At 32.7% G+C, this 57671-nt stretch carries 66 protein-coding genes, 3 tRNA genes, 1 other RNA gene and 1 pseudogene (2 of these 71 running past the window's edge); 39 read left to right on the top strand and 32 right to left on the bottom strand.

Annotation, left to right across the window (positions count from 1 at the left end):
- The 3 genes in view from D1866_RS11865 to D1866_RS11855 are tightly spaced (each overlapping or abutting the next) and all read left to right on the top strand, a layout consistent with a single transcriptional unit that may run on beyond the window.
- Positions 1-1068, top strand: the 3' portion of a protein-coding gene (locus D1866_RS11865; RefSeq protein ID WP_152940110.1) for a proteasome-activating nucleotidase. 105 nt of this gene lie to the left of the window's left edge; only the last 1068 of its 1173 coding nucleotides appear in the window; its start codon lies beyond the left edge, outside the window; the stop codon is at positions 1066-1068.
- On the top strand, positions 1065-1580 hold the full coding sequence (locus D1866_RS11860) for a PUA domain-containing protein (protein ID WP_152940108.1): 516 nt from the start codon (positions 1065-1067) through the stop codon (positions 1578-1580). The genes D1866_RS11865 and D1866_RS11860 overlap by 4 nt, the downstream gene beginning before the upstream one ends.
- Complete coding sequence (locus D1866_RS11855; protein ID WP_152940106.1) at positions 1564-2280, top strand: proteasome assembly chaperone family protein; 717 nt, start codon at positions 1564-1566, stop codon at positions 2278-2280. Before D1866_RS11860 ends, D1866_RS11855 begins: the two co-directional genes overlap by 17 nt.
- Here D1866_RS11855 and tgtA read toward each other — a convergent pair.
- On the bottom strand, positions 2260-3735 hold the full coding sequence (gene tgtA, locus D1866_RS11850) for a tRNA guanosine(15) transglycosylase TgtA (RefSeq protein ID WP_155861238.1): 1476 nt from the start codon (positions 3733-3735) through the stop codon (positions 2260-2262). The genes D1866_RS11855 and tgtA overlap by 21 nt on opposite strands.
- On the bottom strand, positions 3735-4175 hold the full coding sequence (locus D1866_RS11845) for an Lsm family RNA-binding protein (protein WP_048054564.1): 441 nt from the start codon (positions 4173-4175) through the stop codon (positions 3735-3737). Before D1866_RS11845 ends, tgtA begins: the two co-directional genes overlap by 1 nt.
- Before the next feature lie 53 nt (positions 4176-4228).
- Between D1866_RS11845 and D1866_RS11840 the strand changes: the two genes are divergently transcribed.
- A complete protein-coding gene (locus tag D1866_RS11840) occupies positions 4229-4615 on the top strand; it encodes a DNA-directed RNA polymerase subunit G (RefSeq protein WP_152940102.1) in 387 nt (128 codons plus the stop codon).
- 5 nt (positions 4616-4620) lie between these two features.
- On the opposite strand, the gene psmB is transcribed toward D1866_RS11840, so the two are convergent.
- Genes psmB through D1866_RS11825 form a run of 3 tightly spaced genes read right to left on the bottom strand, consistent with a single transcriptional unit; the run spans position 4621 to position 6909 of the window.
- Positions 4621-5211, bottom strand: a complete 591-nt coding sequence (gene psmB, locus D1866_RS11835) for an archaeal proteasome endopeptidase complex subunit beta (RefSeq protein WP_152940100.1) — start codon at positions 5209-5211, stop codon at positions 4621-4623.
- A gap of 29 nt (positions 5212-5240) precedes the next feature.
- The gene (gene hisS, locus D1866_RS11830) at positions 5241-6521 is read right to left on the bottom strand and encodes a histidine--tRNA ligase (protein ID WP_152940098.1); all 1281 of its coding nucleotides are present in this window, start codon (positions 6519-6521) and stop codon (positions 5241-5243) included.
- A 1-nt stretch (position 6522) separates the two neighbouring features.
- Complete coding sequence (locus tag D1866_RS11825; protein ID WP_152940096.1) at positions 6523-6909, bottom strand: hypothetical protein; 387 nt, start codon at positions 6907-6909, stop codon at positions 6523-6525.
- Between the two features lie 63 nt (positions 6910-6972).
- Here D1866_RS11825 and D1866_RS11820 point away from each other — a divergent pair, with 63 nt between their 5' ends.
- Together D1866_RS11820 and thsB are read left to right on the top strand one after the other, a co-directional pair.
- Positions 6973-7485, top strand: a complete 513-nt coding sequence (locus D1866_RS11820; protein ID WP_152940094.1) for a TFIIB-type zinc ribbon-containing protein — start codon at positions 6973-6975, stop codon at positions 7483-7485.
- A gap of 102 nt (positions 7486-7587) precedes the next feature.
- Positions 7588-9252, top strand: a complete 1665-nt coding sequence (gene thsB, locus D1866_RS11815; RefSeq protein WP_152940091.1) for a thermosome subunit beta — start codon at positions 7588-7590, stop codon at positions 9250-9252.
- Here the strand turns inward: thsB and D1866_RS11810 are convergent.
- From D1866_RS11810 to D1866_RS13155, 7 genes are read right to left on the bottom strand one after another with little or no spacing between them, the layout of a single operon-like run.
- Positions 9249-10868 carry a DNA-translocating ATPase CedD gene (locus D1866_RS11810; protein ID WP_152940089.1) on the bottom strand — a complete coding sequence of 540 codons (1620 nt, stop codon included), beginning with the start codon at positions 10866-10868 and terminating at the stop codon, positions 9249-9251. The genes thsB and D1866_RS11810 overlap by 4 nt on opposite strands.
- Positions 10869-10897: 29 nt before the next feature.
- Entirely contained in the window at positions 10898-11263 is a 366-nt protein-coding gene (locus tag D1866_RS11805) for a hypothetical protein (RefSeq protein ID WP_152940087.1), read from the bottom strand.
- A 2-nt stretch (positions 11264-11265) separates the two neighbouring features.
- Positions 11266-11514: a Urm1-like protein gene (urm1, locus tag D1866_RS11800; RefSeq protein WP_152940085.1), complete on the bottom strand. Its 249-nt coding sequence runs from the start codon at positions 11512-11514 to the stop codon at positions 11266-11268.
- Positions 11507-11740, bottom strand: a complete 234-nt coding sequence (locus D1866_RS11795; RefSeq protein ID WP_013775594.1) for a 30S ribosomal protein S17e — start codon at positions 11738-11740, stop codon at positions 11507-11509. Before D1866_RS11795 ends, urm1 begins: the two co-directional genes overlap by 8 nt.
- Positions 11741-11781: 41 nt before the next feature.
- On the bottom strand, positions 11782-12933 hold the full coding sequence (gene fbp / locus D1866_RS11790) for a fructose-1,6-bisphosphate aldolase/phosphatase (protein WP_048054562.1): 1152 nt from the start codon (positions 12931-12933) through the stop codon (positions 11782-11784).
- A 40-nt stretch (positions 12934-12973) separates the two neighbouring features.
- Entirely contained in the window at positions 12974-14782 is a 1809-nt protein-coding gene (locus tag D1866_RS11785) for a ribosome biogenesis/translation initiation ATPase RLI (protein ID WP_196773435.1), read from the bottom strand.
- A 35-nt stretch (positions 14783-14817) separates the two neighbouring features.
- Entirely contained in the window at positions 14818-14913 is a 96-nt protein-coding gene (locus D1866_RS13155; protein ID WP_196773543.1) for a pyruvate dehydrogenase, read from the bottom strand.
- Between the two features lie 337 nt (positions 14914-15250).
- On the opposite strand from D1866_RS13155, the gene D1866_RS13790 reads away from it, so the two are divergent.
- On the top strand, positions 15251-15352 hold the full coding sequence (locus tag D1866_RS13790) for a putative integrase (protein ID WP_282958780.1): 102 nt from the start codon (positions 15251-15253) through the stop codon (positions 15350-15352).
- A gap of 86 nt (positions 15353-15438) precedes the next feature.
- On the opposite strand, the gene D1866_RS11775 is transcribed toward D1866_RS13790, so the two are convergent.
- A tRNA-Arg gene (locus D1866_RS11775) sits at positions 15439-15513 on the bottom strand.
- 35 nt (positions 15514-15548) lie between these two features.
- On the opposite strand from D1866_RS11775, the gene rpiA reads away from it, so the two are divergent.
- The 8 genes from rpiA (at position 15549) to rnpB (ending at position 18759) form a co-directional block, all read left to right on the top strand.
- Positions 15549-16232, top strand: coding sequence for a ribose 5-phosphate isomerase A (gene rpiA, locus D1866_RS11770; protein WP_152940083.1), 684 nt, complete (start codon positions 15549-15551; stop codon positions 16230-16232).
- A complete protein-coding gene (locus tag D1866_RS11765) occupies positions 16201-16554 on the top strand; it encodes an SWIM zinc finger family protein (RefSeq protein WP_152940081.1) in 354 nt (117 codons plus the stop codon). Before rpiA ends, D1866_RS11765 begins: the two co-directional genes overlap by 32 nt.
- Entirely contained in the window at positions 16551-16691 is a 141-nt protein-coding gene (locus tag D1866_RS11760) for a hypothetical protein (protein ID WP_152940079.1), read from the top strand. The genes D1866_RS11765 and D1866_RS11760 overlap by 4 nt, the downstream gene beginning before the upstream one ends.
- Positions 16692-16693: 2 nt before the next feature.
- A complete protein-coding gene (locus D1866_RS11755) occupies positions 16694-16999 on the top strand; it encodes a transcriptional regulator (protein WP_013775589.1) in 306 nt (101 codons plus the stop codon).
- Positions 16962-17708: a phosphoglycerol geranylgeranyltransferase gene (locus D1866_RS11750; protein ID WP_152940077.1), complete on the top strand. Its 747-nt coding sequence runs from the start codon at positions 16962-16964 to the stop codon at positions 17706-17708. The genes D1866_RS11755 and D1866_RS11750 overlap by 38 nt, the downstream gene beginning before the upstream one ends.
- Positions 17709-17885, top strand: coding sequence for a preprotein translocase subunit Sec61beta (locus D1866_RS11745; RefSeq protein ID WP_152940075.1), 177 nt, complete (start codon positions 17709-17711; stop codon positions 17883-17885).
- A gap of 10 nt (positions 17886-17895) precedes the next feature.
- On the top strand, positions 17896-18468 hold the full coding sequence (locus D1866_RS11740; protein ID WP_013775586.1) for a CBS domain-containing protein: 573 nt from the start codon (positions 17896-17898) through the stop codon (positions 18466-18468).
- An RNA gene (rnpB, locus tag D1866_RS11735) (RNase P RNA component) lies at positions 18457-18759 on the top strand. Before D1866_RS11740 ends, rnpB begins: the two co-directional genes overlap by 12 nt.
- Here the strand turns inward: rnpB and D1866_RS11730 are convergent.
- Positions 18745-19248: a DUF367 family protein gene (locus D1866_RS11730; protein ID WP_152940073.1), complete on the bottom strand. Its 504-nt coding sequence runs from the start codon at positions 19246-19248 to the stop codon at positions 18745-18747. The two genes, rnpB and D1866_RS11730, sit on opposite strands and share 15 nt — an antisense overlap.
- Positions 19249-19303: 55 nt before the next feature.
- Between D1866_RS11730 and D1866_RS11725 the strand changes: the two genes are divergently transcribed.
- From D1866_RS11725 to D1866_RS11715, 3 genes and pseudogenes are all read left to right on the top strand, one after another.
- Complete coding sequence (locus D1866_RS11725) at positions 19304-19576, top strand: Lrp/AsnC ligand binding domain-containing protein (RefSeq protein WP_013775584.1); 273 nt, start codon at positions 19304-19306, stop codon at positions 19574-19576.
- Positions 19573-20871, top strand: coding sequence for a tRNA(Ile)(2)-agmatinylcytidine synthase (locus tag D1866_RS11720; protein WP_152940070.1), 1299 nt, complete (start codon positions 19573-19575; stop codon positions 20869-20871). The genes D1866_RS11725 and D1866_RS11720 overlap by 4 nt, the downstream gene beginning before the upstream one ends.
- A 331-nt stretch (positions 20872-21202) precedes the next feature.
- Positions 21203-21349 (top strand): annotated as a pseudogene (locus tag D1866_RS11715) (putative integrase); the annotation flags it as partial.
- 30 nt (positions 21350-21379) lie between these two features.
- Here D1866_RS11715 and D1866_RS11710 read toward each other — a convergent pair.
- A tRNA-Ala gene (locus tag D1866_RS11710) sits at positions 21380-21453 on the bottom strand.
- A 262-nt stretch (positions 21454-21715) separates the two neighbouring features.
- On the opposite strand from D1866_RS11710, the gene D1866_RS11705 reads away from it, so the two are divergent.
- Positions 21716-22903, top strand: coding sequence for a Cdc6/Cdc18 family protein (locus D1866_RS11705; RefSeq protein ID WP_152940067.1), 1188 nt, complete (start codon positions 21716-21718; stop codon positions 22901-22903).
- A 15-nt stretch (positions 22904-22918) separates the two neighbouring features.
- On the top strand, positions 22919-23440 hold the full coding sequence (locus D1866_RS11700; RefSeq protein WP_155861178.1) for an endonuclease dU: 522 nt from the start codon (positions 22919-22921) through the stop codon (positions 23438-23440).
- Here D1866_RS11700 and D1866_RS11695 read toward each other — a convergent pair.
- The 4 genes from D1866_RS11695 to cyaB are packed head-to-tail and all read right to left on the bottom strand — an operon-like array spanning position 23416 to position 26156.
- On the bottom strand, positions 23416-24333 hold the full coding sequence (locus D1866_RS11695; RefSeq protein WP_152940065.1) for an acyl-CoA thioesterase: 918 nt from the start codon (positions 24331-24333) through the stop codon (positions 23416-23418). The genes D1866_RS11700 and D1866_RS11695 overlap by 25 nt on opposite strands.
- Positions 24330-24851, bottom strand: coding sequence for a nicotinamide-nucleotide adenylyltransferase (locus D1866_RS11690; RefSeq protein ID WP_013775579.1), 522 nt, complete (start codon positions 24849-24851; stop codon positions 24330-24332). The genes D1866_RS11695 and D1866_RS11690 overlap by 4 nt, the downstream gene beginning before the upstream one ends.
- Positions 24806-25564 carry an SAM hydrolase/SAM-dependent halogenase family protein gene (locus D1866_RS11685; RefSeq protein WP_231136333.1) on the bottom strand — a complete coding sequence of 253 codons (759 nt, stop codon included), beginning with the start codon at positions 25562-25564 and terminating at the stop codon, positions 24806-24808. Before D1866_RS11685 ends, D1866_RS11690 begins: the two co-directional genes overlap by 46 nt.
- Positions 25565-25595: 31 nt before the next feature.
- A complete protein-coding gene (gene cyaB, locus D1866_RS11680) occupies positions 25596-26156 on the bottom strand; it encodes a class IV adenylate cyclase (protein ID WP_231136332.1) in 561 nt (186 codons plus the stop codon).
- Positions 26157-26160: 4 nt separating this feature from the next.
- Between cyaB and D1866_RS11675 the strand changes: the two genes are divergently transcribed.
- Genes D1866_RS11675 through D1866_RS11650 form a run of 6 tightly spaced genes read left to right on the top strand, consistent with a single transcriptional unit; the run spans position 26161 to position 31314 of the window.
- Complete coding sequence (locus tag D1866_RS11675) at positions 26161-27168, top strand: RsmB/NOP family class I SAM-dependent RNA methyltransferase (protein WP_152940060.1); 1008 nt, start codon at positions 26161-26163, stop codon at positions 27166-27168.
- Entirely contained in the window at positions 27147-27671 is a 525-nt protein-coding gene (locus D1866_RS11670) for a hypothetical protein (RefSeq protein WP_152940058.1), read from the top strand. The genes D1866_RS11675 and D1866_RS11670 overlap by 22 nt, the downstream gene beginning before the upstream one ends.
- A gap of 50 nt (positions 27672-27721) precedes the next feature.
- Positions 27722-28696 (top strand): DNA repair and recombination protein RadA, encoded by a 975-nt coding sequence (gene radA / locus D1866_RS11665; protein WP_152940056.1) that lies wholly within the window; start codon positions 27722-27724, stop codon positions 28694-28696.
- 30 nt (positions 28697-28726) lie between these two features.
- Positions 28727-29248 (top strand): HIT family protein, encoded by a 522-nt coding sequence (locus tag D1866_RS11660; protein WP_152940054.1) that lies wholly within the window; start codon positions 28727-28729, stop codon positions 29246-29248.
- A 25-nt stretch (positions 29249-29273) separates the two neighbouring features.
- Entirely contained in the window at positions 29274-30491 is a 1218-nt protein-coding gene (gene ilvA, locus D1866_RS11655; RefSeq protein WP_152940052.1) for a threonine ammonia-lyase, read from the top strand.
- A gap of 43 nt (positions 30492-30534) precedes the next feature.
- Entirely contained in the window at positions 30535-31314 is a 780-nt protein-coding gene (locus tag D1866_RS11650) for a prephenate dehydratase (RefSeq protein WP_155861176.1), read from the top strand.
- On the opposite strand, the gene D1866_RS11645 is transcribed toward D1866_RS11650, so the two are convergent.
- The 5 genes from D1866_RS11645 to D1866_RS11625 form a co-directional block, all read right to left on the bottom strand.
- Positions 31307-32278 carry an AsnC family transcriptional regulator gene (locus D1866_RS11645; RefSeq protein WP_152940050.1) on the bottom strand — a complete coding sequence of 324 codons (972 nt, stop codon included), beginning with the start codon at positions 32276-32278 and terminating at the stop codon, positions 31307-31309. The two genes, D1866_RS11650 and D1866_RS11645, sit on opposite strands and share 8 nt — an antisense overlap.
- Before the next feature lie 32 nt (positions 32279-32310).
- Positions 32311-33714 (bottom strand): NAD(P)/FAD-dependent oxidoreductase, encoded by a 1404-nt coding sequence (locus D1866_RS11640; RefSeq protein ID WP_152940048.1) that lies wholly within the window; start codon positions 33712-33714, stop codon positions 32311-32313.
- 1 nt (position 33715) lies between these two features.
- Positions 33716-34729, bottom strand: a complete 1014-nt coding sequence (locus D1866_RS11635) for an adenylosuccinate synthetase (RefSeq protein WP_152940046.1) — start codon at positions 34727-34729, stop codon at positions 33716-33718.
- 119 nt (positions 34730-34848) lie between these two features.
- Complete coding sequence (locus D1866_RS11630; RefSeq protein ID WP_152940044.1) at positions 34849-35895, bottom strand: formate--phosphoribosylaminoimidazolecarboxamide ligase family protein; 1047 nt, start codon at positions 35893-35895, stop codon at positions 34849-34851.
- Positions 35892-36896: a formate--phosphoribosylaminoimidazolecarboxamide ligase gene (locus D1866_RS11625; protein WP_152940042.1), complete on the bottom strand. Its 1005-nt coding sequence runs from the start codon at positions 36894-36896 to the stop codon at positions 35892-35894. The genes D1866_RS11630 and D1866_RS11625 overlap by 4 nt, the downstream gene beginning before the upstream one ends.
- A gap of 53 nt (positions 36897-36949) precedes the next feature.
- Between D1866_RS11625 and purB the strand changes: the two genes are divergently transcribed.
- From purB to tes, 4 genes are all read left to right on the top strand, one after another.
- Complete coding sequence (gene purB, locus D1866_RS11620) at positions 36950-38320, top strand: adenylosuccinate lyase (RefSeq protein WP_152940040.1); 1371 nt, start codon at positions 36950-36952, stop codon at positions 38318-38320.
- Between the two features lie 2 nt (positions 38321-38322).
- Positions 38323-38411 (top strand) — tRNA-Thr (locus D1866_RS11615).
- A gap of 13 nt (positions 38412-38424) precedes the next feature.
- A complete protein-coding gene (locus tag D1866_RS11610; RefSeq protein ID WP_152940038.1) occupies positions 38425-39369 on the top strand; it encodes a thiamine-phosphate kinase in 945 nt (314 codons plus the stop codon).
- Between the two features lie 70 nt (positions 39370-39439).
- On the top strand, positions 39440-41188 hold the full coding sequence (gene tes / locus D1866_RS11605; RefSeq protein WP_152940036.1) for a tetraether lipid synthase Tes: 1749 nt from the start codon (positions 39440-39442) through the stop codon (positions 41186-41188).
- A gap of 18 nt (positions 41189-41206) precedes the next feature.
- On the opposite strand, the gene D1866_RS11600 is transcribed toward tes, so the two are convergent.
- The 7 genes from D1866_RS11600 to D1866_RS11570 form a co-directional block, all read right to left on the bottom strand.
- Positions 41207-41857 (bottom strand): 2,5-diamino-6-(ribosylamino)-4(3H)-pyrimidinone 5'-phosphate reductase, encoded by a 651-nt coding sequence (locus D1866_RS11600; RefSeq protein WP_152940034.1) that lies wholly within the window; start codon positions 41855-41857, stop codon positions 41207-41209.
- A 170-nt stretch (positions 41858-42027) separates the two neighbouring features.
- Positions 42028-42531 (bottom strand): hypothetical protein, encoded by a 504-nt coding sequence (locus tag D1866_RS11595; protein WP_152940032.1) that lies wholly within the window; start codon positions 42529-42531, stop codon positions 42028-42030.
- Positions 42528-43241, bottom strand: a complete 714-nt coding sequence (locus tag D1866_RS11590; RefSeq protein ID WP_152940030.1) for a phosphoribosyltransferase family protein — start codon at positions 43239-43241, stop codon at positions 42528-42530. Before D1866_RS11590 ends, D1866_RS11595 begins: the two co-directional genes overlap by 4 nt.
- Positions 43242-43318: 77 nt before the next feature.
- On the bottom strand, positions 43319-44737 hold the full coding sequence (gatB, locus tag D1866_RS11585; RefSeq protein ID WP_152940028.1) for an Asp-tRNA(Asn)/Glu-tRNA(Gln) amidotransferase subunit GatB: 1419 nt from the start codon (positions 44735-44737) through the stop codon (positions 43319-43321).
- A gap of 10 nt (positions 44738-44747) precedes the next feature.
- Positions 44748-45143 carry a cytidine deaminase gene (cdd, locus tag D1866_RS11580; protein WP_152940026.1) on the bottom strand — a complete coding sequence of 132 codons (396 nt, stop codon included), beginning with the start codon at positions 45141-45143 and terminating at the stop codon, positions 44748-44750.
- A complete protein-coding gene (gene upp / locus D1866_RS11575) occupies positions 45118-45768 on the bottom strand; it encodes a uracil phosphoribosyltransferase (protein WP_152940024.1) in 651 nt (216 codons plus the stop codon). The genes cdd and upp overlap by 26 nt, the downstream gene beginning before the upstream one ends.
- Positions 45769-45772: 4 nt before the next feature.
- A complete protein-coding gene (locus D1866_RS11570; protein ID WP_048054556.1) occupies positions 45773-46018 on the bottom strand; it encodes a 30S ribosomal protein S28e in 246 nt (81 codons plus the stop codon).
- A 67-nt stretch (positions 46019-46085) separates the two neighbouring features.
- Between D1866_RS11570 and D1866_RS11565 the strand changes: the two genes are divergently transcribed.
- Together D1866_RS11565 and ndk are read left to right on the top strand one after the other, a co-directional pair.
- The gene (locus D1866_RS11565; protein WP_152940022.1) at positions 46086-46274 is read left to right on the top strand and encodes a 50S ribosomal protein L24e; all 189 of its coding nucleotides are present in this window, start codon (positions 46086-46088) and stop codon (positions 46272-46274) included.
- The gene (gene ndk, locus D1866_RS11560; RefSeq protein WP_013775554.1) at positions 46274-46711 is read left to right on the top strand and encodes a nucleoside-diphosphate kinase; all 438 of its coding nucleotides are present in this window, start codon (positions 46274-46276) and stop codon (positions 46709-46711) included. Before D1866_RS11565 ends, ndk begins: the two co-directional genes overlap by 1 nt.
- Here ndk and infB read toward each other — a convergent pair.
- Entirely contained in the window at positions 46685-48478 is a 1794-nt protein-coding gene (infB, locus tag D1866_RS11555) for a translation initiation factor IF-2 (RefSeq protein ID WP_155861175.1), read from the bottom strand. The genes ndk and infB overlap by 27 nt on opposite strands.
- Before the next feature lie 73 nt (positions 48479-48551).
- Between infB and D1866_RS11550 the strand changes: the two genes are divergently transcribed.
- The 7 genes in view from D1866_RS11550 to D1866_RS11520 are tightly spaced (at most 52 nt apart) and all read left to right on the top strand, a layout consistent with a single transcriptional unit that may run on beyond the window.
- The gene (locus D1866_RS11550) at positions 48552-49829 is read left to right on the top strand and encodes an NAD(P)-dependent malic enzyme (RefSeq protein WP_152940018.1); all 1278 of its coding nucleotides are present in this window, start codon (positions 48552-48554) and stop codon (positions 49827-49829) included.
- Between the two features lie 52 nt (positions 49830-49881).
- Positions 49882-50136, top strand: coding sequence for a DNA-directed RNA polymerase subunit H (locus D1866_RS11545; protein WP_152940016.1), 255 nt, complete (start codon positions 49882-49884; stop codon positions 50134-50136).
- Between the two features lie 4 nt (positions 50137-50140).
- Entirely contained in the window at positions 50141-53512 is a 3372-nt protein-coding gene (locus D1866_RS11540) for a DNA-directed RNA polymerase subunit B (protein ID WP_152941369.1), read from the top strand.
- Positions 53505-56147 carry a DNA-directed RNA polymerase subunit A' gene (rpoA1, locus tag D1866_RS11535; RefSeq protein ID WP_152940014.1) on the top strand — a complete coding sequence of 881 codons (2643 nt, stop codon included), beginning with the start codon at positions 53505-53507 and terminating at the stop codon, positions 56145-56147. Before D1866_RS11540 ends, rpoA1 begins: the two co-directional genes overlap by 8 nt.
- Before the next feature lie 6 nt (positions 56148-56153).
- Positions 56154-57332, top strand: coding sequence for a DNA-directed RNA polymerase subunit A'' (gene rpoA2 / locus D1866_RS11530; RefSeq protein WP_152940012.1), 1179 nt, complete (start codon positions 56154-56156; stop codon positions 57330-57332).
- A 4-nt stretch (positions 57333-57336) separates the two neighbouring features.
- Positions 57337-57654 (top strand): 50S ribosomal protein L30e, encoded by a 318-nt coding sequence (locus D1866_RS11525; protein WP_013775547.1) that lies wholly within the window; start codon positions 57337-57339, stop codon positions 57652-57654.
- Between the two features lie 12 nt (positions 57655-57666).
- Positions 57667-57671 carry the 5' portion of a NusA-like transcription termination signal-binding factor gene (locus tag D1866_RS11520; protein WP_048054555.1) on the top strand. The gene runs 427 nt beyond the window's last position, so 5 of the gene's 432 nt are visible here — the first part of the coding sequence; its start codon is at positions 57667-57669; its stop codon lies off the right edge, out of view.

Below are 57671 nucleotides of genomic sequence, written 5' to 3'. Positions count from 1 at the left end.
CTAAGAAAGGAATTAAATTACTATAAATCTGAACTAGAGAAATTATTAAGTCCTCCTCTAATAGAAGCTGTAGTACTTGATATTTTAGATGATGGAAAAGTAGTAGTTAGAAGTACATCCGGGCCAAATTTGATAGTTACAGTAAGTAACGACATAGATATTAAAAGTCTTAAAATTGGACAGTCAGTAGCACTAAATCAAAGAGGTTCCGCTATAGTAAAAATCTTACCAGAAAGGGAAGACCCATTTGTAAAATCAATGGAGGTATTAGAGAAACCTAATGTAAGATACGAGGATATAGGAGGTTTATCTCAACAAATCCAAGAACTTAGGGAAGTAATAGAACTGCCTTTAAAGAATCCAGAAATATTTAAGGAATTAGGAATTCAACCTCCTAAAGGTGTTCTTCTATATGGACCTCCAGGTACAGGAAAAACTATGCTAGCTAAAGCTGTAGCGACAGAGAGTAATGCAACTTTTATTCATGTAGTTGCTTCAGAATTTGCTCAGAAGTTTGTAGGTGAAGGAGCAAAAGTTGTAAGAGAAGTCTTTGAGTTAGCTAGGAAAAAAGCCCCTTCAATAGTGTTTATAGATGAAATAGATGCAATAGGTGCAAAAAGAATAGACCTAGGAACTAGTGGAGAAAGAGAAGTACAAAGAACTTTAATGCAATTACTTGCAGAGCTAGATGGATTTCAGCCCTTAGATAATGTAAAGATAATAGGAGCTACAAATAGGATAGATATTTTAGATCCAGCATTATTAAGACCGGGTAGATTTGATAGAATAATAGAAATTCCATTACCAGATTTTAATGGTAGGAAAGAAATTTTCAGAATCTATATCTCAAAAATGAAAGTTAGTAGAGATGTCGATATTAACATATTGGCTAAGCTTACTGAAGGATTTAGCGGTGCTGATATTAAAAATGTATGTACTGAAGCTGGATACTTGGCAATAAGAGAGAATAAAAGAATCATAGAAATGAACCATTTTATAGAGGCCATAAATAAAGTAAAATCTAAAAGAAAGGAAGAATTTAAAGGAAGAGAAGAGAAATACACATGAAAGAATTTGTAACCTATCCAGAAAAGGTATCTGAGTTCGAATTTTTTTATTTAAAGAATATATTTGCATATCAGTTCGGTTATGATATTGCTGACTGTGTATTTGATAACTCAAATTCCTTTTTTATTCAAAGATCTATAAATACTAATAGAATAAGAAATATCCTGATAGATAATAATTTATTTTTAGTTTTAAGAGCTCAAGACAATTTATTCTCGCTAACTTTAGATTCTGCCAAAAAGATTAAAATGTGTTCTAAACCCCCTAGATTTAGAGTAATAATTCCATATGACATTGCAAAAGTTGTAAGATATTCTGGAAACGTTTTTGCAAAACATGTAATTGAAGTAGATAAGAGTCTAAGAGCTGGAGACCAAGTTATAGTAGTAGATGGCGACGATAATATAGTAGCTGTGGGTAGATTAAAGTTATCAGCAGAGGAGATAATCGAATATAAAAGAGGAGTGGCTGTAATTGTAAAGGAGAGGAATAAAAATGAAGGTAATCCTTAAGGGTATAACTGAAGATGAATTAAAAGGATCCACATTTATAACTGGATTTAGAACAATAGGAGAAACTGGATATCTTGCATCAAGATATATAGTGCTAAAACGTAAATTGCAAAGAATAGGATTTATAACAACAAAGTACCTTAGGGATGTTACTTTCTTAGACGAATATGGCATAGCAACGCCTTTTGACTTGTTTTATGATAAAGAATTGCATACTATAGTGCTATTAAATCATCTATTACCTTTCCAACGTGAATGGAACTCCTTTGCTAAAGATACCATAATGTGGCTTAAAAAACTTGAAGTAAAGAATATAATACTAATAGGTGGACTTGACAAGAGATATAAGGAAAGCTCAGAAGAGCTTAGATGGCTTAAAACTTCTAAAAGTACAATAAATTTACCTTATCCAGAATTAGAGAAGCAGTTAATAATGGTAGGGCCTTTAGCATTATTTACTATCTATTCAGAAATTGAGGATCTTCCAGCAATAGTCCTCTTACCTTATGCAGACAAAGAAAGAATAGATCCTGCCGCTGCTGCAATTGCTGTAGATGCAATAAATAAAATTCTAGGTACCAATATTGATGTTACTGAACTTTATGAAGACGCCAAAAAATTAGAAGAAGAACTTCAAAAACAATTAGAGAATATCCAAAAAGAAATAAGTAGAAGTGGATTAGATAGGCATTATATGTAGCTTTGAATTTTCACATTCTATTAATTCGACTTTTTTATATTTAGCTTTTAATATACTATTAGCCTTATCTGAAGATATTCTAATTACACTCTCTGATAGTGACTTTGGAATTTCAAATTGAGACAATGGATAAGACTCAGAAACTAGAACCGGTATTAGACCGTAAAATGGATAAGCTATGTATATATCTGCCTCCATATATTTTTCCTTAACAATTTTTAAAATAAAAGGATCTAAAATGAATGGTTGTGCAAACTTATCTCCGCAAATTACTATTGCCTTATCATGCATGGGTTTTATTAAGTCAAGGTATCTATGATGTCTAATAATTTCTGGTCTTTTTATAGAATTTTCGTCATATAAAAATAACCCCTTTATCTCACCTTTTACTCTTGGGTCATATTTTTCCAAATATTCTGCATATTTAAGCAATCTCTTAAACGCAGAATATACTGAAGGGTGAGAAAATGCTTTTTCTTGTAAATACTCAAATAATCTTCCTTCTTTTATAGCTATTTTTGTTTCTCTAATTTCTTCTAATATTTTATATAAATTATGAATTGCTAGTAGTCTAGTTCTTTCGCTTTCATCCATCTCTAAAAGCTCTTGAGGAGTATATCTTGAGCACACTGGACAACTACATGGGAAACTGTCTATCTCTTCAAGCTTTAATGTCCTAGACCTAGTTATATATCTATTATCCCTAGCATATAATATGTACGATGCAGAATCAAAGGAATCTACTCCTAATGCTACTGCAAAAGGTATTAAATGCGGTAAGCCTCCACCAAATAAATGTAATGGTTTTCCTCTACTTATAGATGACCTAACTGTAAATATCATATCAATTAATGTATCATAATCATACTTTTCCATTAATACAGTAGGACTACCCAATGCTAGTAATTTATATTTCTCTCTTTTATTTGCTTCTACTGCAGAATATTGAAGCAAATCTAAAAATCTTCCTCCTTGAATTGGATGAGTCCATATTATATTTTCGGTATTTATTATACTTTCTACGTCTTTAGCTCTTCTTAATGTTTCGTCAACAGTCATTTTCGCCTCTTCTCTATCTTCCAATTTTCCAGTCGGTACATCAAGAATTACTGCAATATCTGGCTTTATTTGATTCTGATATTCTACAATTTCTCTATTATTAGCCTCTATATTACCATATTCTAAGATCTGATACGCTCCTGAATCAGTCATTATAATTGAATTGAAATCAAGTTCTTTATGTATATCTTGCTTAACTATATTATTTTTTTTAAGTATATATGCATTAGTTATTATACTATTAAATCCCACAGCCATGACGTCTTTAATGGATATCTCTTTTCTTAGTACGTTAACTACTGGAAAAAAAGCCGGAGTCTCTAAAATGCCATGCGAAGTTTCTAATTTACCTATTCTACCTGCTAAGTCTTCTTCTTTTACCTCAAAATCTCCAATCATCTTGAAGTCTCTCTCTTTTTCTTTTCTACATACTCATTAAATAGGTCATAAATTCTTTGGGCAAGAGGTCCACTACCTTCAACACCGTTTTCTGTTACTTTAATTTTCTCTAGGACAGTTATAACTCCTGCTTCTTCATAAACTTTAATATCGCCAGGCCTTAAATTTAAGGACTTTTCTATTAGACTAGCGAACTCCTTTACGTCAAAAATTGGAGCGTTCTTTATTAGAATCTCTGAAATAATACTACCATTTATTATAGCTTTATAATAAACATTGTTTTCATTATCTTTAGCATTTGATATACTTACCATAAAAGGATCTATTTCAAAAGACGATAATTGGCCAGTATACGTTTTTCCATTAGTTAATTTTATTATTACAGTTTTATCTATTAATGAATTTATATCATAAACTACTCTACGACTTATACTCATAACGGTCAACATAAGATTAATATACAAGGATTTAAATAATGAAGTGAAAAACCTTGCAACGCATAAATTATGAGTTTAATGAAGAAGGAACAATAACGTCTATTCAAAAGGGCGTACTTAGAGATTTATATGTAGTAAACATAAAATGTCAAGATATTAATATAAATTTAGATGTTACATCAGAGATCAATATTTTTAATAATAATGAAAAGGTTAATGTTATAATATCTAGGTCAAAGCCTAGTTTTACACAGAACGATTTTTGTGGACACGGATATATAGTTACAGAGAAAGAGAAAATTAACCAAAATAAAAAGACGTATATTACAATAATATCTTTATTTGGTCTACTAGTTAAAATAGAAAGCGATTCAAGCTTTCTTAATAAATATGGATTTAATATAATGGATCACATATATTTCTGCGTAATAAAATCGTAATAAAATTAATAAGGAATATATTCTGTATATGTTTTTCCAGACTTATCCAATATCAAGATATCAATACCATCTCCAGAAGTTACATCTCTTTCTATAGATGCTTTAATAGACTTTATTGCTATTTCTTTGCCTTTATCTAATGACATATTTTGATCGTATTCTGCTTCAAGAACGCCTATGGCAACTCTAGCTCCAGAACCTACTGCTGCATATACATCATCTAAAAGAGAACCTAATGGATCTAAGACATATAATTGAGGAATTCCGTTATCGACACCAGCAAATAGAATTTCAGAAATAAATGGCATATATTTGTATTGATATAATATAATAGATAATAATTTCGCTGCTGCTTTAGTGGATATAGGCTTCTCATTATATAATTCATAGTATTTTATTTCAGCATTCATTATCCTAGTTAAAGCTTGTAAATCTCCAAAAAGTCCTGCACCAGCTATTCCAAATCTGCCTATTATATGAACCTTTTTAGCAGATTTACTTAGAACGTAGCCTCCATAACTTAACCTACGTTCAGCGGCTAAGATTACGCCATCGTTTAACTTTATTCCTACTGCAGTTGAGGGTAACTCTTCCATAATTATCACTATAAGTCTTTGTACAAAGTTTAAATTATTTGCCTTATGTAAGACAAAAGCTCGTTAAGCGATATTGAACTTTGCTGTCTTGTTGTTAGATCTTTTATTGAAACTTTATTTTCCATTTTCTCATTTTCTCCAATAATAATGGCTATATTTATATTCATATCCAGTAAATTTGGTATTATCTTCGATAATGAAATATTTTTTGTGTTCAATATTGCAGGAATATCATTTTCATGTAAGATGAAAAGAACTTTAAGTGCATAGTCAATTACATTTTCGTTTAGAGGAATTATTGCTATTTTTCTAAAATTATCTTTTATTTTTAAATTTTGTAAAACACTCAAAACTCTTTCTACTCCTATTGCAAAACCTATAGAAGGTGTAGATGGTCCGCCATAGAGTTGCACCAAATTATCATACCTTCCACCTCCAGCAATACTAAAAGAGACTGAAGGATGAGCTACCTCAAAGATTACTCCAGTATAATATGCTAAACCTCTTACTAGTGATAAGTCGATTTTTATTGGAACATTAAGCTTAGCTAAGATTTCATAAATTTTAAAAAGTCTTGAAATTTGATTTTCTAAAACTTTTGAACGCTCATTATTCAAATCTTTGATTAGCTCAATAAAATCCGATTCTTTAGATATAGAATTATATAGCATTTCCCTTATTATATTTAGAATTTTATATTCTGAAATTTTAGATAAATATTCTATTACAGAATCTTTATTTCCTTTATCGATTAAATGTAATAAATGATCTTCTTGATCCTCAGACATTTTTAACATTGAAAAAAGTTCTCTATATATTGCTATATTATTTATTTTTATAGTAATATTTTCCAAATTGATTTTCTTAAAAAATTCCCATAATATACTTAAAACTTCTAAATCAGCATTAATTGAAGATTCACCCAGCATTTCTATTCCGGCTTGTCTGAATTCCCTATATCTACCAAACTGAGGTTCATCATACCTATAAACAGTCCCAATATAATATAATCTAATTGGCTTAGGCAAATGTTGCATAGAGTTTAGAAATAATCTTACTATGCTAGGTGTGAATTCTGGTCTTAAGGCTACTTCTCTTCCACCTTTATCAACAAATGTGTACATTGTATTTCTTAACTCTTCTCCGCCCTTTAATGCAAATAATTCGAATTCCTCAAGAATAGGTGTTATAGCTTCAATATATCCTGATTTTTTTACAATTTTAGAAAATTGATCCTCAATATATCTGATTTTTTCAGCGTCTTCACCAAAATAGTCTTTCATTCCTCTCAAAGGTTCATAAGATACCATATCAGCCCTTAGATAATGATACCTCAGAAAGGTTATAATAAGTTATGTCTCCATACTTGTCTATTATAGCTAAGTATGCATCTACATTAGACGACTTAGCAATTTCAATGAATTTGAATATTTCGTTTATTTTTAAAGGCTCATTCTCATTATAAATTATAACTATACCAATCACTTTTCCACTTGAATCGTATAAATATATCAAATTATCAACTTTGCTAGAAATTTTAGCCTTCTTTGATCTTAACCTCAAATCTATAACAACAGAAATCTTGTTCCAAAAATTTTTATCATTACTATATATTGCTTGCAACTCTTGTAAGTCTTTCTCTGAAATTTTACTAGACATGATTTTAGTCAATAATTCTTCGACCTTAGTTTCGGTCATATCTCAGTCTAATGTACTTGGTAACAATTAAATTATAATGATTACTCAACGTTAACAATTATCATGCAATGTCCATACTGTAACTCAAAGGATCTAATATGGGATACTATGCATGGAAATATAATTTGTTCCTCATGCGGAAGTGTAATTGATACGCTTTACGATTATTCTCAAATAGGTACCTCTGAAGAGATAATAGATTTAAATAAAGGCTTTTCAGAAAGAAAGGAAACAAGAAATTTCATAAAATTAACAGAAACAATATCAAATAAATTTAGAATATTCAACAATAAGGAAAACATGAAATTTATAACTGAAGATGGAGAATTAGCGTTAAGCCTACTCAATATGGATAAAAAAGTGTATAAAATATATGAATTTCTAGAAAAAAATGGAATATTCAGTGGTAGAAAAATAAAAATAAGAGTTGCTTTAAGTTTTTATATAGCAGGATATAGATGTAGAAAAATGAAAAATATTTTAGAAAAATTACATATAAATGAAAAATATTTTAGAAAAATTACATATAAACTGCCTAAAGAGCTAAAATACATGAATAAAGAATTATTAGATTAAATTACTTGTTTCATCCTAGCAAGTAACGTGATTTGCACACACTCGTATTAACAGTTAAATTTTTATATAACCAGTTTCAAAGTGAGTGTGAAGGTGAATTATATGTCATCCACAGCTACTGTAGCTACTACTCCTGAAGGAATTCCTGTAATAATTTTAAAGGAAGGTTCTTCAAGAACCTATGGAAAAGAAGCAGTCCGATTAAACATTGCAGCAGTTAAAGCTGTAGAAGAAGCCCTAAAAAGTACATATGGCCCTAGAGGAATGGATAAGATGCTCGTGGACAGCTTAGGCGACATCACAATAACAAATGATGGAGCTACTATATTAGATAAAATGGATCTTCAGCACCCTGCAGCTAAGCTGTTAGTACAAATTGCAAAAGGTCAAGATGAAGAAACTGCTGATGGAACTAAAACTGCAGTAATATTAGCAGGTGAACTCGTTAAGAAAGCTGAAGACTTATTGTACAAAGATATTCACCCCACAATAATTATAAGTGGTTATAAGAAAGCTGAAGAAGTAGCACTAAAGACAATTCAAGAGATGGCACAACCAGTTAGTATAAATGATACTGACTTACTTAAGAAGGTTGCAATGACTTCACTAAGCAGCAAATCAGTAGCGGGTGCAAGAGAATATTTAGCCGACATCGTAGTAAAAGCAGTAACGCAGGTCTCAGAATTAAGAGGAGATAAGTGGTATGTAGATCTAGATAATATTCAAATAGTAAAGAAAGCCGGAGGAGGAATTAACGATACACAATTAGTATATGGAATAATTGTAGATAAAGAAGTAGTACATCCAGGAATGCCAAAGAGAATAGAAAATGCAAAAATAGCGTTACTTGATGCCTCATTAGAAGCTGAAAAGCCTGAACTTGATGCAGAGATAAGAATTAATGATCCCTCACAAATGCAGAAATTCTTAGAAGAGGAAGATAATTTGCTAAAAGAAAAGGTAGATAAGATAGCGGCCACTGGAGCTAACGTAGTAATATGCCAAAAAGGAATTGATGAGGTAGCACAGTCATATTTAGCAAAGAAGGGTATACTAGCAGTAAGAAGAGCTAAGAAGAGTGACTTAGAAAAACTAGCTAGAGCAACTGGAGGAAGAGTAGTTTCTAATATTGACGAATTAAGCCCACAAGATCTTGGATATGCTGCACTTGTAGAAGAAAGAAAGGTTGGAGAAGATAAAATGGTATTTGTAGAAGGCGCAAAGAATCCTAAAGCCATAAGCATACTAATAAGAGGAGGATTAGAGAGAGTTGTAGACGAAACTGAAAGAGCATTAAGAGATGCATTAGGAACTGTAGCAGATGTAATTAAAGATGGAAGAGCAGTAGCAGGAGGAGGTGCAATAGAAATAGAGATAGCCAAAGCGTTAAGGAAATACGCTCCACAAGTAGGAGGTAAAGAACAATTGGCAATCGAAGCATACGCATCAGCATTAGAAAGTCTAGTAATGATACTTATAGAGAATGCAGGTTTTGATCCAATAGATTTATTAATGAAACTAAGAAGCGCACATGAAAACGAGAATAATAAGTGGGTAGGTGTAGATTTGTACACAGGACAGCCAGTAGATATGTGGCAAAAAGGAGTAATAGATCCAGCATTAGTTAAAATGAATGCAATTAAAGCTGCAACTGAAGCAGTAACATTAATACTTAGAATAGACGATTTAGTAGCAGCAGGTAAGAAATCAACATCCTCTGGAAGCGAATCCAAGAGTGGAGAAAGCAAACCATCAGAAGAAGACTAAATTTCTTTAATTTTTATTAATGTTGGTTGTTTTATATTTGGTGCAGAAATTATAGCGTCACCTATGTCTAACTTATCCAGGATATTGGATAAGTTAGGGTCTAACGCAAGTGAATCTACGATTATTTTTTTATCTATATTTGATTTTATCGCATGAATTATTTTTATATTAGTATTTTTAACTACATCTGGGGAAACTGATGAGGGACTCTGAGTAATAATACATAGTCCTATTCCAAATTTTCGTATCTCATTAAGTAATCTACTGACCATTTCATTATTACTATTATTAAAGTAGTTTTGAGCTTCTTCCAGTACAATCAAAGTTGGTTTGTTATTTATCTTTCGCTTTATGTAAATGTCTGTAATTGCACGAATTATAAATAATGCATATAACCTCCTTACTGATATATCTGGTATAAAACTTAAGTCTATGATTATTTTATTATTGTTAGCAAGTTCGTCTTCCATGTTAATGTTAGAAATTAGCAGAAGTCTTACTGGTCTATAAAGTATAGGATTCATTCTTCTAAGTAATGCTAGCTTTACATCTTTAATCCAAGTATACTCGTCCTTTATTCTTGAGACTGCGTCGTATAACGTAGAGAGAGAAAATCTCTTATATTTTCTTAGTTCGGAAAGGATTATATATAGTATATATCTTTGGGGATCGGTAAGCTCAAGAACATCTTGAAAGATTTCAACAGTTTCTTCTAAATTATATAGTTTTAGAATATTAAGCCTCAATGGATTTGATTCATTATATATTTTAAAATCCTTTAACTTATTTATATATTCACCATGCCAATCTAAAATTATGACATTGAACCCTTTACTTGCTAATTGAGAAGCTATTATGGCTGCAGTATTAGATTTTCCGCTGCCAGTAGTACCAAATATTCCTATATGCCTAAAGACGTCGTTACTTCGTATACCTATAGGAATTTTAGCTAAAGATGATGTTATCACGTAACCTAATTCAATATCGTAGTCTACTTGAATATTCTCTGATTTAGGTATTTCATATTGCTTTTCAAAAACTCGGACATATGTTAAATTACCAAAATCATTAGGTATAGGTAATGTTTCATAACTTACCTTTATAGGCTCTAAGGCTATATGCGGAGCAATAGATTCTGCCAATTTTTTTAGTATTTCATATTCTTGAAGCACTTCTGTTTCACACATCGTATAGTTTTCCTTTTTACATTCTTTAAACATAATTAAAGCAGAAGATTTACGTCTATTATAAATATATGTGACTATACTATATTTTATATTGTCAGATTTCCTGCTTAATACATCAACTAAATTGTCTAATTCCTTTTGCAAATTATTATCTGAATTATTTATATCCTGCTTACCTAAAATTCTAAAAGCTATACCTATTATGCTAGCGTTATTTGACTTAATAATAAATATATTATTTTTGACTAATATGTTTGATATAATATTCTTTTTTCTTAGAAATATTATAATAAATGAAATTAATATAGGTACGATAAGGACAAAATATACTGAATTAAATTTATATATATATATTAAATGATATTGTAATAATATTAAACCAAACCCAAGTATAAATAGGGCAATAGGACCTATCTTATTAAAATTCATGTACTAAGTTATATATATCTTTTAGAGACTCAGATGAGCGAATTTATTGCGTTAGTAGATAATGCAATACGTTCGCAATTATCTTTAATTTGTATTTGTTCAAAGTTATTGATATCTTTCTCACAACATTTTATTACATACACAATATCTCCTTCCTTAAATTTTACATGAGCCAACGCATTAGCAATTTGAGAAGTTGAATACAATAAAGTTAGAAAATAAATTTCTGGTTCTTTAATACGAGATTTTGTATATGTTTTAAAAAATATATAGCATGCTTGATTAATTACTGATTTAGGCGGAATATCCTTAATCACTTGTATTACACATTTGCCATCAAATTTTATAATATTCTTTTTATCAGCGCTCCATGTAGTTTGAGAGATTTCTATCATCTTTATCCTCCATGGTTAATAGGAATTACTTGTATAAGATCATTATCAGTAATTTTACCACCTTTAATTCTCCAATCTATGCCGTTAATTAATATTATATATCCAGGTCTTATAGTATTATTATCCAAATCTAAAATAATTCCCTTCTTATCAATATTCTTTAAAACTTGAAGAACGTCTTCTCCTTTAACTTCTATTTCTTTACTATTAAAGGCTTGAACTAATGGGCCAAAAAATATTACTTTACTCACTCTCTTCTACTACCTCCCCTTCAGATACAGACTTTTGAGAGCTCATTCTTTTGGCATATCTAGTTAAATATCCTGCAATCCTATTCCTAACTTTTTTAGAGTATACATCAATATATTTCTTAACTACTTCTTTATTCTTTGAATAGTCAGTGGTTACTTCATCCTTATATTTCTCATAAATTTCTGCAGCAATCCTCTTAATATCCCTAGTATATATATTTCCCATAAGCTCGCCCGTTAGTTAATAAATATTATAAAAATTTAAATTTAGTCTCCTCCTTCAACTTGTTTTTCATATATGCTTTTCTTTGCTTCTGCTACTCCAGCTTCTTTCTTAAATCTAGCTTTTAATTTCTGTTGAATTAGAGGTAAAGTAGTATATTCCATTTCAGTAGGTTCTAGTCTATGCGGCATAAATGGACCGTGTCTCCTCATATAGTCTGCTATTTGTTCTGCTAATCTTCTTGTTTCATCAAAAGCCGGATCATCAAATAAGTCGCTAGGACCTACTAGTCTTCCATTTTTAACATTGAATCCTAATCCTATTAATCTTGGAGGGCCGTCAAATCTAGTTGCTCTGGCATCTCTTTGCGAAACTGGCATTAAAGGACCATAATGGCTTCCTCTCATCCATCCTGGAACTAAATATGGGAAAGAGAAAGCTTCTAGCACTTCACCTAATGCAGGAAAACCATGTTGAACTCTAACGATCATAACAGGGTCGTCTTTTCCTACGTATTTTCCTGCTAAGAGATTTAATCTTTCTATTGATGTAACTGACGCTATCATATTATCTGCTTTCCTATAGACTCTTCTGATGACGTATTGAGAAGGAGTTCCAATTAATGCTAATATATCATAAATTTCCTCTGGAGCGTTAAGTGTTACAGATTCTCCTGCATAAACGTCTAAAATTTCAAATTTATAACCTTCATGCATAGTTGGATCTATAACTAAACCTGCAGTATTAAATGGATCAGCAAACATTTTATATTGGGGGTAATTGAATGCTCCAGGTTCTGTCTTATCTGCCATAAAAATTGCTATAGGTTCTGCAGGCCTTTCTTCTATTTCCATCTCTGCTATTCCTGGACCCATTCCCTTTAAGTTTCCAGAAAATGTATCAGATAGTAAATCTTGCCCTGCAGCATATAATCCAAGATCTTTAGCTACCTTAGTAGCTTCTTTAAACGCATCCCAAGCAGTTTCATGAACTTTAGTATCTAATTCACCTCTATTATGAGTCATAATAAGTTCCATATCATCTCCGACATTCGTTATATAATAATCTATTATTACACCATTTTTTTTAGCCTCAGCTAGCACTTTGTTTGCTGCAGCCATAGTATCTGGATGGACTACATGATGCCCAGCTAAACTTCCTATATCTGCTTTAATTACGCTTATTGTGGTCTTCATAAGAGACATTCTCTTACGATATTATTAAATTTTTGTCTTACTAATCTCTACTAACTTCTAAGGAATAATACTCGTTCCTTTCTTTTTGTAACCTATCTAAGTAACTTCCTAATTTATTAACCCTCGGCCTTCCAGTGTCAGCGTCTCTCCTAAAAGTAATCTGCATTTCTTTAAGAAATTCATTCATACCTTTTCTTAAGCTAGTAGGAGATTTACCATGCCCCTCTTTACCAGGAATTCCAGTAAATACCATTATTCTATCAGAAATATAATCATGAATCGCTAAATCATGATCAACTAAAAACGTTACTGCTTTCCTTTCGCGTGTTATCCTCTTTATTGCTTTAGCTACTATATAACGTTCTTCTACATCTAAATATGATGAAGGTTCATCTAAAACATAAATGTCTGCCTCTTTAGCTAATGCTCCTGCTACATAAAGCTTTTGAAGCTCCCCGCCGCTGAGATCTTTAACTTCAGATTCCAGAATTCTATGTAAATTCAATTTTCTTATTACTTCTTCAAAAAACCATGATGATGTTGATAGGATATCTTTACTCACGTTTTCTAGATATTGTTGCACAGTACCATCGTATTCTGGAATAAGTTTCTGTGGCTTATATGACATTCTTAAACCTTCTGGCATTACATAACCATAATCCGGAGTTATTTCATTAACTAGTATTCTCATGAACGTAGTTTTTCCTATACCATTTGGACCTACAATGCCTATTACTTCACCTTCTCTCGCATCTCCTTCTTCAATATCAAGTGAAAAGTCAGAAAGATTCTTTTTTATTTTAGACCATTTTATTCTAATTTTTACGTTTTTAGAGAAATCCAGATCTGTAAGCTCTTTAAGCATAAATTTTATCTCATCTTGCCTAAATTTTACGTTCTCTGCGGGAAGATACCCATTTAAGAAATTATTAATTCCAGTTCTAGCGGAATATAATTTTGACACTCTACCATATACGCTACTCTCACCATATATTATAGATACTAAATCCGTAAGGTAATCTAATACAATAAGATCGTGATCTACTACTGCAACGTACTTATCTTTTGTAAGCTCCCTTATGCCTTTAGCCATGTTTAGTCTCTCTCTAACATCTAAATATGATGAAGGCTCATCAAACACGTAAACGTCAGCTTCACGAAGCAATGCAGCTGCAACTAGAAATTTCTGAAGTTCTCCTCCGCTAAGAGTTTGAACTGACTTATTCCACATATTTTGCATAGAAAGAAGCTCTCTTACCTCATCAATTTTGCCCCTCTCGTCTATTTTATTCAGAAGCTCATTCACATTTCCTTTGAGCATTCTACCAACATATTCAATATACTGAATCTTATGAACAACTTTCAGATTTTTATTATATAATTTGTAGAAATAATCATATATTTCCTTACCTTTAAACTTATTCAAAACATCATCGTAACTAAGCTTAGCATTAGGAGCTCCAAAATTAGGAATTAATTCTCCACTTAATATCCTTAATATAGTACTCTTTCCAGTACCGTTTTTGCCTAATATACCAATTATATAGCCTTGCTTTAATATAGGTAAACCAAATAATTCAAATCCATTAATCTTGTATCTATGAATAATTTCTCCTGACAGTTTATCTGGTAAGTTAACAATTGATATTGCCTCATAAGGGCATTTTTTTACACAAATGCCACAACCTATGCATGTTTCCTCATAAATAACTGGCTTACCTTTAACTATCTCAGAAAGTTCTATAGCCTTGCTGCCTGACCTATTGATTGGACAAAACCTTATGCATTCTAGATTACACTTGTCGGGTTTACAAAAATCGTAATTTATTACTGCAACTCTCATTGACATCAATCCTTAAAGAAAATAAAAATTAAAAATTAGCTTTACCATTCATCTTCTTCCCAATCTTCTTCAGTTTCATCTTCCCATTCTTCCTCTTCTAAGTCCTCTTCCCAATCTTCCTCCATCAACTTATACACCGAGCAATTCTTATTTGAAAGGTACTTATAATTTTCTCAAGTGAACTAGCTAGTTATACTTCGAATAGAATCATATTTAAAAATATTAACCTCATATTCAAGGTTGCATATACTATAGTATGTTATTAATGTTAAAATATATAATTGTGATATAAAATAATTAATGATTAGCTTGCTACTTGATTTGATTTTTCTCACTACAATAATGACGCAAAATTCTTTTTATTATTGAGGAATCTTTGCCATCCTATTTCAATTAGTAGTGTTTCTAAGTAAATTTTTACGGATTGCCAGTGCTTATAATCACGAATTGGTAACCACAATACGGTAAGGAGCCCTGACGGAAAAACAGAGGCGTTATAAATTCGGCGACTATATTTTACGCGAAAGAAAAGGTCGGTATTATGTTTACAAGCTAGAGTATGAAAAGGTAACGTAAGAAAAACTTACGTTGGTTCCTTAACTGATGTAGTCGAATCATATCTAAAAATGAAAGAAAATATGGGTGTGGGGTATCCCCTACAGCGGGCCCGCCGGGATTTGAACCCGGGACCTCTGGTTCCGGAGACCAGTGCTCTGTCCTGGCTGAGCTACGGGCCCCTAATTTTTAATGTTATTTAATAATATTGAGCTTAATGGATGCTAAAGAAATAGTCGCAAAGTATTCAACTGACTATATAAAAGATAAAAAAATAATTGGAATAGGAACAGGAAAAACAATTAGGAAATTGATAGAGACAATAAGTGATATTGATATTTTTAAAACAAAACAATATATGGCTAGCTCAATAGATAGCGAAATTGAGCTAAGTAAAAGAGGATTCTCGGTAATTTCGCTATTTTCTGGCATAATTCCAGACGTTTATATAGATAGCTTTGACTTCCTAATTAGAGAAAATAACGGTAAAATAGTCCTCATAAAAGGAGGTGGCGGGGCATTATTTAGGGAGAAACTATTAACTGTTAATTCTAAAGAGAGAATTTTTATTGGAGAAATAAGCAAATTAAAAGTACCAAAAATTCTTCAAATACCAATAGAAATAGTTCCAGTCTCGTTAAGTTATGTATTAACCAGTTTAACTAGTCAAGGATTTAGAGTCAAAATACGAGAAAGTCAAGGCAAAATAGGCCCATTAATATCAGATAACGGCAACATAATTCTAGACATGGAAGTTGATAATACTCAAGATCTATGCAAGTTAAACAATGAGCTAAGTAATATTGTAGGCGTAATAGAAACAGGTATATTTTGTGACTTGTATGATACTATAATATTGGCAGATACTGATGGAAGACTTGAGATTATTAAAAAAAGCTAAAATTTCCGCAATGCAAGGCAGAATAGTAAAAATACGGTCCAAGCAAGGGTTTCTTTTTACATACGTTTTTCTGGGTAAAGACAGTTCCAAGCATAAGGATCATATAGTAAATGAAAACTACTGTGACTGCGAATTCTTTATCTTCAATAAGATTTACAAGGATAAAGCTTTTTGTTATCATATTTTAGCATTAAAAATCGCGTTACATAGAGAGAAGATTATTACTATAGATGTCGAATTTAACGATTTTTTAGATATAATTAGAGAAATAAGACATGACGGAAAATCATTAAAATTAAGAAAACTGATATACACCACATGAATATAATGGAAATTACGCTGATAGCCACTATTCTAGTATTGGGATTAGGAATTATTTATGTTACTTTCTTGGAAATTCTTGAGGAGCCAAGAAAGAAAAAGGTATTAATTTCTAATAAAAGAAAGAAGAGGGAGTAAAAATGGGAGGTAAAAGAAAGAAGAGAACTAAGATTATTAAACCCAAACCTAAGTTACCAAAAACCTTTGAATGCCCTAGATGTGGTAGAATTGCAATCTCTGTAGAGATTAAAAACGGTATTGCACACATAAAATGCGGTAATTGCGGACTATCTGCAGACATAGAGGTACCTCCTGTATTCGATGAAGCAAATGCATATGGTAAATTCATAGATTTGTACCTTGATGGAAAGTTAGAAATAAAAGAAAGCAATAAAGAGGAAAGCACAAATGAAGGAGAAGATAAGCAAGTACATACAACAACTTAGTGAAGAAGGTGCGTTACATTTTTCTCTTATAGATCCAGATAAAATATCTAATTTAGATAAGCTTGATTCCCTCGCAAGAAAGCTATACGAAGCTGGAACTTCGGCGTTTTTAATAGGAGGAACCTTAGGCGTTTCTAAAGATAAATTAGATAATGTTCTAGAAATTCTGAGCGATATTAAAATTCCTAAAATAATTTTTCCAAGTAATATAAATTTAATTTCAGAGAAAGCTGATGCTATATTATTTTTATCTCTTCTTAATTCAGACGATATATATTACGTAATAGGTGCTCAAGTTGTTGCGGCTCCTTTAATAAAAAAACTCGGTATAGAAGTATTACCTACTGGATATTTAATCATAGGCTATGGAGGTACTGCAGGACATATAGGAAGAGCTAGAATTATTCCATTCGATAATAATGACTTAGCGTTATCTTATGCATTGGCTGCAGAGTTTATGGGTATGAAATTTCTTTATTTAGAAGCAGGTTCTGGATCTCCAGAGCCAGTTAAGCCAGAAATGGTGTCATTAATAAGAAGATTTACTAATCTTACAATTATAGTAGGAGGAGGAATTAGGACTCAAGAAACAGCAATAAAATTAGCAGAAGCAGGTGCTCACATAATAGTTACAGGTAACATAATAGAGGATAACCCAGAAAAAGCTATAAAAATAATAGAGAGTATTAGAAATTATAGGCGAGTTTAAATGCCTTCAACTAAAAAGAGGAAGGAAAATATACCTTTAGCTTCTATGGCTGGATTAATAAGATACTATGATGAAGAGAATGAGAAAGTTAAAATTGATCCTAAAGTTGCATTAATTGGAAGTATTGTTTTAATAGCAATCATATTAATACTATCTAAGCTAGTTCCTCCACCATAAGGTATCTAATATGATTCCTGATTTTTCTGAGCTTAAGAAATTAAGGCAAATAGCTGGTTTAACTCAAGCAGAATTAGCTAAAAGGGTAGGCGTGTCACAGTCTTTCATAGCTAAAATAGAGAATGGTAAGATAGACCCAAAATTTTCAATAATTAAGAAAATTTATGATGAATTACTTTTAATGATAAATATTCAAGATACTGCTGAAAAAATAATGCACTCGCCAGTTATTGTGGCTCATGAAAAAGATGATATACTTAGTGTAGTAAATAAAATGGAAAACTACAACATTTCTCAAATACCCGTAGTTAATAACGATGAGAAATTAATTGGTATAATTTATGATTACGTACTGCTACGCAAAATTATCTCTAATAATATTAAGAAGCTTACAGCATCAAAAGTAATGTCTCCCTTACCCCCATTAATTCAGAAAACTGAACCTATTAATGGAATTTTACGGCTATTTAGTAAATATTCTGTTGTACTAGTTATAGATGATAAATTACATCCATTGGGCATAATTACTAGAAGCGATTTAATAGGATTCTTGGTTAAACATAAATTGGAAGAGCCCCAGTAGGGGGCTACGGGGATATCCTGAGGAAACTCCAGCCTCCAGATCAAGGGAAGTCCCGCGAGGGACAAGGGTAGTACCCTTGGCAACTGCACAGAAAACTTACCCCTAAATATTCAATGAGTATGATTCGACTCTTACCTTGGCGACAAGGTAAGATAGATGAAGAGAATATTTAGGGGTTGAAACGCAGTCCTTCCCGGAGCAAGTAGGGGGGTCAATGAGAATGATCTGAAGACCTCCCTTGACGCATAGTCGAATCCCCCAAATACAGAAGCTGGGTTATTGCTGGGGCTCTTCCTTTAAAAAGGATTTTTCTATCTCTATTATTTCGTCTTTACGTTTCCCTCTATAACTTTCTAAAAGCTCCTTATTCAGATCATAGAATGTCTTTCCCCATTTATATAAGGATAAAAGTTTCAAAGAGATATCTATGAAGTTTAAAATATAAAGGCTAGCAGAAACAGCTTCCAGTGAAGATAGTTTATAGGGTTTTGCGTAATTTATCGGATTACCTGCAAATAGTAAAGGCAATCTTCTAGAGAATCTAGACATAAATCTTGCATAAAATTTAGCATCACTTTTATTCCAAGAACTATCAATCACACTTAAACCGTACTTGTTAACTATTTCAACATCGTCTATAGAGATTACTTCTTCAGATAAAGGATTTAAAACAATGCCTCTGGGTTTTTCAGTATATTTAGCAAATCCGAATCTCACCATCTTTCTCCCAGTTGACTTCTCTGGATCATCTTCATAGAGTTCTATGACAAAAATTTTCAAAATTACTCGTAAAGTTCTTATAGTGCTATATATTAAAACTAATGGGAGTTTAAAATTGATATCAAACCCTCAGTCTAAAAATGTATCCGCGATAATCTTAATAAATACAGACGCTGGAGGAGAGGAAGAAGTTTATGAGAAATTAAAGGAACTAAAGGAAGTTTCGGAAGCTTATATAGTTTATGGTGTTTATGATATAGTAGCTAAAATAGAAGCACAAGATATGGATTCATTAAGGAATTTTGTTAGCTCTACTATAAGAAAATTACCTAAGGTTAGATCTACCTTAACAATGATCATAATGGAGAGTAGCACGATGAAAAAATGAAATACATAATAGGTATAGATGATCACGATTCACCCAATAGAGGTTGCACAACACATTTTGCTACAAATTTAATTAAGATTTTACATAAAGATGGAATAAAATTATTTGATTTTCCGTATTTAATAAGATTAAATCCTAATATTCCATGGAAAACTAGAGGTAATGCATCAATTAAATTAATAGTAGAAAGTGACAAAGATATTGAGGAAATTGCAGACATTGTATGGAATGCTTCACTTGATTATGTAAATAATGTTTCTCAAGGTCTAAAATATGGAAGAAAACCTGGAATGGCTATTGTAAACTATGACTCGTCGATTATATTAGAGAATTTTTACACAAAAGCAGTTTCCGACGTGATAACCCAAGGCTTCATGGAGAAGTATATACAAAAGACTAGTGCAATAGTACGTGGAAGCAGAGGAATAATAGGATCGTTAGCTGCTATAGGATTTGGAGGAAATTATACTTTTGAATTAATTACGTATAGAAAAGAAGAAAACTGGGAAAAGAAAAGGGAAATAGACTTAGATAGCTTAATTGCCTTTGATGAAAAATTCTTTCCTAAAGTTTTTGCTAACGTAGATTATATTAAAAAAAGACCATTAATACTTTCTCACGGAGGAGATCCGGTTTTTTACGGTATAAGAGGAATTGACCCAGAAATATTATTAAAAGGAATAGACATGATACAAATAAAAGATGAGGAAATAGAGAACTTTATGATATTCAAGTCAAACCAAGGTACAGACGCACATATAATTAAACCTGGAGATAAGGTGTATCAAACCTATTATGGTAAAGTAACTATAAAAGACGTAGAAATAATACCAGGTGGAGACGTAATTTTACGCACAGAAAATGGCCTTACAATCTTTGTATATAAAGAAACCGGGGAGTTAAACAGCATGGCTAAGCTCTTGTTGCCAGGAGACGAAATTGTCGTTCTAGGCGCAATAAAACCGTCTAGCAAATACGGTAGAATAATTGATGCTGAAAGAATAGAGATTTTATCATTATCAAATAAGGTAGAATATAAAAATCCTAAATGTCCTATTTGTGGACATTCAAGTGAATCTATAGGTAAAAATAAAGGATATAGATGCAAAAAATGTGGATACAAATTCAATTCAGAAAAGGAAATTATAGAATTTCCAAGAGACATTTGCTTAGGAACTTATCAAACTAGGTATTATAGGCATTTAACAAAGCCAATATTCCTTGAATTTTATAATGATTATAAAAAAGAAACTGAGGTTCTAAATAAAATTTTAAACATTCTACTTCATAATTAAGCGAATTTTGAACTTTAGGTAAAAATACAACTTATATATACTAATAAAACACTTCATGAAAGAAAAGATAGCTACAACTTAATGATATAAAATAAATGAAAGAAGAAGATCCAATTTAATAATAAGGATAAAATAGCTTAGACTCTACTTATTGCCTAATATTTGATAATTCAGAATTTAATAAAAATTTACATAATCTAACATTTCTAGTATACAATAATTAATCGAAACACGATTTTTGTATAACTGTGGAATTACTATCACCGCCTTTTTACTTAACGTCTGATATGATAATTAACAGTCCTTAAATGGCCCAAAATGATAAATATGCATGGGTAATAAAGTTTTCACATTTGGTGATATCAGAATTCGTGAAGTTAAGGGAAAGTATTATGTTTACATCATAGAGAAGGGTGACGGCGATCAGAGAAGAGATCGTTACGTAGGTTCCTTAGATAAGATAGTGGATTTTTATGTTAGCAATGGGATCTGGGAGTATCCCCCAGAGTGGACCGGCCGGGATTTGAACCCGGGACCTTCCGGTTGCAAGCCGGACACTCTTCCAGGCTGAGCTACCGGCCCAATATTCTAATTAAAATCTAGGTTTATAAGTTCAACTATCTAAGTGTCTCTCCCCCTTTATTTCTCTTGGAAAATATCTACTAAAAGGTGCAACATGTATATTATACAAACTTTATATTCTAGTTCAAAACCTAAGTTTTCCAGTGGAAATAAAGGGGTGCCTGTTTTTCTCTTACAATCTCCAGTGGAAATAAAGGGGTATTTTACTCCCCGGTTAAGGCAAAGTTATTATAAGCAGTTTTATTGTGATTCATATATTGTAATGAGTGACATCATAGATGAGGTCTTATCCAGCGTAAAGAATTCCAATATTTTCAAAAATAGGCAATATTTATCGCCCGATTATATCCCTGACGAGTTACCACATAGAGAAGAACAAATAAAGAAAATTGCCAGTATATTAGCTCAAGTATACAGAGGAGAGAGGCCTAATAATATATTTATATATGGTTTAACCGGTACAGGGAAGACTGCGGTAACTAAGTTTGTTTTAAACAAATTATATGAAAAAATTAAATCATTCAAGTATATTTATGTTAATACTAGGCAATCAGACACCCCTTACAGGATTTTAGCAGATATTATAGAAAGTTTTGGAGAAAAAGTACCATTTACTGGGTTATCTACTGCAGAGCTTTATCGGAGAATGCTTAAAATTCTTAACGATGAGCATATTATTATTATAGTTCTAGACGAAATAGATGCTATGGTTGAGAAGCATGGAGATGATATTCTTTATAGGTTAACAAGGATAAATACCGAATTAAATAATGCTAAGGTTTCTTTAATAGGTATAACTAATGATGTGAAATTTGTTGATAATTTGGATCCTAGAGTTAGAAGTAGTTTAAGTGAAGAAGAATTAGTTTTTCCTCCTTATAATGCAGAAGAATTAGAAGATATATTACGTCGTAGAGCTTCCTTGGCTTTTAAAGATGGAGTGATTTCGGATGACATAATAAGACTATGTGCAGCATTAGCAGCTAGAGACCATGGTGATGCTAGAAGAGCTCTAGATTTATTACGAGTTGCAGGAGAAATTGCGGAAAGGCAAGGAGATACTAAAATAACTGAAGATCATATAGAGAAAGCTAGAATAGAGATTGAGAGAGATAGAGTGTATGAAATAATTTCTACGTTACCTTTTCATTCTAAAATCGTATTGATATCCATACTTAACGGATTAAAATATAAGAATACATTAACAACTGGAGAAGTGTATGAGATTTATAAGAAATTAACAAGCGAAATGGGTACAGAGTGTGTAACACAAAGGCGTGTCAGTGATATTTTGAACGAGCTTGATATGGTAGGAATAATAACGGCAACGGTTATTAATAGAGGAAGATATGGCAAAACAAAAGAAGTAAAATTAGCCGTAGATAAAGCTACTATAATTAGAGCTTTAAAGGATAATGATGAGAAATTAATAAGCCTTATTAAAGTCTAGGTACTAAACTAGTTTGTGCTAGTAAGTGGCATAGACGATGGATATTTTCCTTTGACATATAAAGGAAAACGTGGTAAATGTCCTTTAGTTTCAGTCACATTTGATGGATACAAATTAGTAGATGTTGACGTAGAGTTCATAACTGTAGATGGTGATGATGCTACAACCGCATACAAAAATCTTAGAAAAGGAGACATAAAGATGCTTGATAGTATAATTGTTGGTGGATTTAATTATATTATACCAGATAATAATTACATTATTTATTATGCTAGTAAACCAGATATTGATAGCATATTAAATGCGGCAAGAAAACATTATAATGATAAACGTGTTAATGTGATTAAAGAGTTTTTATCTAATATGATTGCATTATCTACTAATCGTGGGACTGTTTATGTCAATACTGATTTAGACCTTAAAATGGTAAAAAGCGTAATAGAGTATTATCAAATATTTTCAAAATATCCAGAACCAATAAAATATGCACATATAATAGGAAAGGCAATAGGTCAACCGCAACTTATTTCTGATTGAAGTCTCTTACTCGTTTTTACTCTTTCTTCTCTTTCTTTCAATCTTTCCTCAAATATCTTCTTCTCTTTTTCACTAGCTGGATTTAATTTAGGAATGGGTCTCGGTTTACCGTTCTCGTCTATAGCTACAAACGAGAAAACAGTTGAGGTGACAAGTCTTTTTTCTCCAGTATAATGGTTTATGGCGTAAACTTTTCCTCCAACATCTAATGACGTATTTCCAGTATATTCTACTGCACCTTGAATTTCCAATATATCTCCTATTTTTACTGGTGAAATAAAATCTGCGGGACCTGCAGATACGGTAAAAGCGTTACCCTTGGAATATAGCTTTGCCACAATTGCTAAAGCTTCATCGAGCATCGTATACATCTTTCCAGCATATAATATACCATTTCCAAATCCATGCTCTGGATAAATAGTTCTTATGTAACTTCTAGTAAAACTTAAGTCGAGTATATCATCTATATCACTCATTGCATGTTTCTTTCTCTCAAGCCTTTGCATTCTTCTTTTTTCTGCATTCTCATCTGGAGGAATCTTAACATCGAGTTTTCTAGGTTTATTATTTTCGTCCACAGCAACATAAGTCATTAATCCTACAGCACCTAATTCTTCTTTATCTCCTCGTCTAATGCAACCTTTAACCTCAATTTCTACTGAGCTATTCCACGTTGCGTTAGCTTTAGCTATTACTCGTAATACATCACCTAATCTAGCAGGTCTAAACAAGAAAATATAATCTACAGAGGCAAGTAAATAATTTCCTTTGCTAATGCTTGACATTAAGATTCCTGCAGTGTCTATAAGCCAACTCATGTATATGCCTCCATGTAATGAACCAAAATGATTAGTGTGCCAAGGGAAAACGTTATAATAGGTCTCTGTTCTCATTTTTTATCACTTCCAGTAATTTCTTTTAGTCTTTCGTCCCCTTTTATACTTTTTATATAGTTATATACACTACTAGGTACTAAATCTTTCCATTCTTCATTCATTATTATTAATTTTCTTATCAATGTAGAATTATATTTCTCCCTATTAAATGCAGGAGGAATATCTATTTCTACTCCCGCTTCCTTAAATAGTCTAACAACTAATGGGTTTCTTGCAAATACCTTTTGGAAGGCTGGTACATACATTTTTACATGATATGCCCAAACGTTATTCATTAAAATATCTGGAATTGGAATAATATAATATCTATCTGTAGGAATTCCGTACTCTTTTAGTGCCATCCTTATCATTTCTATTCTTTCTCCTGCAGTGAACGGATTATTTAATGTGTGACTTTCTTGCGCACTACCTACTATTATTATTAGTTCATCAACTCTCTCTAAAGCCCATTTTACTACACTTAAATGACCTAAGTGGAATGGCTGGAATCTTCCTGGATAGATCCCTCTAAGCAAATATCTTCACCTTCTGAAGCATTAAGTTTTATAGATGCATTCTCTTTATTAATACCTATTTCTATGAAGCCGTAACCATTTTTATATACTAGGAACTCATTACCTTTGCTTTCGCCAAAAGTATTTACTTTTCTTGCATTTAATCTGTTGTTATTGAAAATAATCTTTACATTTTCGTCTACAAACGAAATATTACGGATGCTCGTAGCTATATTACCAAAATGATCTATGTATATTATCTTACCACAAACTAAATTTTTATCCTTTATTATATTATAATTGTAGATAAGTTTTACTAGTTCATCCTTACTTATTTTTGGACCAAACGTATGAATATCTACTCCTGCTGACACAAAACCTGCAGTAGTTGCAAATATATCCCTGCCATGGAATGTCCTAGAAATGTTTTTTGATAAGTATAACCTTGGATTGCTTATCTCGATCACTTCATCTATGCCGTCCTCAGATATTGCAGGATATAGAACTCCGTTATCTGGACCTATAAAGAAATAATTTTTTGATTTTACTAATAGAGCTTTTCTACTTGTACCTACTCCTGGATCTACTACCACTAAAAATATTGAACCTTTTCTGAAATATTTGTACGCCGTATAAAGTAAATATGATGCCGCATACAAGTTGAAATTTTTCGAGTTAGGTGTTATATATGTTATATCCACTTCGTTATTTATTCTTCTAATTACTGCTTCCATTACTCCATTATAATTATCGCTTATTCCAAAATCAGTTAGAATTGCTATTGTTTTCCTCGTTTTTATTCACCAACAATTCTAAGTATGACTTTTTAATCTGTGTTGCTTTTATTTTATATTTTTTAAGAAATAAATTTACATATTCGATAAGTTTTTCTTCAGTTGAATTCGGTATTTCTATTTCTATAAATTCTCCAAGATCTTTCACGCTATCTAGACAAATTATAAATTCTCCATCTTTTAGAAAGATTCTATTTTTAACAACTGTGTATACAGGTTTAAATCCAAGTTTTTCTAAAATTTTAATAAGATTATCCGCATTATTTACATTTACTGTTATTTCTTCTCTAGACTTACTTATTTTTCCTATTTTAGGACCTTTATATGTAAATTCTATTCCACTATCTGTCTTTCTTATTCTTAATGCTTCATCTGTTTTCCTGAAATCTCTAAATTCACTATTAAAATAAATATCTTCTTCTGTTTCTTTCTTTATTAATTGTATTCCATCATTTAATAATTTATCATAAAGTTCTGTTAATGTAGGGGATTCAAGCTTTAATTTTACTTCCCTTTCTATTATATCAGCCATTTGCATGTCTACTATTGAAAACTATATAAAAAAGTATGATAAAGTCTTTGAAATTTCTCCTTCGTTAAAAGCTATAGAATTATCACGTAAGTACGGATTTTTAGATTATATGGTAGAAAGATATTTGCATATATTTAGACACGAAGCAGAAGATTTTCTATATTCGTGTAATTTTCCATTGAAAAAAAGTATAAGATGTAATACATTAAAGATAGATTGTAATGAATTAGAGTCCAGAATTGAACAGAAAGGTTTCAAATTAGAAAAGGTAAGTTGGTTAAAACATGGTTATATAGTAAAGAAAGCGCCTCCTAAACCTTCCTTAGGGGCCACATTAGAATATTTACAAGGCTATTATTATATTCAAGGTTTAGCTTCTATGGTTCCAGCATATGTTCTCAATCCTTCATCTTCAGATACTGTGCTAGATATGGCAGCAGCTCCAGGAGGTAAAACTACGCAGTTATCTCAAATAATGAATAATGAAGGTTTAATTGTAGCTGTAGAGAAATCGAGATTAAGAGTAACATCCCTATTATCAAATATTAGCAGGCTTGGCGTCCGTAACGTTTTATTATTAAGATCAGACGTGAGGACTTTAGAAAAAACTACTCTCTCATTTGATAAGATACTTTTAGACGCTCCGTGTTCTGGAGAAGGATTAATACCCGAAGATCAATCTAGAAAAACAAAAACTTCACTTGATGAACTAAAACGCTTTAGTTTTACTCAGTTACAATTAATTTATACTGCATACAAATTACTTAAAAAAGGAGGAGAACTTGTTTACTCGACGTGTAGTATAGCTCCAGAGGAAGATGAGATGATAGTTAATTTTGCTATTGAAGAGCTAGGAATGAAGGCTATAAAAATCTCTGGATATCCTGCAGAAAATGGTATTGTAGAATATAATGGAGTTTCGTTTAATGAGGAAGTGTCGAATTGTATCAGATTTTATCCCCATAAGAATGGGACAGAGGGATTTTTTATATGTCATCTCAAAAAATGCTAGTAAAAACTATTAGTGCTCACGAATTAATGGGGATTTTAGAAAAAATAATAATGGAATTCGATTGTTCATACGATGAAATCTATGAGTATTTCTCCAAGTACTATATATATGAAATCATTGGGGAAAAGTTCTCACAAATAAGTTTATCTACATCAGATTTTTCAAATATAATTAACGTAATGTCAAAAATAGGATTACATCCATATATGATTGGCACCCCGATTTTAAGGGTAACTAAATCAAAAAAAATATTTCCTTTATTGCCATTAGGCAATATTCTCACAAAATATTGTAAAAAAATTATAAGACTAAATGAAAACCTTATAAATAAGATAATTTATGGAAAAACTATAGAAATTAATGATAAAATTGGTTTTAACAGCGCTATTATAGTAAACAAATATGGAGAGTTTATCGCATATGCTAAAATCAAGCGAGAAAAAAATTATACGTTGATAATACCAGAATTAGATATAGGTTGGTATTTAAGGAAGGGTGGATAAAATATATAATAGTAGTTGTCAAAGTTCTAAGTTTAGAAAGGTGAATAAATTTGGCTGATCAAGTCCAAGAGAAGAAAAAACCTAAAAGCATTGAGGATCTTAGCGGAGTGGGCCAAGCTGTATTAAATAAATTAATAGACGCTGGGTATTCAAGTCTTGAAGCAATAGCAGTAGCGTCTCCACAAGACCTTAGCGTTGCAGCAGGAATTCCGTTAACTACAGCACAACGTATTATAAAGGAAGCTAGAGATGCATTAGATATTAGGTTCAAGACTGCTTTAGAAGTCAAAAAAGAAAGAATGAATGTTAGAAAGATAACTACTAGTAGCCAAGCTTTAGACGGATTATTAGGTGGTGGAATAGAAACTAGGACAATGACAGAATTCTTTGGAGAATTTGGATCTGGAAAGACGCAAATATGCCATCAAATTTCTGTAAATGTACAATTGCCACCTGAGAAAGGCGGGCTGTCTGGTAAAGCAGTTTATATTGACACCGAAGGTACCTTTAGATGGGAAAGAATAGAAGCTATGGCAAAGGCTGCAGGATTAGATCCCGATACTGCAATGGATAATATATACTATATGAGAGCTATAAACTCTGATCATCAAATAGCGATAGGAGACGATTTACAAGAATTTATAGCTAAAAATCCATCAGTAAAAGTAGTTATAGTAGATTCAGTAACTTCACATTTTAGGGCAGAATACACTGGTAGAGAGAATTTAGCCGCAAGGCAGCAGAAATTAAACAAGCATCTTCATCAGTTAACTAGATTAGCAGAAATATATGATCTGGCAGTTATTATTACCAATCAAGTAATGGCAAGGCCGGACATGTTTTACGGAGATCCTACTGTGGCAGTAGGAGGTCACACGCTTTATCACGTTCCAGGAATAAGAGTCCAATTAAAGAAGAGCAGAGGAAACAAAAGGATAGCAAGAATAGTAGATGCACCGCATTTACCAGAAGGAGAGGTAGTGTTTGCAATAACAGAAGAAGGAATTAGGGACGCCGAAGAATAATTTTTTAAAATGGCCAATATTTTCAATATTATGGATTTTCTATGGGCTCCTTGGAGATCTAAATATGTATCAGACTCATCCAAGAGTAAAAGAGAAGAAAAATGCATATTTTGTGAGTTTCCCGAGCAAAATGATGATGAAAGAAATTTAATAGTGTACAGAAGTAAGTACGCTTACATTATTCTTAATAGATTTCCGTATAATCCAGGCCATGTCATGATTGTTCCATATAGGCATATTTCATCTGTTGAGCTATTGGAAGATAGTGAGGCCCAAGATATTTTTAGGTTAATTAAAATTACATTAGCAGCGATTCGGAAGGTTTATTCTCCCGATGGCTTTAACATAGGTATAAATATTGGTAGAACGGCAGGGGCTGGTATAGAAGCTCATGTACACGTGCATATTGTACCTAGATGGAATGGCGATGCTAATTTCATGCCAGTACTATCAAATACAAAAGTATTACCAGAGGGCTTAGAAACCACTTATGTAAAATTAAAAAAGGCAATTGAAGACATTATTAACAATGAAGATTCTCTCGATCACTGAAACATGATGAAGGCAGGGTTTGCAGATGACATATATAAAATATTTTGATGAAATAGTAAAAATTAGGGAAAGGATATCTCCATATATTCATGAGACTCCATTAGATTATTCTACTACGTTCTCAAGAATGGCAAATTCAAATGTTTATTTAAAGCTCGAAAATTTACAAAAAACTGGCTCATTTAAAGTTAGAGGAGCTTTCTCTAAGCTTCTCACATTATCGGATGAAGAAAAGAAAAGAGGAGTAATTGCAGTTTCTGCAGGAAATCATGCACAAGGTGTTGCTTATGCCTCTAAAGTTTTAGGAATTAAATCAGTAATAGTAATGCCAGAAACTGCGCCTATTTCAAAGTATTTATCTACTAAAAGTTATGGTGCAGAAGTTATACTTTATGGTTCATATTTACATGAAAGTATGAGCAAAGCTGAAGAAATAATAAAAGAGCGTAACTTAGTATTAGTTCATCCCTATGACGATATTAATGTTATTTTAGGTCAAGGCACTTTAGGACTAGAAATTCTATCGCAGATATCTCCAGACGTAGTAGTCGTTCCAGTAGGTGGAGGAGGTCTAATTTCTGGAATATCTATAGCATTAAAAGCTAAAAATAGAAACATAAAAATAATAGGTGTTCAATCTTCAGCTTCTCCTTCTTTAAAAATTTCAAAAGATCTAGGTAGGTTAACTGAGATAGAGCCTTCATATTCTATAGCTGACGGAATATTAGTAAAAACCCCATCTAAACTTACTTTTGATATAATAAGTGAACTAGTAGATGATATCGTGTTAGTTGATGATGATGAAATAGCTTGTGCAATGTCCTTGTTATTAGAGAGAGCAAAAACACTTGTAGAAGGAGCCGGGGCCGCTTCTTTAGCAGCTATACTTTCATCTAAAATAAAGCTTAATCCTTCTCAAAAAGTAGTTAGTATATTAAGCGGAGGGAACGTTGATCTCTCGTTATTATCTCATATTATAGAGAAAAATCTATATAAAATAAAACGTATAGTGAAAGTAAAGGTAATAGTTCCAGATAAACCAGGATATTTAAATAAAGTCTTGAGTTATGTTGCAAAAATTAGAGGAAATATTATAGATGTAGTTCACGATAGAATAAGTAGTGATGTAAAACCAGGATATACTAAAATATATGTAATGTTTGAAATTTCATCAACAGAAGCAATAAGTGAATTAATTCTTGATCTAGCTAAGGAAGGCATAGATGCAAAGATTATAGATTAAATTTTTATTTTAGAGAAAAAGTAAGAAGTGGGATCCAAATGGAATTTATTATCTAGGTCCTAAAGGGAGTTTTTCGCATGAAGCAGCTTTAAAGATTAGCAATGCTATCTATGTAGAAGCGCAATCGATATCAGAAATATTTTATAAAGTGAGTTCTGAAGGCAAGCTGGGTATAGTTCCTATAGAAAATAGTTTGGAAGGTCCTGTCAACGAGACTTTAGATAATTTATTTAAGTTTGATGATATATTTGTCAATAAAATTGTGGAATTAAGGATTAATTTGGTTTTAGCATCTAAGGAAGATATTAATATAAAACATATAAAGAATATTTATACGCATTTATATGCATATAAGGAAGCGCAAAATTCATTGTTTAAACTGGGTGTTAGTAATAATATAATACCAGTAGAAAGTACTTCTAAGGCAGCCCTATTAGCTTTGTCTGATCCAAATTCTGCAGCCTTATGTTCAGAGTTTGCTGCTAGACTTTATGGATTGAAAATTTTAGCCTATGGAGTTCAAGATTATGATAATAATATTACTAAATTCGCCTTAATTTCCAAAAATGTTAGCTTTAGAGGAGAAAGATCCACGATTTTATTTACTGTTCCAGATTTACCGGGGAGTTTATATAAAGTTCTAGAAAAATTTTATATGTTTAATAAAAATTTAAAAATGATATATTCTAGGCCCGTAAGAAGCATACCTTGGAATTATTACTTTTATGTGGAGTACGAAGGATCTTATGAGGAGAAATTATTAAATGAACTCAAAAAAGTAACTACTTCACTTAAATTTAAAGGAAGTTATAACATTACATAACAATACCAGGTTTTAAGTTTTCCAAACTAAATAATAACATATAGCTCCTTGCATCAGTTTCGCCTATAACTTTCTTTACAGCATCAAAAATAACTTGTTTATCCTTGCCATGTAGCATACAATAACATAAATAATCCCATGGCTTATTGCTCTCTCTTAAGACTACATGTGTAGCTTCATTTATATGAAGTGCAATATTTTCACAAGCTTTCTCTATATCTTCGGTATCAATTAAAAGCATTGCATTTTCTTTAATTCCTACTTTTTCGCCATTTAAAGTAGCTCCATAATCTTTTACTACATGCTTATCTTTTAGTTCTTTAATTAGGTCTATTAATTGATCTTCTGTCATATTGAATTTTTCTGCTATTTCCTTAAATGGACGTTTAGTTATAGGTAATGGAACAGATAATGCTTTTAGTAATTCTTTACTAATACCTAATTCTTCAGCCGTTGGTATTTTTTCTGGTAATGTAGTTTCATTATTTTCACTCCATGAAATTCCCCTAATTATATCATATTTTACACTTAATTTTAGTGATTTTTTGGAATATAGTATTATGTAATCTTTTGCATTAACTTCTTCCATTAAGTTCTTTATGTTAGAATCTAGTTTTTCTCTATTCTCAGCTTTTATAACAAACCACACATTGTATTTTGGATGATTTCTTATGAAATTATGAGTTAATTCTCTAATTCCCAAAGCGATTCTTCTATACTTTTCGAGGTTTTCTAAAGGAATTTGTGCTGCAACTAATGCGCCATCCATACCTTTAGCTCTAAAGTTTATGTACATACCAATTCTTTTTATTATCTCTTCATCAACAAGCTTTTTTATCCTATCTATTGTTTTGTCTTCTGAAATACCTAGTCTTCTAGAAATCTCATAGAATGGAGTAGGGGAATAAGGGAAATGATACTCTAATTCCATGAGTAGGTTTTTATCAACTTCATCTAACTGCATATATAGTTCTTTTCAGTCTGAAATAAAAAACGTTAGCTTAAACCCAGTTTATTTATAATTCCTCTTGCCGCCAGTATTCCGGTAGCAGCGGCTACATTTATTCCTCTTGATAACCCTGCTCCATCACCGGCTACAAATAAATTATCTACTACGGTCTCCATGTTGCTATCTACTACTGTCTTCACACTATAATACTTGATTTCCGGTGCATAAAGTAAAGTATTTGAAGAGTATATACCAGAGGCTATATTATCTAATCTTTCTAACCCTTCTATTAGGTCTGAAATTATTCTATACGGAAGTCCCATGCTTATATCTCCTGGAGTAACGTCTCTAAGAGTAGGCTTAACAGTAGATCTATTTATTCTCTCCCAAGTGCTTCTTCTACCTTTCTCAAAATCTATAAGGCGTTGAAGTATTGGTTTTTCTCCTCCAAGTCTTGTCATAAGTCTAGCAATGCTTTTACCATATTCTATTGTATCTTCTAAGGGATCAGAAAGTTTTATTGTAGCGAGGAACGCAAAATTGGTATTATTACTCTTTCTATCAACATACGTTTCTCCATTTACCCCTATGGTTCCGTCATCATAGACTTCTTTCATTATAAAACCTCTTGGATTAACGCAGAACGTTCTAACTTTATCATCATACTTTTTAGAGTACATAATAATTTTTGGATCCCATACCGCGGATGTTAGTTCGTCCATAACGAAAGACTCTACTTCAACTCTTACACCTATATCTAATGGACCTGGAACAGTGTCAACACCTAATCTCTTAGTTTGCTCATAAAACCATTTTGCTCCAGCTCTACCTGGTGCTACTAGGACTATCTTTGACTCTATTTCGCCTTTACTAGTTTTTAGGTTAAACGAGTTTCCGGTTTTTTCTATCTGATAGACGTCTGTTAATTCAGAAATTTTTATTCCATTTTGCTCAATATAGTTAGTTAAATTTTCTATCACTTGTGGGCTTTTATCGGTTCCTATATGTCTTTGAACTATTGGTACAAATTCTGCACCGACTTTTGCAGCTTTCTTTTGAATTTCCTTTGTCTTCTCTGGGTCTGGTTTAAATAGCCTATCTTTTGGGGCTCCAAATTTTACAAAGATTTCATCTACGTAATTTATTAGCTGCTGTGCAGCGTCCCAGCTACGCATAAGTTCGTGTAAATCTCCTCCTATATCTGGCCTTAGATTTATTATACCACTGCTAAATGTTCCTGCGCCACCAATACCGTAATTTATATGGCAAGGGTTGCAAAAAGTACACTTTTCTTTAGGAGTTAATAGCGGACAAGATCTTTTAGAGGCTCTGACTCCTTTATCAACGAGTAATATTTTATAATCAGATTTTCCTTGTAAAGCGTTTGCTAATTCGTATGCAGCAAATAAACCTGCTGGTCCGCCACCAATTATTACTACATCATACATCATTTTACTCACCCAATTTCTCTTTTCTAAGATCTATTGTGTCCATAGCATCTTCTCCAGTACCTATGAGAGTTATTGGCACTTTAAGTTGATCCTCTAGATCTTCTATCCATTTTTTGGCTTCGTTAGGTAATTTTTCGTACTCTCTTACTTTATACGCATCCTTAAATAACGCATCCAGCTTTGTTATTGCAATTTGTGTTGCTGTATTTAATTGAATTGCTTTCTTTGCTAATTTGACATTAAATGGTGCAACTCTTCTCTTTCTTCCAGTTACAGTTGCAATTTCAATTAGACCTAATTTTTCGGCTTCTTCTTCGCTTAACTCTCCTTCTAATGGACCATTCCCTACTCTAGTTACAAATGATTTAAATACAATTATTATATCTTTTACATATTTTGGTCCTATTCCTATCTCGCTAAGTATGCCAGACGAAGTAGTATTCCTACTAGTTACATAAGGATATTCGCCATGATACAAACTTAAATATGTACCTTGAGTCCCTTCAGCTAAGATTTCACTTCCTTTTTCTATTTCTTCAATTAATGTATTAGGCACATCTATTGTATATTTTGAAAGCTCTGGATAATCTTTTGCAAGCTTTAATATTCTTAATATCCTTTTTGCTTCAGCGTATCCTACTCCTTGCCCTGTACTCCCTACTGATTTCATTAGGTTTTCATCATTTCTTTCTTCATAAATCTCTTTTTCAGTTATGATACCTACGTGATAATCCATGAAGAATCTATCTTCTGAGTTTGTTTCCTTAAGTTCCTTAATTAATTCCGTTATAGAAGTTAATGCACCTGGCCCAAGCATTAGTTTAGTAGATTTATTTACAAATGCTGAAGGAATTATCCTTATTTTCCATTTATTATTATTATAACATACAGTGTGCCCTGCATTCATAGATCCTGTTCTTACAGCAATATGTGGTGAATCCTTAAGTGATAAGTAAGATGCTATTTTACCTTTACCTTCGTCTCCGTAGAATCCGCCAACAAGAATATTAAGCATTTAACACCGTTTTTGTAAATATGCTCTCAAGATATAAAAAATTCTCTAATGGCAATCTATAATTATCAATGCATATTCTTAGAGCGTTTAAATATGTAGTATTTACGATTAATTTATAATTAAAAAATAACCTTCTCTTCTAATGACCTATTCATAGCTTCTTTAATTTCTATAGCTATCCTTCTACCTAAACTTATTGGTTTGCCGAAATATAGCTTCGAATATTGACTACCTATCCCCATATAAGCATTAGTTCCTCCGCCAATTCTTGGTGCCACGTCAAAAACTACTATATCTAAGCCTGGAGTTACTGAAAGCTGTAAAGTAAAAGGACCTATTATTCCAGGCGGTTCAAGTTTTTGTGTAGCTTCTACAAACGCATATCCTATTTCAAACAACTTCTCAAGTAAGCTTTCTCTTATAGTAGCTGGCTCGTGGCCAACTTCTATAAGTCTAGGAGTTCTATTTAAACTAAGTTGAATATCAGCAGGTAGTTTATAGAATTCGTCCCAATCACTTTGTATTCTTCTATCTATACTAATAATTTCTGTCCTATTGAAAATAGGACTATAGAAATAATTAACATTAAAATATGCTCCTAATATGAATTCTTCTATTACCATTTCCTTTATGCTTTCTTCATCTATTATTCCGTCCTTTTCTAGTTCCTCTAGTTTTTTATCAAAATCTTCCTTATTCTTAGCAAAAAAGAATCCTCTTTCTACACGTCTTTTTGATTCTGGAAGTTTTACTATAACCGCAGAATCTATATTATCTGGAGTATAAATTCTAGGTCTTCTAATTTTTGCTTTGTCTAACAATTTATAATAGTTCTTTTCGCCCTTTCTTTCTTCCCATCTAAGCATTTTTCTATTACCAAAAAATTTTACCTTCATATTCTCTAGATTATCGTAACCAACATAAACAGCAAGACTTCTATTTGGTACTATAATTGCATTTTCAGAAATTAGTTTTTGTTGAACGCTTTCTGACGGTATTTCTTTAAAATCGTTTAGTAAAATACATTCGTCTACTATTCTTTTAAACTCTAAATATGGTCTTTCTCTCCCTTTCTTACATAACGCAATTGTGCTAAAACCTTCGTCCTTAGCCCCATCAAATACATCTAAAGCCGAGTGACTAGCTAAGGCTGAGATTTTAATCAAGTTGTAACTTCACCAAGTTTATTTTCAAGCTTGGCTATTTTAATCTCTCTTGCAATCCTTCTACCTACACTCATTGGCTCGTCCCAATAAAGCCAACTATATGGGCTACCTTCTACATATAAATTTGTACCTGCAACTATCCTTCCAGAAAATTCGAATACTACTATGTCTAAACTATCTGTTACAATTGATTCTAAACAGAATGGTCCTATCATGCCAGGTGGAACATTTTCTTTTACGGTATTTACGAAATTTTCAGCGTATTCAAATGCCTTAGGTAATATGCTTTCTCTAGCTATAACTGGAATATTGCCTGCTACAACAAATGTTGGGTCTACATTAATAAGATTTGTTGGTAATCTTCTTAATCCATCTACGTTAGTTTCATATCTGATATCCATTCCAGTTATTTCTACTCTTTTAAAAATAGGACTATAAAAGAAGTGAAAATACATTGGTATTCCTATTACGTATTCTTGAATTATTACTTCATCTATAGATTTAATAAGTTTAGCCTCAAGTAATTTATTAAGACCTTCTTTTACTTCCTCCTTATTTTTTGCTATAAAATAACCTTTCCCACCTTTAGCACCAAGTAACTTTACTATAACTAATCTATCAACATCTTCTGGACTTTCAAATGACTCTGGAATTTTTATCTTAGCCATTTTTAATAAACTCATTTTTTTATGCTGATTAGCTTCCCATTCAAACAAGTTCCTATTTCCAAATATTGGAGTTTTAATTCTTTTTACTCTATCCATTCCTAAATACTCTATAAGGCTACCATGTGGTATGAATACACTTTCTTCATTATTCTTGTTTATTAGATCTAGCGCATCATCTAAACTATTATAACTTCTTACTTCATCAATAAAATTGAATCTTTTATAGAAATTTTCCCTATTTTTATCAGTAATCACATTTGTTGTGAAACCTTCTTTTTTTGCGCCATGTAAAATTTGTAAAGAAGAATGGCTACCTAGGGTACTAATTATCATTTCGGCTAATAGTAGTAAATAAAGATATTAAGTTTTATTTTAAGTAGATTTAGATGAGTATTTGTCCTTTGGAATGGAGATATGGAAGCGAAGAAATGAGAAAAATCTTCTCTAGAGAAGGTATAATAAAATATAGAATACAAGTTGAAATAGCTTTACTTTATGCCTTAAAAGACTTAGGTTACGTTTCACAAGAAGATATTAATATTGTAGAAAAAGTTTCTGAGAATATAGATTTAAACGAAATAGATAAGTTGGAAGAAAAATTAGGACATGATGTAATGGCAATGGTTGTATGGTTAGCCGAGAAGTCTGGAGAAAGCGGTAGGTTCATACATTTTGGTGCTACTAGTTACGATATTGTAGATACAGCTTATGCATTAATGTTTAGAGATGCATTAAATATTATTGAAAGAAAATTATTGGAAATTCTAGATACTCTTTCGCAGATGTCCATAAAATATAAAGATACAATTATGATAGGAAGAACGCATGGTCAACACGCATTACCAATAACCTTAGGTTTTAAATTTGCAAATTATGTATATGAGCTTTCTAGATCTTTAGAGAGAATAAAAGATACGGAAAGAAGGCTTATAAAAGGTAAATTTGCAGGAGCAGTAGGGACAATGGCAGCATGGGGAGATAAAGGGAAAATTATTGAAGAAAAAGTAATGCAAGAACTAGGTTTGACTCCTCATGAGATTTCAACTCAAGTTGCTCCAAGAGACGGTTTCGCCGAAATTATTTCTGACTTAGCGATTCTTGCTTCGCAGCTAGATAGATTTGCATTAGAAGTTAGGGAATTGATGAGACCAGAAATAAGGGAATTAAGTGAAGGCGTAGGAAATAGAGTAGGAAGTAGCACAATGCCCCATAAAGAAAATCCAGTTACTGCAGAAAAGATAAGCGGTTTAGCTAAAGTAATAAGAGGGTTATGCTTAACTGAATTAGAAAATATACCTCTATGGCATGAGAGGGATTTAACAAATAGTTCATCAGAGCGTATAGTATTATCTCACGCTTTTCTGATAATTGATGAAATGCTAGATAGCATGCTTTCGTTATTACACAATTTAATAATTTACCCTGAAAATATGAAGAAAAATATAGAAATTACTAAAGGCCTTATCATGGCTGAAAGTTTAATGATTAATTTGACCTTAAAGGGAATGCCTAGGCATGTTGCTCATGAACTATCAATGAAACTTTCTAGGGATGCTGAGAATAACGGTCGTTCATTACTGGAGGAAGCTATGGAAAATGACGTGATTAAGAAATATTTTACAGCGGACGAAATTAGAAGGGTACTGGATCCTAATAATTACTTAGGTCAAACAGAATATCTAATACAGAGGGCTATTAAGTACTACGAAAAGTTAAAACAGGAATATAATTTAAAAATTCAGAATACTAATTCATAAGTGCCGCCGTAGCTCAGCTGGTAGAGCGCCGGCCTCGTAAGGGTTAGGTCAAGAAAGCCGGTGGTCGCGGGTTCAAATCCCGCCGGCGGCTTTGGTGCACAAAGATGAAATTAAAGGATATAGGAGAACATGAGTTTATAAAGAGAAGTTTATCAAAATATTTAGGACATGGCATATTCTATGATGTATATACGGAAGACGGCTTTACTTATAAAATAGATGGATTTCAACTGTCATATTTTTTCTCCTTTATGGACTATTATGATATTGGCTGGAAAGCAGTAACTGCTACAGTAAGCGATATAATTACATCCGGTTCTAAACCTAGAATAATTCTTTCTTCAATTGGTGTAAATTCTGAGATGGAAGATAAACAATTAGAAGACTTATTTTATGGAATAATTAATGCTACTGAATATTATGAAGCAAAGTATGTAGGAGGTGATCTAAATAATTCAGAAAAAAACGGTTGGATAGATATAGCTGGAATAGGAAAGAAACTCTGCGATATAAAAAGCAATCCAGAAGAAGGAGATATTGTAATTATTTCAGATGAAATAGGTTTTACGTCGGAAGTTTTTATATCATATCTAAATAATTTTAATATACCTATACATGAAATATCTAAGTTAAGAGTAAAACATCCCATAGTTAATAAAAATATACTCAATTTTTATAAAGAATTCTGTAATTATATAGTATCCTCTACCGATATCAGTGATGGATTACTTATTTCATTACAGAATCTATCTGATAGATTAAATTATTCTATATTAATTGAGGAGTTTAATATCAATCCTGGTGTATACGAAAATTTACGTCGATATGGATATGGAGTAAATGATATATTAAAATATTCTGGGGAAGAGTTCTCTTCCTTATTTGTAGTGAAAAAGGAAAAAGTAAAAGAAATTATTGAATGGCTTTATCATTACAATTTTTCTCCAAAAATCTTAGGAAAACTTGGAAAAGAAGGAGAGAATGAAATAAAGTATAAAGGCAATAAGCTAGCTATATCTGGTTGGGACAATTTTAAGGGATGGTATTAACCAAATAAACCGTTTATTTGGAGAATATATTTATATATAAATTAGAATCATTAATGTCCTAGATGTTTGGATGGCACAAGTAGAAACTCAGAAGAAAGAAGGAGGATTTAGATTACTTCCGGCTCCATCAAAATATGAGAACGGAGTAGTGAAATTTGGAGATAGAGAAATAAAAATAGGCGGACCTTTGCCAAAACTAGCCGAAAATGAAAAGCTGATAAGAGTAACTCATTCTTTATGTCCTGTTTGTTATAGACTATTACCAGCAGCTATATTCGAAAAAGATGAAAAGATGTATATAAGGAAAGTTTGCCCAGAGCACGGAGAATTTGAAGATTTATACTACGGAGACGTAGGAATGTATTACAAGTTCGATTATTGGGAATATGAAGGTAAAGGACCTAAAGTACCTTATGTCGATTTGAAATCCCCTTGTCCATTTAACTGCGGATTATGCCCAATGCATCATCAGCACTCAGCATTGGTTAATCTAGTCATAACTAATAGATGCGATCAAGCATGCTGGTATTGCTTCTTCTATGCAGAGAAAGCAGGATATGTGTTTGAGCCAACGTTAGAACAAATAAAATTCATGGTAGATCAACTTAAGAGACAAGAGATTACCCTAGTTATTCAAATAACTGGTGGAGAACCGACATTAAGGGAAGATTTAGTACAAATTGTAAAATTATTAAGGGAATCAGGAGTTAAGCATATTCAGTTAAACACTTGGGGAGGAACTTTTGCAAGACTTTACATGGAAGATCCAGACAAGGCTATTAAATATGCAATGCAGTTGAGAGAAGCTGGAGTTAACACCGTATATATGAGTTTTGATGGAACCAATAGAAGAACTAATCCTAAAAATCACTGGGAGATTCCATACACATTAGAAGTATTCAGAAGAGCAGGGATGACTAGTGTGGTTTTAGTTCCTACAGTAATAAAAACTACTAATGACAACGATTTAGGTAATATTATAAGATTTGCGGCAGAAAACATAGATGTAGTAAGAGCGATAAACTTCCAGCCAGTAAGCTTAACTGGAATGATGAAAAGAAATATGAGATCTAGATTTAGGATAACTATACCAGAAATCATTAAGGACATAGAAGATCAAACTGATGGAGAAATTACGAGAGATAGTTGGTATCCTATAGGAACCTCAGTAGTATTTTCTAGATTGATAGAAGCATTAACAGGAAAAGAGCAATTTGAAATGGCTAATCACCCTAGCTGTGGTGCTGGCACTTACGTATTTGTAGAATGGAGAGAAGGTAAACCTCATTTCATACCATTATCTAAGTTTATTGATCTAGAAGGACTTCTAGAATACTTTAAGGAAAAAGCTGAAGAGCTAAAAGAAGGAGGTAATAAGTATTGGGTAGGATTGAAAATATTGTACAATATTAGAAAGTTCATTGACAAAGAGAAAGGACCTAAAGACTTCGACGTGTATAAGATGTTATATAACATTATCGTAAATCATAATTACGAAGCATTAGGAGAATGGCATTATAGGACATTATTCCTAGGTACGATGCACTTTATGGACTTATATAATTATGATATACAAAGAGTAATGAGATGTGATATACATTATGTAACACCAGATGGTCGTGTAATTCCTTTCTGTACATACAACGTATTAAATGACTTGTACAGAGATAAAATACTAAAAGAATACCAGATACCACTAGACGAATGGGTAAAGTTACATGGAGAAAATAGTATAGGCGATCAAGTCAAGTATAAGAGAGTAGTAAGTGACTTAGAAAAAGGAGAAATATACAAAAACACATACAAGCATTTCATTTAAAAGTTGTTTTCTTTATTTTTATAAATTTCTTATTTTGCTATGATTTTTATATATCAAATGAACTTCTTCCTTACATTCACAAATTTTTACGTCTTCTAGATCTAACTTTGGAGAGTTTTTACCTAGAAATCCCTCACCATTAGCTAAACTTACACCATTTCCGAATACTCTTGGAGATATAGTCACTCTTAATTCATCAAAGCAATTTTCTTTAATTACGCTCCATATTAATTTTCCACCACCTTCTATCATAACTTTATGTACATTAAAGTTAGACTCTAAGTCATTCATTACATTACATATGTTGAAGTTATCTAACTTTCTTATTATGACTCCTTTTTCTTTTAGCTTATTTTCGATATCTTTATTCTCAGAATTATTAGAAGTGTATATTATAGTCTGAGGAGGCGTATTAAATATTTTATAATTTATATTGAAATTTAGACTATTAGATATTATCACTCTAATAGGATTTTTACCATGAGCATATTTTAAAGTTAGAGAAGGATTATCTATACGTACAGTATTTCCTCCTATCATTATAGCATCAACTTCAGACCTAAGAATATGTTGGCGCACTTTATCGTATTTACAACTTAGTTCACTATAGTAATCTTTTGATGCTAATTTTCCATCAATTGTTATGGTAGAGAAAATGATTACATACATTTTTCATCTTATGACTTGAAGTCCTTTAAACCATACGCGTATGCTACATACATTGCGAGTTTTACATTCCACACAGCAACGATAACAAACATTAATCTTTTTTACACTACAGTATTTTACTTCCCTTAATTCTCCGCAAGAATCACAAATCTGCTCATAAACCATTTTTATCACACCTTTATACAACCATTAACTCCACATACGTATTTAACTTCATTGCCATATGGTGAAAGGGTTTTATTATTTCCTACAAAAAGAAAACCTTTCCATTTGATTATAACTGAGCCGCTTGTAGGTACTTTAGAATTAATTACTTTAATATTATCAACATAATTTATGTATCCCTTTAACTCTACCGATACGTTTACAGGAGTATAAGTGAGATTATTACATTCACCGTGCCTTATATTAACGGAGTCTGGATAGTGAGCAATTATCCTAGTTCCCAATGTTTTATAAATATACCAAGCGCCTCCACTCACAGATTTACAACAACTAGTTAAGAAAAGATACATAGGTTTTTTGCCTTTTGTTATTTCTAGAATATCCATCAGTTCAGAATTTCCTATATTTTCTTTACTATCTATTATAAAAAAGTTATTCTCGTATGTGTTTATTATATACATCTCATTATCAATTGTATACACTCCGTTTCCTAAATACGCGAACGTCATATGTTAAATATCACTTGAATATTCTCGTCTTTAAGATACTTTATATTATCTAAATTGCCCACCAAGACTAATATTCCTACTACTCTGGCGCCTGCTTTTTGAAGAAGCTTTATAGAAGAGCTTATAGTTTTACCCGACTTAATTACGTCATCAACGATTAATATTCTATCATTTTTCTTTATTAGGTCCTTCCTTAAATATATATTATTGACCACACTATCAGTTTCCTTTAGGCTTTCTTCATAATATTCTAGGTTAATGGAGTCTTTATGCTTTTTAGCTATTAATAATGGTTTATCTAAAATTAAGGACGCAATAGTAGCGAAGGGCACTCCGTTAGTAGCTATACTAAAGATCTTGTCAACTGCGTCTTGTTGTAATACTTTTGTAAGATATAATTCTAAAAGCAATTTTAATAAATTTGGATAAAGCAATAATTGTGAAGAATCTATATATCCGTCTTCAAGGACTTTGATCTTATTTCTGAAAAATTTTAGTAAAAACTCCTTATTTTTAACTTTTGAAATTATTTCCATACTTTGCACGTCACTTGGAACAGTATTTCCATTTACGTATCTACAAATAAGTGTTTCTTGAATTCCAAAAATTTCAGACATTTCTCTATATGTATATGAATTTTTCAATTCTCTAAGTATGTCTATAGCTAATAATCGATTTCTAATTTCCTTATCCTTACTAACTTTAATCATTTTATCTTCCCCGACTCATATTACATAGATGAGCTACAACTTAAGTGCTGAAAAATGATGAGAGACCCACGCCGCGATTAAATATTCTGAAGCTTTTCTTTTAGCAACTGGTTCGTTAAATATGGGTCAGCTTTACCTCTAGTCTTTTTCATTACCTTGCCGACAAGGTAGTTTATAACTTTAGGATCCTTTTTAGCTGCAAGTGCTGCATCTTTATCTTCTTCTAATATCTCATCAATTATTTTTTCTAAATAATCTTTATCACTAATCACATTTAATTTTTCTTTCTCAATTATTTCCCTTGGATTTTTACCTTCAAGAATTATTTGAGGTAAAATTTCCTTTAAGATCTTTATTGAGATTATACCTTTATCCATCATATTCATAAGTTCTGCTAAAGCTTCTGGAGTAGCTTTTGAATCACTAATTCTTAAGTTTTTATCATTTATCCACCTTAAATAATCATTTATTATAACATTTGCTAATTTTTTATAGTTGTTATATAACTTTGCTGTTCTCTCAAATAAGTCAGCAAGTGCCTTGTCTGAGACTAAAACTTCAGCGTCGTATTCAGTAATTCCGTACATTTCTACCATTCTTTTCATTCTAGCATCTGGAAGTTCTGGCATGGATTCTTTTACTTTTCTAATATAATCCTCAGTTATTTGATATGGAGGTAAATCCGGATCTGGAAAATATCTGTAATCCTCTTCAGATTCCTTTAATCTAATTGGCACTGTAACTTTCCTTTCCGCATCCCAGTGTCTAGTTTCTCTAGTTACCTTTAATCCTTGTGCAATGGCTGCTTTTTGTCTCGCGACTTCGTATTTTATTGCATCTTCCACATCTCTAATAGATCCAACGTTCTTTACTTCTACTCTTTCACCTCCCTCAACCGAAACGTTAACGTCGGCTCTCATGGAACCTTCAATTTCGCAATTACATACATCTAAATGCTCCAATATTGATCTTAGTTTATTTAGAAATTCTCTAGCTTCTTTAGGCTGTTCAATATCGGGTTCTGTTACTATTTCTAGTAATCCAATTCCAGATCTATTATAATCCAGGAGCGTATATTTACTAGTCAACATTGATCCAGAAGGATAAACTGATTTTGCAGGGTCTTCCTCTATATTTATCCTCCTTATTCTTACCTTTTTATTCCCAATGTTAAGATATCCTGCTTTAGCTATTGCCATGCTACCTGGGCCGTCATATTGGGAAATCTGATAATTTTTTGCCATATCAGGATAAAAATAATGCTTTCTACTGAATATCAAATACGGCGCTATTTCGCAATTAAGAGCTATTGCTACCATTACTGCTTTTTTAAGTGCCTCTTCGTTTAATACCGGTATTGCACCAGGTAAACCTAAGCAAACTGGACAAACTACAGTGTTAGGTTCTTTTCCTACATAATCTGTAGGGCAAGAGCAAAATAATTTAGTTTTTAATGAATTTAAATGAACATGAACTTCAAGACCTATCTTTGGCATTTTTATCACTCTATAACCTAAATGCATGCGGTAATAAATCATTTAATTTAAATCTTATCACATTGCCGTCCTTATCAAGCGTTATTACTTCCATATTTTCAGAGAATTCCGCTAAGACTTGTCTACAAGCTCCGCAAGGCATTATGCCTTTTCCGTCAGAGGTTATTACTGCAATCTTTTTAAATTTCCTATATCCATTACTAACTGCATTAAAAACTGCAACTCTTTCTGCACATATTGATAGACCGTACGACGAATTCTCTATATTAGTTCCGGTAAATATTTTACCATCTTCAGTAACTATTGCAGCACCAACGTGTAGATCTGAATATGGAGCATAAGAGTTTCTTGTAGCATTTTTAGCAATTTCCAATAATTTTTCATCCGAAAGATCTGTCTCCTGCATCTCCTAACCCTGGAACTATATATCCTTTATTATTTAGTTCAGGATCTATTGATATTGTGAAAAAGTATACTTGGGGATACAATTCTAGAATTCTTTTAACTCCATACTCGGACGCTATTACTGAAGCAATGTAAATTCTTTTAGGTTCTTCTTTTGCAACTTTTTCCAGCACTTTTAGCATTGTACTTGCAGTAGCTACCATTGGATCACTTATTATCACATTATCTATACCTTTCCTTATTTTTGGAATTTTTTCATAGAAAATTTCTACTTCCATTTCCTTAGGAGGCTCTTTTCCTTCAAACTCTTTCCTTCTTGCAGTTACTACACCTTGTCTAGCGGCAGGAAAGGCTTTAAGTAATCCCTCAACTAGCGGAGTCGCTGCCCTTAGTATATTTATAATGATTACGTTTTCTAAATCGTAAATTCTAACTCCTTTAGTTTTTACTCCTAGCGGAGTTTCTACTTCTATTATTTCATAATCCATAGTGTTAGCTATTTCATAACCTATTAGTCTTCCTAGCCTTACTAATCCTTTTCTGAAATTAATTTGATCTGTATCTTTATTTCTTATTTGTGTTAATATATGTAAAGAAAGGGAGGATGATAATAAAAATAGAGGCATGAATTTACCTCTTTGTGGTTAACTTTCTTGCTTCTCTTTCTGTCTCTCTAAGAATCACTATATCTCCTAATCTTACTGGCCCCTTTATATTTCTTGTTAATATTCTTCCCTTATCTCTACCTTCTAAAACTCTAACTCTAACTTGTGTTACTTCTCCAGTTACTCCAGTTCTATCCAATATTTGTATAACTTCTGCAGGGAATCCAAACTCTTCTATTATGGGCGACGTTTCAGCTTTTTTCTCACTCATATCCAATCAGTATAATAACTTAAGCAATTCACTTAAATACTTCACTCAAAAATTTAAGTGGGTAAAAATGCCTCCAGTAACTCACAAGTGCAGTTTTTGTGGAAAAGAGATAAGGCCAGGAACAGGATTAATGTATGTCATGAATGATGGTACAATTTTATGGTTCTGCTCTAGTAAATGTAGAAAATATATGCTAAAATATCATAAAGATGCGAGAAAGCTAAAGTGGACAACCTCGTATATGAGGGTTAGGTAATGGTAAGTCAATTAGAATTTGTAATGATAAAACCTGATGGAGTAAAAAGAAGATTAATAGGAGAGATAATTTCTAGGTTTGAAAAGAGAGGGCTTAATATTATAGCAATGAAGATGGTAAGAATTTCTAGAGAAACTGCGGAAAAATTGTATGAAGAACATAAAGGCAAGTCTTTCTTCGAGGATTTAATTTCTTATATAACTTCTGGTCCAGTAGTGTGCATGGTAATAGAAGGAGACGAAGCTGTAAGTGTTATAAGGAAAATGATAGGAGCTACTGATCCTAAAGAAGCTCTCCCTGGGACCATTAGAGGAGATTTTGCGTTAAGCAAAGCAGAAAACGTAATACATGCATCGGATTCTCCAGAGAAAGCTAAGAAAGAGATGTCCTTATTTTTCGAGGAAACGGAGTTACAGCTTAATACCCAAACCGTATAAAGGATCTTCTACTCTTTTTATCTTAATAATTTCTTGTATTACCTCTTTCATGTCGTCAGTTATTGTATCTTTATAATTATTAACTAGAATTTCTAGATCTTCTTTAGGCACATCAGTGTAAAGTATATCTCCTTCATTTATTTGCCTTCCAACCATTACATTTCCCTTTATTGAAATAGCGACTTCCATACCTTTTGTAGCCTTATCTAAAGACTTTTTATTATCTTGAATTTGTAGTATTTCGCCAACTTTTCTACCGTCATCCTTTATTAACGGGAATTTAGGTTTTATTATTCCTCCCTCTACTTCGACTCCAACTATCACTGGATCACTTCTCCTAAACACAAAACCTGGTAGAATCTTTATCTTACCTGGAAGAATTAAACTATCATACGTTCTCCTCTTCTTCCTTTCTCTTACATCATTAATGTATTTTTCTACTTCATCTATTAATTGATATATTATATCATTGTAAATTATCTTAACTTTTGAAGTATCAAGATTTCCTATAGGTTTAACTCTAAATGCGGCAATTACACCATATTCCTCCTCTTCTTTTCCTGCTAGTTCTGCTTCTACAATATCTCTTTTAGTTATAGGTCCAATATCTGCAAGCCTTACTGGTATTCCTCTTTTCTCTAATGCTGTAACAATAGATTCTAATACTCCTAGGCTATCAGCTTTTACTACTATTCCTTTTACATCTTTAGCGAATCTTATTTTTGATAATTCCTCCTCAATAAGTTTCTTATATTCGTCTATTTTGCTTTCATTTTCAGCAACATATAGTGGGGATCCAGCTAAAGCTTCCTCTAGATTTGGGGCCGAAATTTTAACACCTGCTGCAGCAGATACTTCATCTACTGATCTATAGCCAGTTTTTGCAAGTCTCATGTCTTGTAATGGTGCAGGAAGTAATATTCCCCTTACCTTGGTTACAATAATTCCATTTAATCCTCCAAGAATTATAGTGTCGTTCTTATGTAAAATTCCATCATAAATAATTACATCTATAGTGTGCCCTATACCAGGATCTTCCTTAACTTCTAAAACTACACCTTTAGCCGGTCCTTCTACAAACTTTAATTTACCTTGCATATAACGTTGCGTCAAACCGGCTAGTATTGCTAATAATTCTGGTATTCCTTCTCCGGTTTTTCCAGAAACTGGAACTATTGCTACATATTTTGTGAAATCTCTAATTCTATCAAATCTATCAGCATTAAAATTCTCTGATGCCAGTTGTATTACAATGTTGTAAACAAGTTCATCTAATTTTTTCTGAACTGCCGGGCTTTGCTTTTGTAAACTAAAAAGGAACGGCTCATTTTCATTAGGTTTCCAGCCTGGTATACGATCTATCTTATTTGCAGCTACTAAAAACGGAACTTTTCTCTCTTTTAAAATCTCTATTGATTCATAAGTCTGTTTTTGAAATCCTTCCATAATATCTACTACTAAAATTGCTATATCAGCAACGCTACCCCCTCTTCTTCTAAGATTAGAGAACAATTCATGTCCTGGAGTATCTATAAAAAGTAGACCTGGAATTTCTAGCTTTATAGGTATAATATTCTTTAACGGCTCTGCTATTTTCGATATTACTGATGTAGGGACAAAGCTGGCTCCAACTTCTTGTGTCATTTCTCCAGGCTCTTTTTTAACCATGGCCGTGCCTCTTATTTTATCTAACAAAGTTGTTTTTCCATGGTCAACGTGTCCTAGAACGACTACTATTGGTTGCCTTAATTTAGGCAAATATATCACCGTGACATAGATTACTTTAATTTTATGTTATTATTTTTAAGCTCACATTCTCTTGATATAATGGGTTGTAAGTTTGGATTATGATAAATTGGCTATTGAAGTTTCGTCTAAGTATAAAGGTAAAATTCAGATATTGCCTAAAGTACCTATAAGATCATTAGAAGATTTTGCGATTTTATACACTCCTGGAGTAGCTGCAGTTTCTAAAGAAATAAGTAAAAACCCTGACTTATCATTTCAATATACTTATAGATGGAATTCGATAGCAGTAGTTACAGATGGTACTAGAGTTCTAGGATTAGGAAATATAGGTCCTGAGGCAGCCATGCCAGTAATGGAAGGTAAGGCATTATTATTTAAATATCTTGGCGGTGTTGACGCAATACCATTACCTATAGGTACTAAAGATCCAGATAAAATTATAGAGACTGTAAAAATTTTGGAACCTGCCTTTGGAGGGATAAACTTAGAAGATATAGAATCTCCAAAATGTTTTTATATATTAGATAAATTAAGAGAAGAACTTCATATTCCAGTATGGCATGATGATCAACAAGGTACTGCGGGAGCCACTTTAGCCGGACTTATTTCCGCGTTAGAGATTGTAGGTAAGTCTCCTACTAAAATTAAGATAGTATTTTATGGAGTAGGGGCAGCTAATATTGCCACAGCACGTTTATTGAAATCCTACGGAATACCTTATTCAAATATGATACTTATTGACACTAAGGGCCCATTATATAGAGGAAGAGAAGATGAGGAAGAAATAAAGAATACAAATCCATGGAAGTATGAGTTACTTAAAGAATCAAATAAGGATAACGTCACAACAGTGGAAAAAGCCTTTGAAGGTGCAGATGTATTAATAGCAGCCTCAAAACCTGGCCCTCATACTATTGATCCAAAATTAATTTCTAAAATGAATAAGGATGCTATTGTATTCGCTTTAGCAAATCCGGTACCAGAAATATGGCCAGACGAGGCAAAGAAAGCAGGTGCAAGAATTGTTGGAACTGGAAGAAGTGATTTACCTAATCAAATTAATAATTCATTAATATTTCCAGCTGTTTTCAGAGGAGCTTTAGACGTTAGAGCTAAGACTATTACTGACGATATGGTAATAGCTGCAGCAAGGGAACTTTCTGCGTTTGCTAGAGAAAAAGGTCTTTCAGAGGATTATATTATACCTAAAATGACAGAGTGGGAAGTTTATCCAAGAGTTGCTGCCGCAGTAGGAAGCAAAGCTGTACAACAAGGAATAGCTAGAGTTAATTTAAGTTATGAAGAAATATATAATAATGCAAGACAGATGATAGAGAACGCTAGAAAGCTACTTGCTTCATTAACTTAAACCTTATATATTACATTACAGAAAGCCTTTTTATCTATCAAAGGTGTATTTCATGCGTTCATCTTCTAATAAGAAAATAGATCCTAGAGTTCATTCTTTAGTTCCGAAACATGAAGTGCTTTCAATAGAAGAGGCATATAAAGTGCTAAAAGCTCTCGGAGTTAGTCCAGAGCAATTACCTTGGATTAAGGCATCAGATCCTGTAGTAAAAGTCATTGGAGCTAAGCCAGGAGATATCATAAAAATTACTAGGAAGAGCCAAACTGTTGGAGAGACAGTTATTTATAGGTATGTAATAAGTGGGTGAAATGATGCTTTCAGTAGATGATAGGTGGGCAATAGTAGAATCCTATTTCAAATCTAGAGGGTTAGTAAGACAGCATTTAGATTCGTTTAACGATTTTATAAAGAATAAGCTTCAAGAGATAATTGATGAGCAAGGAGAGATTGAGACAGAAATCCCTGGATTAAAGATTAAACTTGGTAAGATAAGGGTAGGTAAGCCAAGAGTAAGGGAGGCAGATAGAGGAGATAGAGAAATAACTCCAATGGAAGCAAGACTTAGGAACTTAACGTATGCAGCACCAATATATCTAACAATGATTCCTGTTGAGAACAATATTGAAGGAGAACCTACAGAAGTCTACATAGGCGACTTACCTATAATGCTTAAATCAGTAGCAGACCCTACAGCCGACTTGCCTGCAGAAAAACTAGTAGAAATAGGCGAAGATCCTAAAGACCCTGGAGGGTACTTCATAATAAATGGAACAGAAAAAGTGATAGTAACACAAGAAGATCTAGCTACTAATAGAGTCCTAGTAGATGAAGGAAAGAGCGGTTCAAATGTTACTCATACAGCAAAAATAATATCCAGTACTGCAGGATATAGAGTTCCAATAACGATAGAAAGATTAAGAGACTCCACAATTCACGTTTCGTTCCCAGCAGTTCCTGGAAGAATTCCATTTGCGATATTAATGAGAGCCTTAGGGCTAGAAACAGACAGAGATATAACCTTTGCTGTCTCCTTTGACGAAGAAATACAAAACGAGTTATTACCATCTTTAGAGCAAGCTTCTTCTATCACTACACAAGAAGACGCATTAGATTTTATAGGAAATAGAGTCGCCATAGGTCAAAAAAGAGAAAATAGAATAGAAAGAGCAGAGCAAGTTCTAGATAAGTATTTCCTACCTCATTTAGGCCTTACTCCTGCAGATAGGAAAAAGAAAGCGTATTATTTAGGTTACGCTGTTTCAAAACTAATTGAATTACAGTTAGGTAGAAGAGAGCCAGACGATAAGGATCATTATGCTAATAAGAGACTCAAACTTGCAGGTGATCTATTTTCTAGCTTATTTAGAGTAGCGTTTAAGGCATTTGTAAAAGATCTAGTTTATCAATTAGAAAAGTCTAAGGTAAGAGGAAGAAGACTAACTCTTAATGCGCTAGTTAGACCAGATATTATAACAGAAAGAATAAGGCATGCGATGGCTACTGGAAACTGGGTAGGAGGTAGAACTGGTGTAAGCCAGCTTTTAGATAGAACTAATTGGCTATCAATGTTAAGCCATTTAAGGAGAGTTATTTCATCTCTAGCTAGAGGTCAGCCAAATTTTGAAGCTAGAGATTTACATGGCACACAATGGGGTAGGATGTGTCCATTTGAAACTCCAGAAGGTCCAAACAGCGGTCTAGTTAAGAATTTAGCTTTGCTCGCTCAAATATCCGTAGGAATAAATGATAAGATAGTCGAAAAAATGCTTTACGAGTTAGGAGTAATTCCACTAGAAGAATTAATAAGGAAAATTGATGAAGGAGAAGATCCATCGTCTTACACTAATTGGAGTAAGGTAATATTAAATGGAAGATTAGTAGGTTATTATCCTAATGGTGAGGAATTAGCTAATAAAATAAGAGAGAAAAGAAGAGCTGGAGAAATTAGTGATGAAATAAATGTAGCTCATATAGTTACGGATACTTATGATGAAGTTTATGTCAATTCCGATAGCGGAAGAGTTAGGAGACCGTTAATCGTGGTAAAAGATGGTAAACCATTAGTTACAGAAGAGGATATTCAAAGATTAAAGAAAGGAGAAATTACATTTGATACTCTAGTAAAGGAAGGTAAAATAGAATTTTTAGATGCAGAGGAAGAAGAGAATGCGTATATAGCATTAGAGCCAAGTAAAGTCACTCCAGAGCATACTCACTTAGAAATATGGACGCCAGCAATACTTGGAATTACAGCATCCATAATTCCATATCCAGAACATAACCAGTCCCCAAGGAATACTTACCAGTCTGCAATGGCTAAACAAGCTTTAGGTCTTTATGCTTCTAACTACCAGTTAAGAACGGATAGTAGAGCTCATTTCTTGCACTATCCTCAAAAACCATTAGTGCAAACAAGGGCGTTAGATATAATTGGGTACAATAATAGACCTGCTGGAGAGAACGCTATACTAGCAGTAATGTCGTTTACCGGTTATAACATGGAAGATGCAATTATCATGAATAAATCCTCAGTAGAAAGAGGAATGTTTAGATCAACGTTCTTCAGGCTGTACTCAGCGGAAGAAATTAAGTACCCTGGAGGCCAAGAAGATAAGATACAATTACCAGAACCAGGAGTTAGAGGATACAAAGGTAGTGATTATTATAAGTCACTAGATGAGAACGGAATAGTTCCTCCAGAAGTCGAAGTAAAAGGAGGAGACGTATTAATAGGAAAAGTTAGCCCACCAAGGTTTCTACAGGAATTTAAAGAGTTATCGCCAGAGCAAGCAAAGAGAGATACTTCAGTAATAACTAGACATGGAGAAAAAGGTATTGTAGACTTAGTGTTAATTACTGAGACCTCTGAAGGAAATAAACTAGTAAAAGTTAGAGTTAGAGATTTAAGAATACCAGAATTAGGAGATAAGTTTGCAACTAGACATGGACAGAAAGGAGTAATAGGCATGCTAATACCACAAGCTGATATGCCTTATACTGTTAAAGGTATTGTACCAGACATTATACTTAATCCCCACTCATTACCATCTAGAATGACACTAGGTCAAATAATGGAAGCATTGGCTGGAAAATACGCTGCATTATCTGGTAAAACAGTGGATGCAACTCCATTTTATAATACGCCAATAGAGGAATTGCAAAAGAAGCTTCTAGATTTCGGATTCTTACCAGACGGTACAGAAGTTGTGTATGATGGCAGAACAGGACAAAAAGTAAAAGGAAGGATATTATATGGAGTAGTTTATTACCAGAAATTACATCATATGGTTGCGGATAAAATGCACGGTAGAGCTAGAGGGCCTATTCAAATTTTAACTAGACAGCCTACAGAAGGTAGAGCTAGAGAAGGAGGATTAAGATTTGGAGAAATGGAGAGAGATTGTTTGATAGGTTATGGAGCTGCAATGGTTATAAAAGATAGATTACTTGATAATTCTGATAAAACTACTGTTTATGTTTGCGAGCAATGCGGTTACATAGGCTGGTATGATAAGAATAAGAATAAGTACGTATGTCCAATTCACGGTGATAAAGCTAATTTATACCCAGTTACTATATCCTATGCGTTCAAATTATTACTCCAAGAGCTGATGAGCATGGTTATTTCACCCAGATTAATTCTTGGCGATAAAGTTTCTTTAAAAGGTGATAATAATGAGTGAAAAAATAATAAAAGGAGTAAAATTCGGCATATTGTCTCCAGACGAAATAAGGAAGATGTCAGTAACTGCTATAATTACTTCTGAGGTTTATGACGAAGACGGTACTCCAATAGAAGGCAGTGTTATGGATCCAAGGTTAGGCGTAATTGAACCTGGCCAGCGTTGCCCTACATGTGGAAATATGATGGGTAATTGTCCTGGACATTTTGGTCATATTGAGCTAGTAAAGCCAGTTATACATGTAGGGTTTGTTAAACATATATATGATTTGCTTCGTGCAACTTGTAGGAGATGCGGTAGAATAAAATTAGAGGATCAAGAATTAGAAAGGTACAGAAGGATTTATCATGCTATAAATAAGAGATGGCCTTCAGCTGCTAAAAGACTTGTAGAGCATATAAAGAAATCTTCAATGAAAGCTCCAGTTTGCCCGCACTGTGGAGAGAAACAATTGAAGATAAAGCTTGAAAAACCATACAATTTCTACGAAGAGAGAAAAGAAGGTGTAGTTAGGTTAACTCCAGTAGATATAAGGGATAGGCTTGAAAGAATACCTGACGATGATGTAGAACTATTAGGATACGATCCTAAAACTAGTAGGCCCGAATGGATGATACTAACTGTCCTACCAGTACCGCCTATTACAATAAGACCATCAATTATGATAGAAAATGGAATTAGAGCCGAAGACGATTTAACACACAAACTTGTAGATATAGTTAGAATTAACGAAAGATTAAAAGAAAGCATAGATGCAGGAGCTCCACAATTAATAGTAGAAGATCTATGGGACCTATTACAATATCATGTTGCAACGTATTTTGATAATGAAATTCCAGGCTTACCTACATCAAAACATAGATCAGGTAGGCCGTTAAGAACTCTAGCACAAAGATTAAAAGGTAAAGAAGGTAGATTTAGAGGCAATCTATCCGGTAAAAGAGTTGACTTTTCCTCAAGAACTGTAATATCTCCTGATCCTAACATAAGTATTGATGAAGTAGGAGTTCCCATAGATATTGCAAAAATACTTACAGTTCCAGAAAGGGTTACAAAGTGGAATATTGAAAGAATGAGGGAATACGTGCTAAATGGTCCAGACAAATGGCCTGGAGCAAATTACGTTATAAAGCCAGATGGTAGAAGAATTGATTTACGTTATGTAAAAGACAGGAAGGAGTTTGCGTCGACATTAGCTCCCGGTTTTATAGTTGAAAGACATCTAATAGACGGTGATATTGTGATATTCAATAGACAACCATCTTTACACAGAATTTCTATGATGGCTCACAAAGTTAAAGTATTACCGGGTAGAACTTTCAGATTAAACTTGCTTGTATGTCCACCATACAACGCAGACTTTGATGGAGATGAAATGAACTTGCACGTACCACAGTCAGAAGAAGCTATTGCAGAAGCCAAGGAATTAATGACAGTACATAAGAACATCTTAACTCCTAGATATGGAGGTCCTATTATGGGTTCTGCTCAAGATTATATCAGCGGCGCTTATTTACTTACTGTAAAAACTACGCTTTTAACAGAGGATGAAGTACAAACTATACTTGGAGTAGCAAACATATCTAAAGATATTGGAGAGCCTGCAATATTAGCACCTAAGAGATTATACACAGGAAAGCAAGTAGTAAGTTTATTCCTACCGGAGGACTTTAATTATCATGGTCAAGCTAACATAGCAAGCGGTCCTAGATTATGCACTGATGAAGATTGCCCGCACGATTCTTACATAGTTATTAAAAATGGAAAGCTATTAGAAGGAGTATTCGACAAGAAAGCCTTAGGTAATCAACAGCCAGAAAGCATACTTCATTGGTTAATTAGAGAGTATCCAGAGGATTACGGATTGTGGTTAATGGATAACATATTCAAGGTATTTATAAGGTATATAGAAATTCACGGACTTACAATGACTATTGACGATGTAACTATTTCGCAAGAAGCTATGGCAAAAATAGCTGAAAAAGCAAAGCAGGCTGATAAACAAGTTCAAGAGCTAATTGCAAAGTATGAAAAAGGAGAACTAGAGCAAATACCCGGTAGAACTTTAGAGGAAAGCTTGGAAAGTTATATCCTAGATACGTTAGATAAATTAAGAAACGATGCTGGTGAGATTGCAGCAGCTGACTTAGATCCATTTAATAATGTGTATATTATGGCAAGAACTGGTGCTAGAGGTAGCGTTCTAAATATAACTCAAATGGCAGCAATGCTAGGGCAACAATCAGTAAGAGGTGAAAGAATATCTAGAGGGTATTATGAGAGAGCGTTACCTCACTTTAAACGCAATGATATATCTGCAGAAGCTAGAGGTTTCATATACTCATCATTTAGAAGCGGATTAAATCCTATAGAATTGTTCTTCCACGCAGCTGCAGGTAGAGAAGGTTTAGTAGACACTGCAGTAAGGACTTCGCAAAGCGGCTACATGCAAAGAAGATTAATAAATGCGTTGTCAGATTTAAGAATAGAATATGATGGCACCGTAAGAACTTTATATGGCGAGGTAATACAAACTTTATATGGAGGCGATGGCGTACATCCAATGTATAGCTCTCACGGTAAAACTGTTGATGTAAATAGAATTCTAGAAAGGGTTGTAGGTTGGAAGAGGTGATAATTTATGATTAATGAGGAAGATAAAAAATATTTGGAAGAAAAATTATCTTCATTAAGTGGTAAAATTCCAGATACCGTTATTCAGAAGTTAAGAGATGCAATAATCTCATATCCAGCAAATATAACTAAGGAGGAAATTGATAAGATAATTAATTTGACGCTAAAAGATTATGACGTATCGCTAATAAATCCTGGAGAAGCTGCAGGCGTAGTAGCTGCCCAATCAATTGGGGAGCCGGGTACTCAGATGACTTTAAGGACATTCCACTTTGCTGGAGTTAGAGAGTTAAATGTAACTTTAGGTTTACCAAGATTAATAGAAATAGTAGACGCAAGAAAAGTTCCATCTACACCAATGATGACTATCTATCTTACAGATGAATATAAAACAGATAGGGAAAAGGCAATTTCTATAGCTAGGAAAATAGAATACACAAAAATTGAGAACGTCGTAGATTCTACCAGCATAGATATGGCTTCTATGGCTCTTATAATTCATCTTGATGAGAAAATGCTAAAAGATAAAGGAATTGAGCCAGACGAAGTTGAAAAAGTGATCAGAAAACTAAAATTAGGTGACTTTACTATTGATAGACCAGATGAATTAACAATTACCGTCACTTTCCAGAATATGGATAGTATAACCGGATTATTTAAAGCAAGAGAAAAGATACTTAATACTAAAATTAAAGGTATTAAAGGAATAAAAAGAGCAATAGTGCAAAAAAGAGGAGATGAATACGTGATTATAACAGATGGATCTAACTTAGAAGGAGTATTAGGAATTAAAGGAGTGGATGTAAGTAGGATAGAAACAAATAATCTTCACGAAGTAGAAAACGTATTGGGAATTGAAGCCGCAAGAGAATTAATAACTAGAGAAATTAAGAAAGTATTAGACGATCAAGGTTTAGATGTGGATATAAGGCATGTTGAGCTAGTTGCCGATATAATGACCAGAACCGGAGAAGTTAGGCAAATTGGAAGACATGGCGTAACTGGAGAAAAAACTAGTGTATTTGCAAAAGCTGCCTTTGAAGTAACAGTTAAACATTTATTAGACGCTGCAGCAAGAGGTGACGTGGAAGAGTTTAGAGGAGTAGTAGAAAATATTATTATTGGGCAACCTATTAAACTTGGAACTGGAATGGTTGAGCTTCTCATGAAGCCTGGAGTGAGGTGATAAAATGTCTCAACAAATATCATTTGAATCAGAATTAAAAACACTTTTAAAAACAGGAAAGGTAATATTTGGGGCAAGAAGAACAATAAAAAACTTAAAATTAGGCAAAATTAAGGCAGTAATAATAGCATCTACCTTAAGGACTGATTTAAAGGCAGATATTCTATATTATTCTAAAATGTCTGGAGTACCAGTTTATGAATATCCTGGTAGTGGATGGGAATTAGGAACATTAGCTGGAAAACCTTTTATGGTATCAACTATTGGTGTAGAAAATGAAGGTGACTCAAAGATTCTACAACTTGCAAAGCCAGTCTCATGAGGTGTATTATAATTGCC

The organism is Acidianus ambivalens (assembly GCF_009729015.1).
Lineage (GTDB): Archaea > Thermoproteota > Thermoprotei_A > Sulfolobales > Sulfolobaceae > Acidianus > Acidianus ambivalens.
The sequence above is the reverse complement of the archived record's forward strand: the minus strand, read 5'-3'. Positions and strand labels throughout refer to the sequence as shown.

Bases quoted from the DNA above. Each gene is read 5' to 3' on its own strand.
- D1866_RS11860 (WP_152940108.1), top strand. From the start codon at position 1,065: ATGAAAGAATTTGTAACCTATCCAGAAAAGGTATCTGAGTTCGAATTT.
- D1866_RS11855 (WP_152940106.1), top strand. From the start codon at position 1,564: ATGAAGGTAATCCTTAAGGGTATAACTGAAGATGAATTAAAAGGATCC.
- D1866_RS11845 (WP_048054564.1), bottom strand. From the start codon at position 4,175: ATGAGTATAAGTCGTAGAGTAGTTTATGATATAAATTCATTAATAGAT.
- psmB (WP_152940100.1), bottom strand. From the start codon at position 5,211: ATGGAAGAGTTACCCTCAACTGCAGTAGGAATAAAGTTAAACGATGGC.
- hisS (WP_152940098.1), bottom strand. From the start codon at position 6,521: ATGGTATCTTATGAACCTTTGAGAGGAATGAAAGACTATTTTGGTGAA.
- D1866_RS11825 (WP_152940096.1), bottom strand. From the start codon at position 6,909: ATGACCGAAACTAAGGTCGAAGAATTATTGACTAAAATCATGTCTAGT.
- D1866_RS11820 (WP_152940094.1), top strand. From the start codon at position 6,973: ATGCAATGTCCATACTGTAACTCAAAGGATCTAATATGGGATACTATG.
- thsB (WP_152940091.1), top strand. From the start codon at position 7,588: ATGTCATCCACAGCTACTGTAGCTACTACTCCTGAAGGAATTCCTGTA.
- D1866_RS11810 (WP_152940089.1), bottom strand. From the start codon at position 10,868: ATGAATTTTAATAAGATAGGTCCTATTGCCCTATTTATACTTGGGTTT.
- D1866_RS11805 (WP_152940087.1), bottom strand. From the start codon at position 11,263: ATGATAGAAATCTCTCAAACTACATGGAGCGCTGATAAAAAGAATATT.
- D1866_RS11795 (WP_013775594.1), bottom strand. From the start codon at position 11,740: ATGGGAAATATATATACTAGGGATATTAAGAGGATTGCTGCAGAAATT.
- fbp (WP_048054562.1), bottom strand. From the start codon at position 12,933: ATGAAGACCACAATAAGCGTAATTAAAGCAGATATAGGAAGTTTAGCT.
- D1866_RS11785 (WP_196773435.1), bottom strand. From the start codon at position 14,782: ATGTCAATGAGAGTTGCAGTAATAAATTACGATTTTTGTAAACCCGAC.
- rpiA (WP_152940083.1), top strand. From the start codon at position 15,549: ATGGATGCTAAAGAAATAGTCGCAAAGTATTCAACTGACTATATAAAA.
- D1866_RS11765 (WP_152940081.1), top strand. From the start codon at position 16,201: ATGGAAGACTTGAGATTATTAAAAAAAGCTAAAATTTCCGCAATGCAA.
- D1866_RS11760 (WP_152940079.1), top strand. From the start codon at position 16,551: ATGAATATAATGGAAATTACGCTGATAGCCACTATTCTAGTATTGGGA.
- D1866_RS11755 (WP_013775589.1), top strand. From the start codon at position 16,694: ATGGGAGGTAAAAGAAAGAAGAGAACTAAGATTATTAAACCCAAACCT.
- D1866_RS11750 (WP_152940077.1), top strand. From the start codon at position 16,962: ATGAAGGAGAAGATAAGCAAGTACATACAACAACTTAGTGAAGAAGGT.
- D1866_RS11745 (WP_152940075.1), top strand. From the start codon at position 17,709: ATGCCTTCAACTAAAAAGAGGAAGGAAAATATACCTTTAGCTTCTATG.
- D1866_RS11740 (WP_013775586.1), top strand. From the start codon at position 17,896: ATGATTCCTGATTTTTCTGAGCTTAAGAAATTAAGGCAAATAGCTGGT.
- D1866_RS11720 (WP_152940070.1), top strand. From the start codon at position 19,573: ATGAAATACATAATAGGTATAGATGATCACGATTCACCCAATAGAGGT.
- D1866_RS11705 (WP_152940067.1), top strand. From the start codon at position 21,716: ATGAGTGACATCATAGATGAGGTCTTATCCAGCGTAAAGAATTCCAAT.
- D1866_RS11695 (WP_152940065.1), bottom strand. From the start codon at position 24,333: ATGAGAACAGAGACCTATTATAACGTTTTCCCTTGGCACACTAATCAT.
- D1866_RS11685 (WP_231136333.1), bottom strand. From the start codon at position 25,564: ATGGAAGCAGTAATTAGAAGAATAAATAACGAAGTGGATATAACATAT.
- cyaB (WP_231136332.1), bottom strand. From the start codon at position 26,156: ATGGCTGATATAATAGAAAGGGAAGTAAAATTAAAGCTTGAATCCCCT.
- D1866_RS11675 (WP_152940060.1), top strand. From the start codon at position 26,161: ATGTCTACTATTGAAAACTATATAAAAAAGTATGATAAAGTCTTTGAA.
- D1866_RS11670 (WP_152940058.1), top strand. From the start codon at position 27,147: ATGTCATCTCAAAAAATGCTAGTAAAAACTATTAGTGCTCACGAATTA.
- D1866_RS11660 (WP_152940054.1), top strand. From the start codon at position 28,727: ATGGATTTTCTATGGGCTCCTTGGAGATCTAAATATGTATCAGACTCA.
- ilvA (WP_152940052.1), top strand. From the start codon at position 29,274: ATGACATATATAAAATATTTTGATGAAATAGTAAAAATTAGGGAAAGG.
- D1866_RS11645 (WP_152940050.1), bottom strand. From the start codon at position 32,278: ATGCAGTTAGATGAAGTTGATAAAAACCTACTCATGGAATTAGAGTAT.
- D1866_RS11640 (WP_152940048.1), bottom strand. From the start codon at position 33,714: ATGATGTATGATGTAGTAATAATTGGTGGCGGACCAGCAGGTTTATTT.
- D1866_RS11635 (WP_152940046.1), bottom strand. From the start codon at position 34,729: ATGCTTAATATTCTTGTTGGCGGATTCTACGGAGACGAAGGTAAAGGT.
- D1866_RS11625 (WP_152940042.1), bottom strand. From the start codon at position 36,896: ATGATAATTAGTACCCTAGGTAGCCATTCTTCTTTACAAATTTTACAT.
- purB (WP_152940040.1), top strand. From the start codon at position 36,950: ATGAGTATTTGTCCTTTGGAATGGAGATATGGAAGCGAAGAAATGAGA.
- D1866_RS11610 (WP_152940038.1), top strand. From the start codon at position 38,425: ATGAAATTAAAGGATATAGGAGAACATGAGTTTATAAAGAGAAGTTTA.
- tes (WP_152940036.1), top strand. From the start codon at position 39,440: ATGGCACAAGTAGAAACTCAGAAGAAAGAAGGAGGATTTAGATTACTT.
- D1866_RS11600 (WP_152940034.1), bottom strand. From the start codon at position 41,857: ATGTATGTAATCATTTTCTCTACCATAACAATTGATGGAAAATTAGCA.
- D1866_RS11595 (WP_152940032.1), bottom strand. From the start codon at position 42,531: ATGACGTTCGCGTATTTAGGAAACGGAGTGTATACAATTGATAATGAG.
- D1866_RS11590 (WP_152940030.1), bottom strand. From the start codon at position 43,241: ATGATTAAAGTTAGTAAGGATAAGGAAATTAGAAATCGATTATTAGCT.
- gatB (WP_152940028.1), bottom strand. From the start codon at position 44,737: ATGCCAAAGATAGGTCTTGAAGTTCATGTTCATTTAAATTCATTAAAA.
- cdd (WP_152940026.1), bottom strand. From the start codon at position 45,143: ATGCAGGAGACAGATCTTTCGGATGAAAAATTATTGGAAATTGCTAAA.
- upp (WP_152940024.1), bottom strand. From the start codon at position 45,768: ATGCCTCTATTTTTATTATCATCCTCCCTTTCTTTACATATATTAACA.
- D1866_RS11570 (WP_048054556.1), bottom strand. From the start codon at position 46,018: ATGAGTGAGAAAAAAGCTGAAACGTCGCCCATAATAGAAGAGTTTGGA.
- D1866_RS11565 (WP_152940022.1), top strand. From the start codon at position 46,086: ATGCCTCCAGTAACTCACAAGTGCAGTTTTTGTGGAAAAGAGATAAGG.
- ndk (WP_013775554.1), top strand. From the start codon at position 46,274: ATGGTAAGTCAATTAGAATTTGTAATGATAAAACCTGATGGAGTAAAA.
- D1866_RS11545 (WP_152940016.1), top strand. From the start codon at position 49,882: ATGCGTTCATCTTCTAATAAGAAAATAGATCCTAGAGTTCATTCTTTA.
- D1866_RS11540 (WP_152941369.1), top strand. From the start codon at position 50,141: ATGCTTTCAGTAGATGATAGGTGGGCAATAGTAGAATCCTATTTCAAA.
- rpoA1 (WP_152940014.1), top strand. From the start codon at position 53,505: ATGAGTGAAAAAATAATAAAAGGAGTAAAATTCGGCATATTGTCTCCA.
- rpoA2 (WP_152940012.1), top strand. From the start codon at position 56,154: ATGATTAATGAGGAAGATAAAAAATATTTGGAAGAAAAATTATCTTCA.
- D1866_RS11525 (WP_013775547.1), top strand. From the start codon at position 57,337: ATGTCTCAACAAATATCATTTGAATCAGAATTAAAAACACTTTTAAAA.